Annotated in this window: 54 protein-coding genes and 2 riboswitches (2 of these 56 running past the window's edge); of the genes, 36 read left to right on the top strand and 18 right to left on the bottom strand. The window is 55.4% G+C overall.

The features are described 5' to 3' along the window. Positions 1–152 carry the 3' end of an MFS transporter gene (locus ACTHO6_RS05815; RefSeq protein WP_440240333.1) on the top strand. 1,072 nt of this gene lie to the left of the window's left edge, so 152 of the gene's 1,224 nt are visible here — the last part of the coding sequence; the start codon falls outside the window, past its left edge; its stop codon occupies positions 150–152. On the opposite strand, the gene ACTHO6_RS05810 is transcribed toward ACTHO6_RS05815, so the two are convergent. Next, positions 142–531, bottom strand: coding sequence for a cupredoxin domain-containing protein (locus tag ACTHO6_RS05810; protein ID WP_440240331.1), 390 nt, complete (start codon positions 529–531; stop codon positions 142–144). The genes ACTHO6_RS05815 and ACTHO6_RS05810 overlap by 11 nt on opposite strands. 315 nt (positions 532–846) lie before the next feature. Between ACTHO6_RS05810 and ACTHO6_RS05805 the strand changes: the two genes are divergently transcribed. Both ACTHO6_RS05805 and ACTHO6_RS05800 read left to right on the top strand, forming a co-directional pair. Beyond that, positions 847–1,902: an LLM class flavin-dependent oxidoreductase gene (locus ACTHO6_RS05805; RefSeq protein WP_440240329.1), complete on the top strand. Its 1,056-nt coding sequence runs from the start codon at positions 847–849 to the stop codon at positions 1,900–1,902. A 62-nt stretch (positions 1,903–1,964) separates the two neighbouring features. After that, positions 1,965–2,903: an ATP-grasp domain-containing protein gene (locus ACTHO6_RS05800; RefSeq protein ID WP_440240679.1), complete on the top strand. Its 939-nt coding sequence runs from the start codon at positions 1,965–1,967 to the stop codon at positions 2,901–2,903. A 36-nt stretch (positions 2,904–2,939) separates the two neighbouring features. Here the strand turns inward: ACTHO6_RS05800 and ACTHO6_RS05795 are convergent, their stop codons facing one another. The 8 genes from ACTHO6_RS05795 to ACTHO6_RS05760 all read right to left on the bottom strand — a co-directional run bounded on the left by ACTHO6_RS05795 (position 2,940) and on the right by ACTHO6_RS05760 (position 9,600). After that, complete coding sequence (locus ACTHO6_RS05795; RefSeq protein WP_440240327.1) at positions 2,940–3,473, bottom strand: GNAT family N-acetyltransferase; 534 nt, start codon at positions 3,471–3,473, stop codon at positions 2,940–2,942. A 179-nt stretch (positions 3,474–3,652) separates the two neighbouring features. Next, a complete protein-coding gene (locus tag ACTHO6_RS05790) occupies positions 3,653–3,985 on the bottom strand; it encodes a spore coat protein (RefSeq protein ID WP_440240325.1) in 333 nt (110 codons plus the stop codon). Between the two features lie 15 nt (positions 3,986–4,000). Next, positions 4,001–4,309 carry a ferritin-like domain-containing protein gene (locus tag ACTHO6_RS05785; RefSeq protein WP_440240323.1) on the bottom strand — a complete coding sequence of 103 codons (309 nt, stop codon included), beginning with the start codon at positions 4,307–4,309 and terminating at the stop codon, positions 4,001–4,003. Between the two features lie 110 nt (positions 4,310–4,419). Further along, positions 4,420–5,235 (bottom strand): hypothetical protein, encoded by an 816-nt coding sequence (locus ACTHO6_RS05780; RefSeq protein ID WP_440240321.1) that lies wholly within the window; start codon positions 5,233–5,235, stop codon positions 4,420–4,422. A 99-nt stretch (positions 5,236–5,334) separates the two neighbouring features. Beyond that, positions 5,335–6,177 (bottom strand): pyrroline-5-carboxylate reductase, encoded by an 843-nt coding sequence (proC, locus tag ACTHO6_RS05775; RefSeq protein ID WP_440240319.1) that lies wholly within the window; start codon positions 6,175–6,177, stop codon positions 5,335–5,337. Between the two features lie 20 nt (positions 6,178–6,197). Then, positions 6,198–7,466 carry a glutamate-5-semialdehyde dehydrogenase gene (locus ACTHO6_RS05770; RefSeq protein WP_440240317.1) on the bottom strand — a complete coding sequence of 423 codons (1,269 nt, stop codon included), beginning with the start codon at positions 7,464–7,466 and terminating at the stop codon, positions 6,198–6,200. 32 nt (positions 7,467–7,498) lie between these two features. After that, positions 7,499–8,611 carry a glutamate 5-kinase gene (proB, locus tag ACTHO6_RS05765; protein ID WP_440240315.1) on the bottom strand — a complete coding sequence of 371 codons (1,113 nt, stop codon included), beginning with the start codon at positions 8,609–8,611 and terminating at the stop codon, positions 7,499–7,501. Positions 8,612–8,985: 374 nt separating this feature from the next. Continuing rightward, positions 8,986–9,600: a hypothetical protein gene (locus ACTHO6_RS05760; protein WP_440240313.1), complete on the bottom strand. Its 615-nt coding sequence runs from the start codon at positions 9,598–9,600 to the stop codon at positions 8,986–8,988. A 199-nt stretch (positions 9,601–9,799) separates the two neighbouring features. Between ACTHO6_RS05760 and ACTHO6_RS05755 the strand changes: the two genes are divergently transcribed. The 10 genes from ACTHO6_RS05755 to ACTHO6_RS05710 all read left to right on the top strand — a co-directional run bounded on the left by ACTHO6_RS05755 (position 9,800) and on the right by ACTHO6_RS05710 (position 23,911). Further along, positions 9,800–10,216, top strand: coding sequence for a hypothetical protein (locus ACTHO6_RS05755; RefSeq protein WP_440240311.1), 417 nt, complete (start codon positions 9,800–9,802; stop codon positions 10,214–10,216). A gap of 209 nt (positions 10,217–10,425) precedes the next feature. Then, a complete protein-coding gene (locus ACTHO6_RS05750) occupies positions 10,426–11,151 on the top strand; it encodes an ABC transporter ATP-binding protein (RefSeq protein ID WP_440240309.1) in 726 nt (241 codons plus the stop codon). Then, complete coding sequence (locus ACTHO6_RS05745) at positions 11,144–12,811, top strand: putative ABC transporter permease subunit (RefSeq protein ID WP_440240307.1); 1,668 nt, start codon at positions 11,144–11,146, stop codon at positions 12,809–12,811. The genes ACTHO6_RS05750 and ACTHO6_RS05745 overlap by 8 nt, the downstream gene beginning before the upstream one ends. Positions 12,812–13,075: 264 nt before the next feature. Further along, entirely contained in the window at positions 13,076–14,191 is a 1,116-nt protein-coding gene (locus ACTHO6_RS05740) for an S-layer homology domain-containing protein (protein ID WP_440240305.1), read from the top strand. A 346-nt stretch (positions 14,192–14,537) separates the two neighbouring features. Further along, positions 14,538–16,946, top strand: coding sequence for a 3-hydroxyacyl-CoA dehydrogenase NAD-binding domain-containing protein (locus ACTHO6_RS05735; protein ID WP_440240303.1), 2,409 nt, complete (start codon positions 14,538–14,540; stop codon positions 16,944–16,946). 19 nt (positions 16,947–16,965) lie between these two features. Then, positions 16,966–18,144, top strand: a complete 1,179-nt coding sequence (locus ACTHO6_RS05730; protein ID WP_440240301.1) for an acetyl-CoA C-acetyltransferase — start codon at positions 16,966–16,968, stop codon at positions 18,142–18,144. 36 nt (positions 18,145–18,180) lie between these two features. Further along, positions 18,181–19,959 (top strand): acyl-CoA dehydrogenase family protein, encoded by a 1,779-nt coding sequence (locus ACTHO6_RS05725; protein ID WP_440240299.1) that lies wholly within the window; start codon positions 18,181–18,183, stop codon positions 19,957–19,959. Between the two features lie 210 nt (positions 19,960–20,169). Continuing rightward, positions 20,170–21,702: a spore germination protein gene (locus tag ACTHO6_RS05720; RefSeq protein ID WP_440240297.1), complete on the top strand. Its 1,533-nt coding sequence runs from the start codon at positions 20,170–20,172 to the stop codon at positions 21,700–21,702. Continuing rightward, positions 21,699–22,790: a GerAB/ArcD/ProY family transporter gene (locus ACTHO6_RS05715; RefSeq protein WP_440240295.1), complete on the top strand. Its 1,092-nt coding sequence runs from the start codon at positions 21,699–21,701 to the stop codon at positions 22,788–22,790. The genes ACTHO6_RS05720 and ACTHO6_RS05715 overlap by 4 nt, the downstream gene beginning before the upstream one ends. Further along, a complete protein-coding gene (locus ACTHO6_RS05710) occupies positions 22,688–23,911 on the top strand; it encodes a Ger(x)C family spore germination protein (protein WP_440240293.1) in 1,224 nt (407 codons plus the stop codon). The genes ACTHO6_RS05715 and ACTHO6_RS05710 overlap by 103 nt, the downstream gene beginning before the upstream one ends. Positions 23,912–23,980: 69 nt before the next feature. Here ACTHO6_RS05710 and ACTHO6_RS05705 read toward each other — a convergent pair whose 3' ends face one another. Genes ACTHO6_RS05705 through ACTHO6_RS05690 form a run of 4 tightly spaced genes read right to left on the bottom strand, consistent with a single transcriptional unit; the run spans position 23,981 to position 27,049 of the window. Next, on the bottom strand, positions 23,981–24,493 hold the full coding sequence (locus tag ACTHO6_RS05705) for a 1,2-dihydroxy-3-keto-5-methylthiopentene dioxygenase (protein ID WP_440240291.1): 513 nt from the start codon (positions 24,491–24,493) through the stop codon (positions 23,981–23,983). Between the two features lie 13 nt (positions 24,494–24,506). Continuing rightward, on the bottom strand, positions 24,507–25,166 hold the full coding sequence (locus ACTHO6_RS05700; RefSeq protein ID WP_440240289.1) for a methylthioribulose 1-phosphate dehydratase: 660 nt from the start codon (positions 25,164–25,166) through the stop codon (positions 24,507–24,509). Positions 25,167–25,169: 3 nt separating this feature from the next. Then, positions 25,170–25,838, bottom strand: a complete 669-nt coding sequence (locus ACTHO6_RS05695; protein ID WP_440240287.1) for a 2-hydroxy-3-keto-5-methylthiopentenyl-1-phosphate phosphatase — start codon at positions 25,836–25,838, stop codon at positions 25,170–25,172. After that, positions 25,835–27,049: a 2,3-diketo-5-methylthiopentyl-1-phosphate enolase gene (locus ACTHO6_RS05690; RefSeq protein ID WP_440240285.1), complete on the bottom strand. Its 1,215-nt coding sequence runs from the start codon at positions 27,047–27,049 to the stop codon at positions 25,835–25,837. Before ACTHO6_RS05690 ends, ACTHO6_RS05695 begins: the two co-directional genes overlap by 4 nt. A 126-nt stretch (positions 27,050–27,175) precedes the next feature. Next, a riboswitch (SAM riboswitch) is annotated at positions 27,176–27,324 on the bottom strand. A 280-nt stretch (positions 27,325–27,604) separates the two neighbouring features. Then, positions 27,605–27,750: riboswitch (SAM riboswitch) on the top strand. Positions 27,751–27,816: 66 nt separating this feature from the next. Here ACTHO6_RS05690 and ACTHO6_RS05685 point away from each other — a divergent pair. The 8 genes from ACTHO6_RS05685 (at position 27,817) to ACTHO6_RS05650 (ending at position 36,538) form a co-directional block, all read left to right on the top strand. After that, positions 27,817–27,939, top strand: coding sequence for a hypothetical protein (locus ACTHO6_RS05685; RefSeq protein ID WP_440240283.1), 123 nt, complete (start codon positions 27,817–27,819; stop codon positions 27,937–27,939). Then, entirely contained in the window at positions 27,921–29,150 is a 1,230-nt protein-coding gene (mtnK, locus tag ACTHO6_RS05680) for an S-methyl-5-thioribose kinase (protein ID WP_440240281.1), read from the top strand. Before ACTHO6_RS05685 ends, mtnK begins: the two co-directional genes overlap by 19 nt. Beyond that, complete coding sequence (gene mtnA, locus ACTHO6_RS05675) at positions 29,147–30,193, top strand: S-methyl-5-thioribose-1-phosphate isomerase (protein WP_440240279.1); 1,047 nt, start codon at positions 29,147–29,149, stop codon at positions 30,191–30,193. The genes mtnK and mtnA overlap by 4 nt, the downstream gene beginning before the upstream one ends. Positions 30,194–30,352: 159 nt before the next feature. Continuing rightward, positions 30,353–30,907: a GNAT family N-acetyltransferase gene (locus ACTHO6_RS05670; protein ID WP_440240277.1), complete on the top strand. Its 555-nt coding sequence runs from the start codon at positions 30,353–30,355 to the stop codon at positions 30,905–30,907. A 230-nt stretch (positions 30,908–31,137) separates the two neighbouring features. Next, the gene (locus ACTHO6_RS05665) at positions 31,138–32,880 is read left to right on the top strand and encodes an ABC transporter ATP-binding protein (protein ID WP_440240275.1); all 1,743 of its coding nucleotides are present in this window, start codon (positions 31,138–31,140) and stop codon (positions 32,878–32,880) included. Between the two features lie 27 nt (positions 32,881–32,907). Further along, entirely contained in the window at positions 32,908–34,998 is a 2,091-nt protein-coding gene (locus tag ACTHO6_RS05660; RefSeq protein WP_440240273.1) for an ABC transporter ATP-binding protein, read from the top strand. A 33-nt stretch (positions 34,999–35,031) separates the two neighbouring features. Next, positions 35,032–36,222, top strand: coding sequence for an MFS transporter (locus ACTHO6_RS05655; RefSeq protein WP_440240271.1), 1,191 nt, complete (start codon positions 35,032–35,034; stop codon positions 36,220–36,222). A 175-nt stretch (positions 36,223–36,397) separates the two neighbouring features. Next, positions 36,398–36,538, top strand: coding sequence for a hypothetical protein (locus ACTHO6_RS05650; protein WP_440240269.1), 141 nt, complete (start codon positions 36,398–36,400; stop codon positions 36,536–36,538). 156 nt (positions 36,539–36,694) lie between these two features. Here the strand turns inward: ACTHO6_RS05650 and ACTHO6_RS05645 are convergent, their stop codons facing one another. Continuing rightward, positions 36,695–37,168: an RDD family protein gene (locus ACTHO6_RS05645; protein WP_440240267.1), complete on the bottom strand. Its 474-nt coding sequence runs from the start codon at positions 37,166–37,168 to the stop codon at positions 36,695–36,697. Positions 37,169–37,184: 16 nt separating this feature from the next. Continuing rightward, complete coding sequence (gene sppA, locus ACTHO6_RS05640; protein ID WP_440240265.1) at positions 37,185–38,156, bottom strand: signal peptide peptidase SppA; 972 nt, start codon at positions 38,154–38,156, stop codon at positions 37,185–37,187. A 179-nt stretch (positions 38,157–38,335) separates the two neighbouring features. Here sppA and ACTHO6_RS05635 point away from each other — a divergent pair, with 179 nt between their 5' ends. Next, positions 38,336–39,064 (top strand): amino acid ABC transporter ATP-binding protein, encoded by a 729-nt coding sequence (locus tag ACTHO6_RS05635; protein ID WP_440240263.1) that lies wholly within the window; start codon positions 38,336–38,338, stop codon positions 39,062–39,064. A 56-nt stretch (positions 39,065–39,120) separates the two neighbouring features. On the opposite strand, the gene ACTHO6_RS05630 is transcribed toward ACTHO6_RS05635, so the two are convergent. Further along, positions 39,121–39,822 (bottom strand): polysaccharide deacetylase family protein, encoded by a 702-nt coding sequence (locus ACTHO6_RS05630; protein ID WP_440240261.1) that lies wholly within the window; start codon positions 39,820–39,822, stop codon positions 39,121–39,123. A gap of 142 nt (positions 39,823–39,964) precedes the next feature. On the opposite strand from ACTHO6_RS05630, the gene ACTHO6_RS05625 reads away from it, so the two are divergent. The 4 genes from ACTHO6_RS05625 to gcvH all read left to right on the top strand — a co-directional run bounded on the left by ACTHO6_RS05625 (position 39,965) and on the right by gcvH (position 43,191). Continuing rightward, entirely contained in the window at positions 39,965–40,777 is an 813-nt protein-coding gene (locus ACTHO6_RS05625) for a DUF2797 domain-containing protein (protein WP_440240259.1), read from the top strand. Positions 40,778–40,867: 90 nt separating this feature from the next. Next, positions 40,868–41,230, top strand: a complete 363-nt coding sequence (locus ACTHO6_RS05620; RefSeq protein ID WP_440240257.1) for an arsenate reductase family protein — start codon at positions 40,868–40,870, stop codon at positions 41,228–41,230. Positions 41,231–41,233: 3 nt separating this feature from the next. Beyond that, entirely contained in the window at positions 41,234–42,421 is a 1,188-nt protein-coding gene (locus ACTHO6_RS05615) for an aminotransferase class I/II-fold pyridoxal phosphate-dependent enzyme (protein WP_440240255.1), read from the top strand. 389 nt (positions 42,422–42,810) lie between these two features. Beyond that, positions 42,811–43,191, top strand: a complete 381-nt coding sequence (gene gcvH / locus ACTHO6_RS05610) for a glycine cleavage system protein GcvH (RefSeq protein WP_440240253.1) — start codon at positions 42,811–42,813, stop codon at positions 43,189–43,191. Between the two features lie 213 nt (positions 43,192–43,404). Here the strand turns inward: gcvH and ACTHO6_RS05605 are convergent, their stop codons facing one another. Beyond that, complete coding sequence (locus ACTHO6_RS05605) at positions 43,405–45,459, bottom strand: methyl-accepting chemotaxis protein (RefSeq protein ID WP_440240251.1); 2,055 nt, start codon at positions 45,457–45,459, stop codon at positions 43,405–43,407. 301 nt (positions 45,460–45,760) lie between these two features. Between ACTHO6_RS05605 and ACTHO6_RS05600 the strand changes: the two genes are divergently transcribed. The 10 genes from ACTHO6_RS05600 to sufB all read left to right on the top strand — a co-directional run bounded on the left by ACTHO6_RS05600 (position 45,761) and on the right by sufB (position 55,910). Beyond that, the gene (locus tag ACTHO6_RS05600) at positions 45,761–46,195 is read left to right on the top strand and encodes a hypothetical protein (protein ID WP_440240249.1); all 435 of its coding nucleotides are present in this window, start codon (positions 45,761–45,763) and stop codon (positions 46,193–46,195) included. Positions 46,196–46,223: 28 nt separating this feature from the next. Then, positions 46,224–46,616 carry a VOC family protein gene (locus ACTHO6_RS05595; protein ID WP_440240247.1) on the top strand — a complete coding sequence of 131 codons (393 nt, stop codon included), beginning with the start codon at positions 46,224–46,226 and terminating at the stop codon, positions 46,614–46,616. 186 nt (positions 46,617–46,802) lie between these two features. Next, a complete protein-coding gene (locus ACTHO6_RS05590; RefSeq protein WP_440240245.1) occupies positions 46,803–47,144 on the top strand; it encodes an SCP2 sterol-binding domain-containing protein in 342 nt (113 codons plus the stop codon). A gap of 76 nt (positions 47,145–47,220) precedes the next feature. Then, positions 47,221–48,381 carry a M20 peptidase aminoacylase family protein gene (locus ACTHO6_RS05585; RefSeq protein WP_440240243.1) on the top strand — a complete coding sequence of 387 codons (1,161 nt, stop codon included), beginning with the start codon at positions 47,221–47,223 and terminating at the stop codon, positions 48,379–48,381. A gap of 305 nt (positions 48,382–48,686) precedes the next feature. Continuing rightward, positions 48,687–50,267: a phosphoenolpyruvate carboxykinase (ATP) gene (gene pckA / locus ACTHO6_RS05580; protein ID WP_440240241.1), complete on the top strand. Its 1,581-nt coding sequence runs from the start codon at positions 48,687–48,689 to the stop codon at positions 50,265–50,267. Between the two features lie 446 nt (positions 50,268–50,713). Next, entirely contained in the window at positions 50,714–51,502 is a 789-nt protein-coding gene (gene sufC, locus ACTHO6_RS05575; protein ID WP_440240239.1) for a Fe-S cluster assembly ATPase SufC, read from the top strand. 21 nt (positions 51,503–51,523) lie between these two features. After that, on the top strand, positions 51,524–52,822 hold the full coding sequence (gene sufD, locus ACTHO6_RS05570; protein ID WP_440240237.1) for a Fe-S cluster assembly protein SufD: 1,299 nt from the start codon (positions 51,524–51,526) through the stop codon (positions 52,820–52,822). Further along, positions 52,822–54,048: a cysteine desulfurase gene (locus ACTHO6_RS05565; RefSeq protein WP_440240235.1), complete on the top strand. Its 1,227-nt coding sequence runs from the start codon at positions 52,822–52,824 to the stop codon at positions 54,046–54,048. The genes sufD and ACTHO6_RS05565 overlap by 1 nt, the downstream gene beginning before the upstream one ends. After that, a complete protein-coding gene (gene sufU, locus ACTHO6_RS05560; RefSeq protein ID WP_440240233.1) occupies positions 54,035–54,472 on the top strand; it encodes a Fe-S cluster assembly sulfur transfer protein SufU in 438 nt (145 codons plus the stop codon). Before ACTHO6_RS05565 ends, sufU begins: the two co-directional genes overlap by 14 nt. A 40-nt stretch (positions 54,473–54,512) precedes the next feature. Beyond that, complete coding sequence (gene sufB, locus ACTHO6_RS05555) at positions 54,513–55,910, top strand: Fe-S cluster assembly protein SufB (protein ID WP_440240231.1); 1,398 nt, start codon at positions 54,513–54,515, stop codon at positions 55,908–55,910. Positions 55,911–56,686: 776 nt separating this feature from the next. Here the strand turns inward: sufB and ACTHO6_RS05550 are convergent. Continuing rightward, positions 56,687–57,161, bottom strand: the 3' portion of a protein-coding gene (locus tag ACTHO6_RS05550) for a hypothetical protein (RefSeq protein ID WP_440240229.1). The gene runs 95 nt beyond the window's last position; the window shows 475 of its 570 coding nt (coding positions 96–570); the start codon falls outside the window, past its right edge; it ends in the stop codon at positions 56,687–56,689.

Raw genomic sequence — 57,161 nt, 5'->3', positions numbered from 1 at the left:
CCGCTGGCTGGATCAAAGATTCCTTTTCGACGCTGGGCATTTATTTGTTCTTTGGAATCATTACGGTGATCGGGATTATCCCGCTTGCTTTGATTGCGTACGGGCCGTGGAAGCAACCTGCTCCCGACGAAAAGAGCGACGCTATTCAATGACAAGCATGCCCTGATAGCCGCTCTCCGGGTAGCCGGGGGCGTCCGAGACAAAGAAAAAGCGCCCTTTTTTATCGGCAGAAAACTGCAGCATCGTAGACTGTGTGGGCTTCAGCTCTGTCGAGGACAGGTTCAGATCGCGAATGGCGAGGTTGTGCGGGCGTGTATCCGCATTGACAATCATCAACGAGACACGCTCGCCAGCCCTTGCTGTTAACTGGCTGGGCAAAAATCCGGCGCTGGAGATCGTGACGGTGTGCGTCCGCGTCGTAGCGGCGTACGAAGTATGCAAGCGCTGGTAATGATGCGTCCACAAAAGCGTTACGGTCACAGCCAGTGCGATGAGGGGATAGCGAAGCTGCCGGAACCATTGACGAGACATTTTCAGATCAGCTCCTTTTTCTGCAATAACAGTGATGAAGGTACTATTATCCTGTCCCCACACCCGCAACGATAAACACATGTTTCCGCATCGGTGGCCGATGGCATACCCGCACTCCTGTTGAGAGGATTCCTCCTGACGGGAGTTTTTTTATGCGACAGGCGGGCAACAAAGGCTCGGCCACAAAAGAAGGCAAGATGCGCGCAGCTGGCTCATTCGCCGTATTGAAATATTCATACTTTTATAGTAGGATTACTTTGCTTTGTAGTTTGCCGCATGATTTTTGCACGCGTACGCGTAAAGGAGAAGAGGGCGATGAGATACGGCTTTTGGTTACCGATTTTTGGCGGATGGCTTCGCAATGTGGACGATGAGCAAATGCCGCCTACCTTTGATTACGCCAAACAAGTCATCCAGTCAGCGGAAAAGTGGGGATACGATACGACGCTCATAGCCGAGCTGTACCTAAACGACATCAAAGGTCCGGAACGAGACTCGCTGGAGGCGTGGTCGACGGCAGCGGCATTGGCTGCCGTGACGGAAAAAATCGAGATCATGACGGCGGTGCGCCCCGGTTTTCACAATCCGGCGGTTACGGCCAAAATGGCCGCCAACATCGACCACATCAGCAAGGGACGGTTTACCTTGAATGTCGTCTCGGCCTGGTGGGAGGAAGAAGCCCGGCAATACGGCGGCATTTTTAGCGAACACGACGAGCGCTACGACAGAACCTTGGAATTTTTGGACGTGCTCAAAGGGCTGTGGACGCAGGAGACGTTCAGCTATGACGGAAAATTTTATCAGATTCGCGAGGCCAGGCTCGCGCCAAAGCCTGTACAAAGGCCGCATCCGATTTTGTACGCGGGCGGAGAAAGCGAGCGGGGCAAACAGGTGATCTCCACAGCATGCGATGCCTATGTCATGCACGGCGGCACGGTGGAGGAAATCGAGCGGAAGATCAAGGACATGAAGCAGCGTCGTCAGGCGGCGGGCCGCGCGCCGTTTGCTTCGTTTGGCATGGCAGCCTACGTCATTTGCAGCGCGACGGAGGAAGAGGCGCAAGAGGAACTGGCGCGCATCACCGACGTGAAGGAATCGAGCGCCTATGCGGGCTATCAGGATTTTATCCAAAAATCCCAGTTGGAAACACAGATTCAACGGCGGGATTATTCCGTCTCCAACCGCGGGTTGCGCCCGAATCTGGTCGGCACGCCGACGCAAATTGCCGCGACGATTCTCGCCTACGAAAAAGCGGGCGTCGATCTCTTGTTGCTGCAATTTTCCCCTCAACTGGAGGAAATGGAGCGGTTTGCCAAAGAGGTCATGCCTGTGGTAGAGAGGCTGCGAGAGGCGAGCCACAGTGTTTCGTAAGCGATTCGCTCCGATTGCAGCGATGAGCGGGCAAGTCTGACAGAAAAGAGGAGATTTTTATGATGAAAAAGATTTACGTGATTCATGAAAACAGCGAGTGGACCGTGCATTTGACCAAGCGTTTGCAAGAGCTGGGGTTGCCGTACGAGGAATGGCATCTGGACGAGGGCGCTGTCGATTTGACGGCCGAGCCGCCGCATGGCGTTTTTTACAACCGCATGAGCGCTTCCTCCCATACCCGTGGCCATCGCTATGCGCCGGAGCTGACGGCAGCGGTCCTGAACTGGCTGGAGAGCCACGGGCGCAAAGTGTTCAACGGTACGAATGCGCTCCGGCTGGAAGTAAGCAAGGTGGCGCAATACCTGGCGCTTGGCGAATACGGGATTCGCACGCCGAAAACGATTGCCACAGTCGGGCGCGAGCAGCTGATAAAAGCGGCGCAGTCGTTTGCGGGGCAGCCGTTCATCACCAAGCATAACCGTGCGGGAAAAGGCTTGGGCGTACAACTGTTTCATTCGCCGGAAGCTTTGGCGGCTTATGTGAACGGCCCGGATTTTGACGAGCCGGTAGACGGAGTGACGCTGGTGCAGGAGTACATCCAGGCTCCGGAGCCGTTCATTACCCGCTGCGAATTCGTGGGCGGTCGCTTCCTCTATGCCGTGAAGGTCGATACGTCCGAAGGCTTCGAGCTGTGCCCCGCCGATGCTTGCCAGATCGGCGACCAGTTCTGCCCGGTGGGAGAACAAGCGCCTGCCAAACCGAAGTTCCAGGTGATCGAAGGCTTTGCTGATCCGATTATCCAGCAGTACGAGCGCTTTTTGGCGGCGAACAAAATCCAGATCGCAGGGATCGAGTTCATCCGCAACCGCGACGGGGAGATTTTTACCTACGACATCAATACCAATACGAACTACAACGCAGACGCCGAAGCGGCTTCGGGAATATACGGCATGCTGGAAGTGGCCAAATTCCTTGGGCGCGAGCTGGCGTCGATGGACTAGCCGTATGTAGGCAGACGGACGGGATAACGCGCTTTTTCAGGCAGAAAAAGCGGGCGGGTAGTGCACAGTGCCCTGAACGCCATCCAGGCCGCCGGGGATAAGCTCCAGGGCCATAAACAGCTCATCCCGAACCTCAAACGGAGCGCGAATGCCCCACTGCGAGGCGGGACGAAAGCCGAACCTGGGATAGTAGTGCTCATGTCCGAGCAAGATGATCGTTTTGTAGCCCAGCGCGCGAGCGGCTTCTATGGAATGGGTGATGAGTGCTGATCCGATGCCCTTGCCCTGGTGGGAGGGGAGAACGGAGACGGGGGCGAGAGTGAGCGCTTCGTCAAAAGAGCTGCCATCCTGCACGATCTTGATTTTGCTCAGCATCAGATGCCCGACGATCTGGCCGTCCTCTTCGTAGACGAACGAGAGCGCAGGAATGAACGCATCTGATTCCCGCAAATGATGGACCAATAGATGCTCGCGCTGGTTGCTGTAAGGCTGGCCAGAAAACGCTGCATGCACGACCTGTTCGATTATGCGGTGGTCTTTTGGTTGTTCGGGGCGAATGGTCATGGACAAATCCTCCTTTTTGTTTTTGGCATGTGTTCATTCTATACCAAAAAGCAGTCATGCGCATTTTGCGATGGCATAAATGGTCCAGCAGGGCGTGAGTGGACCATGCAAGAAGCAGCCTCGGCCCGAACGAGCGTCGGACCCAGGCTGCTTTTGTCATGAGGGAGGATAGAACGACCCGATGATTACTGATACGGAAATTGACTGGAGTAGCCGGAGAACTGCTGGTACGCTTGTTGCAGCTTTTGCTGTTCCTCCGCTTCCAGCTTGTACCAGCCTTTTTGGAACATGAGGTTGTATGCCTCTCGCGCCGACTGGTGCGTCTCATTCAACAACTGCATCATGTCGGCGTGCAGTTGCTGGTGGCTCGCCTCGCGCACCGCGATGTTCAGGCTGTCGGTGACGTATTTGCAGGTCGCCAGACAATCGTTGAGAAAATCGCGGTCATTCATCTGCGGACCTTTGATTTGAGGCAGCTGTCCGGACTGCGGATTTGCGATCTGGTTTTGGTTTGGCATCCTGGTTCTCCTCCCTTACTGCATCTGTTGTTGCTGTTGTTGGGATTGTGTCTGCGGCAAGGTAGCCATGACGGCTGTGTTGTTGTTTTGCAGGTGGGACAGAAGCTTTTCGTAATGCTGCTGGTGCATCTGTCCCGTTTTCTCCAAGAATTGTTTCACGTCCGGGTCTGTGGCCTGCTGGGCAAAGAAATGCAACTTTTTAAAAGCGAGCAGCTCCCATGACAACGCATCTTTCAGGTAGCTCAGGTCCTTGGTGGTAATCACTTTGGGCGGCTCGGGAATCAGCGCTTGCGAAAATGGCGTGGAAGACAGGATAGATGGCATCTGATTGCTCCTTTCATGTGAGATACATGTATAGGATGGGGCAACAAGGTAGCAAGTAACCCTGCCTCTTTTCGGCAAAAAAAGAACCGATCCGCAACGGACCGGTTCGACTAATGGACAGAGGCAAGTTCCAGCGAAGCGACCTGGATGTCGATGCTGGCAGGTGCGATATTGAGACAAAAGCTGGCTTCCCTGTGCAGATCTTCCTGAATGTCCCGGACGAGTCTGGTCATATCCGCCAGATAGGGCAGCTTGAGGGCGAGCGTAATTTGCAGGCGCGGCAAATCGTCGAAGGAAAACGCGACTTTGACGACCTGGCTGACTTCTTCATAGCGGCTGCACGCAGCCTGCGTAATTTTGCGCAAAACCTGCGGATGGATCAGGATGCGGCCGCCGGAAAAAGGCGGGTGAACCACGGTCGATTCGCCGATGACTTCCTTTTTCGAGTTGAAAATGCGACTTGCAGACGCAATCAGCCGCTGCAAATAATCTTTTTCGACCTCGACCCGGGGGATCGGGATGACATGTCTGCCCATCGTCTCCCGCACGTAGCGGGCCGCTTCGATTTCCTGCGGCGGCTTGATGGACTCGATGGGAATGTATTCGATAGAAGAAGGCAGATGCAGCGCCTCGACAATCCGGGTAATCATGCGCTGCGAAGTGCCGAGGATCAGCAGGCGTCTCGGCCGAATCTGCTCCAGACTGCGCCGTACTTCCTCGGCGTGCTCCGCATAATGAAAAATCGCCCGCTTGACCGCCTGGATTTTTGTTTTCTCGTACTTGGCGGAGGTTCCAGCCACCTTGCGCCCCTGGTAAATCAGGATGCCGTCATCAATAATGGCGTCGATATTCATGCGGTGAGCAAGTTCTAGCGCGCTGGAGCTTTTTCCTGTACCACTGGTGCCGTACAAGGCGTAGATTTCCATGGGCTACCTCCCTGATCTGCTTCTTGGAAAAAAACAGGTTTTCTACCCACATGGTAACGTACAGGCCGTTTCAGAAGCAACCGCTGTACGAAAAAGCCGTTACCGATACTGTGCGCCCATTTCCCTGGCCCGTTCTGTCGCTCGCAGGATGGCCGCTGTTACCGCCTTCTGGAACTGATACGACTCCAGTACCTCCAGCCCGGCTTGCGTGGTTCCCCCTGGGCTGGTGACTTGCTTGCGGAGCAAAGCAGGCTCTGCACGTGTCTCCAGCAGCATATGGGCCGCTCCGATCACCGTCTGGAGGGTGAGCTGGCGGGCCATTTCCCGATCCAGCCCGGCTGCTGCGCCAGCTCCCATCATCGCTTCTACCAGGTAGTAGATGTAAGCCGGGCCGCTGCCGGACAAACCTGTAATGATGTCCAGCTCATCCTCCGTGACTTCATGCACGGTGCCAATCGCTTCGAACAGGCGAGTGGCGACGGCAAGCTGCTCGGGACGAACAAACGGATTGGCGCAGAGGCCAGTCGCAGACAGTCCGACGGCTGAAGAGGTGTTCGGCATCGTGCGAATGATCGGGCAATCTACTCCCAGCCACTCGTTGATCTGACTGGTGGAGACGCCTGCGACGACGGAAATAATCAATTGGTGCGGAGAGACGGCTCCGCGAAGCGCCTGCAGCGCTTCGCTCGCATCCTTGGGTTTGATCGCCAAAATCAGAATATCGGATGCCCGCGCCACCGCCTGTTTATCCGTCGAGACGTTGACCCCGTAGGCGGCAGTCAGTTGCTCCAGGCGCTCCGTGTTGGTGCGGTTGGTGACGAAGATGCGGTCTGCGGCGGTCAAGCCTTTTTTCAAAATCCCCGAAAGCATCGCTTCCACGATGGAGCCTGCGCCGAGAAAGCCGATTTGTCCGGTTGCCAAGCTGGCTATTTGGTTGCTCATCGCTGTTTCCTCCCTTTGGACTAGCGGATTTGTCCTGATCCACGTACGACGTATTTGTAGGAAGTGAGTGCCGGCAACCCCATCGGGCCACGGGCATGTAGCTTTTGCGTGCTGATGCCGATCTCGGCGCCGAAGCCGAACTCTCCGCCGTCGGTAAAGCGGGTAGAGGCGTTGTGATAGACAGCGGTTGCGTCGATTGCGGCCAAAAAATGACGGGCTGCCGCGTTGTCCTCCGTTACGATCGCTTCGGAGTGGCCTGAGCTGTGCGCGGTTATATGCTCAATCGCTTCCGCCAGGCTGTCGACTGTGCGGACAGCGAGGATGAGAGCGGAGTATTCCGTATCCCAGTCCGCCGCCTGGGCTTCGCGGAGGAGAGAAGCCAGCTCATGGTGCGCCTCTCGCGTTTTGGCGCAGACGCGCAACTCGACGCCGTGATCGAGCAGCTTTTGCAAAAGCGCCTGTTGGTGGTCGTGCGGCCAGTTGCGGTGGAGGAGCAGCGTTTCGGCAGCGTTGCAGACGGCAGGACGGCTCGTTTTCGCGTTGACGGCGATCGCTTCGGCCATGTCGTAGCGGGCCGCCTGATCGATATAGATGTGGCAGTTGCCTACTCCCGTTTCCAGCACCGGCACGCTGGAGAGCTGCAACACTCGCTGGATCAGCCCTGCGCCGCCGCGCGGGATGATGACGTCAACCAGGCCGTTTGCGGTACATAACAGATCGACGGAGGCATGGTCGGCAAAAGGCAGGTACTGTACGGCGTCTTCCGGAAGGCCGCTGGCTGCCAGCGCCTCGCGAATCGAATGGACCAGGGCGAGGTTGCTGTTGACAGCGCTGTGGCTGCCGCGCAGGACGATGGCGTTTCCCGTTTTCAGCGCAATCGCCGCCGCATCGACGGTGACATTGGGACGAGCTTCGTACACCATGCCGATCACGCCGAGCGGAACGCGAATTTGTTCGATGACGAGGCCATTCGGACGCGTCCAGGCGTCGATTTTTTGTCCGACAGGATCATCGAGCGCGGCCAGAGAAGCCAGGCTCTCCACCAAATCCGCGATACGCGCGGGCGTCAGTCGCAGACGGTCGAGGTAGGAGGCGGGCTGTTCTTCGGCTTCCGCCTTGGCGATATCCCGCTCGTTTGCCGCGAGAATCCGTTCGGCGTCTGTCAGCAGTTTTTCCCCGATGGCCGCTAGTGCCCTGTCTTTTTCTGTACGGGTCAAAAACGCCATGCTTCGCGAAGCCTGTTTGGCCAGTGAGAGCTGTGCAAGCACGTTTTCCTTCAAGCTTTCCATCGTCTCCCCAACTCCTTTTTCTCTCTTTGGTTTCAAACCGTTTTCGATCGTGTCGGCGTCCACTCATCGCGGTGGATCACGGTAGCGCTACGTTGCGTCAGGCCGGAGGATGACAGAGAGTTCAGCAGTTGGGTCGCATCGTATCTGCTGACGCCGCGGCCGATCAGAGTGCCTTCGCAATACACCTCGATGACCTCGCCTTCCCCGAACTTTCCCGAGACGTCGCGCACGCCCGCCAGAAGCAGACTGCGGCTCTTTTCCAAAATCGCTTCTGCCGCCCCGCTATCGACGGTAATCCTGCCGCGGACAGGGGAGTGGAGCGCGATCCATTGTTTGCGCGTGGAAACGCCGGCTGTTGCAGGAGCTTCGGGACGGTAGCCGACGTACGTGCCATCGCCGTTGCCCGCAAGCACGTTGACGAGGTCGGCCGATTGCGCCAATTTTCCGATAAAGCTCGGGATTCCCAGGTCTTGCGCCGTTTTCGCGGCGATCAGCTTGGAGCGCATGCCGCCTGTGCCGAGCTGTGACGCGCCTCCTGCCAACGCCTCGATTTCCTCTGTCACCTGCTCCAGCGCATCGATTCGCCGGGCGTCCGGATGATGACGAGGGTCTTTGTCGTACAGTCCGTTCGTATCAGTCAAAATGATGTACAAATCAGCGTGGACCAGTCCGGCCACCAGCGCGCCGAGCATGTCGTTGTCGCCAAAGGTCAGCTCCGCAACCGATACCGTGTCATTTTCGTTGATGATCGGCAAAATGTTTTTGTCCAAAAGCAGCGACAAGGTTTGAAAAGCGTGCTGATAGCGTTCGCGATCCGAGAAATCTCCCCGCGTCAGCAAAATTTGCGCTACGCTGAAGCGATGGGCGGCGAACATTTGCGTGTACGTTTGCATCAGCAGGCTTTGGCCGATGGCGGCGGCGGCCTGTTTGGCAGCGAGCGAGCGGGGACGCTGCTGGTAGCCAAGACTTTGATAGCCGCTGGCGACCGCGCCGGAGGAAACGAGCACAACCTGGTGCCCTGCCTCGCGCAGCTTGCTTGCGGCGTCGACGAGCAAGGACATTTTGGCCGGATCGACGCCACCGCTTGCTGCCGCAATCGAACTGCTGCCCACTTTGACAACCAAACGCATTTTTCCCTTCTTCATGCTCTGACCTCCTAGCCTCGCTTGTATCCGTGTGGAACAACGCAATAAAAAACGCCCAATCGTCTCTTTGATAAGGACGAAAGGGCGTTAGCCTCACGCGGTACCACCTTAATTGACGTCTGCCGACAGGGGATACCCGGTCAAGTCGCAAACATCCAGCTTTCTTTCTTTGCTAACAGGTGAAAGAAACCTGTCCAGGTCTTCCCTGGATGCTCAGGGGCGGGTTCAAACCGATTCATGGACGAAACCTCTCAGCCGGTGGATTTCGCTCTCTGGACCTGAAGGGCGGTTTTACTGTTCCCCGTCATTGCCGCTCGCTTATGTGCTTGTTAATTCACTATTATTCGCTGTGCCGATCAGAAATGTCAAGAGGATTATTGAAATTGTTCGCTGCCGTACGTTCCCGATCTTGCTTTGATCTCGAAGCGCTTCGTCTTCCGATCGCGAACGAGGCGATAGTGCAGCGTACGGTCGGAAGCGAATGACGGGTCGGTGGCATCCAGGACCGTCACATCCAGCTCCCCGTTGCTTTTGGCGACAGTCGTATTGCGGACGGAGATCAGCACCGGATAGTCGACCCGGGGAATCGCCAGAAACAGCTTTTCCTTGACGAGCTTGGTCGTCAGCTTGTCGTACATCGCCAGCGCGAGCGGCTTGCTCCAAAAGCGGCCAAAGTAATCCACGATTTTGTCCTTGCTGGAAAATCGCTCCGGCAGCTCGCGGAACATCAGCCCATCCTCGTAGACGGTTTTGCCTTTGGCGTTGTCGAGCGCGGCGAAGTAGACTTCCTCCAGCAGATGCTCCGCGCGGTTGAGGAACAGGACGACATCCATTTTGTTGTCGCCGAGCTTCTGGATCGCGGACAGCTTGACCGGCTTGTTCCGGGCTTTCGTCTTGCTTTTGCTCTCTTCCTTGGCGGGAAGGGTGCACCCTGTGACGAACAAGGCGAGAGACAGACATACGGTCCATGTTTTCCAGTTGGGTTTCATTGCGCACCTCACTTGAACTGCCGTTGTTACTCGTTAGCTTGCGTGGCAAAAGAAAAGAGTAACCAAGTGAAAAGATGCCAGTTGAAAAACAAAGGCGGCGCCCACGGAAAAAGGAAACAGGATAGGGGTTGTCTCACACCTGGATTATGTCTATCATGGAGAGAGTTGTGCAGATCGAACGATTGAGGTGGAACCTATCATGTTTGGATTTGGAAAAAAAGCAAAGAAGCCGGACGGCATTGACATGTTGATTATCAAGACCATTGAGGCGAAAAACCGCAACTTTTACCAGGTTGTTTTCCCGAGCGCAGTAGCGAACGATGTGAAGGCCATGCTGCAAAAGCTGGAAAAATCGAAAATCAACAAGCAGGAATTTTTGGGAGAGATCGGCGGCTTTCGCATCGTCACTCATCTGGAAGCGCTGACCAGCTACCATGTGCTTGACGATGCAGACATGGAAGCACATCCTGTACAAATCGCCGATTTCGCGAATATTCTGCTTCGTCGCCTGGAAGCGCTGGCGGAGAGCGGCAAGCTGGGCGAGTCCGAGGATGTGGCGTTCATCATGGGCGAGCTGACCATGCTGCGGGATGGCAGCTTTGTTTCGATGGAGTAAGGAGTAAATCGTGACGTGTAGGCAAGCCGGTTTCGCGCTGGCAGCACACGGAAGGGAGCCGTTGGGAAAACCGACGGCTCTTTTTTTGCACCCAGACTTCGCCAATGGTGGAGCGTAGTCAACTTTTCTTCGCAACTTTTTCCAGGGAACGGGCGTATAGCATGAGAGGAAGCAATTGGAAAACGTAAAACAGGAGAAGAGGGACTCGCGTGATTGAACTGGTGAATGTAACCAAAAGCTACAACGGAACCGCCAAAGCGGTCGATCAGCTGAATCTAACCGTGCCAAAAGGAGAAATCTTCGGGTTCCTCGGCCCCAATGGTGCAGGGAAGACGACCACGATCAAGATGATGACGGGAGTGATTCGCCCGGATGAGGGAGAGATCGTGATTAACGGGAAAAATATCGCCTCCCAGCCGCTGGAGGCCAAGCGGCAATTTGGGTATGTGCCCGACAGCCCGGATCAGTTTTTGCGGCTCAAGGGGCTGGAGTACGTCAGCTTCATGGCCGATCTGTACCAGGTGCCGAAAAGCGTGCGCGGAAAGCGGATTCTGGAGCTGGCCAACCGATTTGAAATGACGAGTGCGCTCGGCGATCCGATTCAAAGCTATTCGCACGGGATGCGGCAAAAAATCATGATGATGGGGGTGCTTGTACACCATCCCGAGGTGTGGATTCTCGACGAGCCGCTGACCGGACTGGACCCGAAGTCTTCGTTTACGCTGAAGGAAATGATACGGGAGCATGCCGACAGCGGGCGCACCGTATTTTTTTCGACCCACGTGCTGGAAGTGGCAGAGAAGCTGTGTGACCGTGTCGCGATTATCAACAAGGGGAAACTTTTGTTCTGCGGCACCTTCAAGGAGATGCAGCAGCATGTTCAGGCGGATGTTTCGCTGGAAAGCCTGTTCCTGGAGCTGACGAAGCATGAATAAAGTCCTGTTGCTAACCAAAGTGCTGCTCAAAAACGCCGGGTCAGTCTGGGGAAGGAAACAAGGAAGCGGCTGGAAGAGGCTGTTGCTTGTGTTGACGATCGGGATTGGACTGATTCCGCTCATGCTCGGGGGTGGTTTCTTTCTACTCGCCTTATACGACGGACTGGCGTTGCTCGGACAGGAAGCAGCGCTGCTTGGGCTAGGGTTTACCGTTTGCTCGCTGGCGGTATTCGTCTTCGGGATCTTGTACGTCCTCAGCGTGTTTTATTACGCGCAGGACGTCGAACAACTGCTGCCGTTGCCGCTACGATCTGCCCATATTCTGGGGGCCAAATTGATGGTCGCGCTATGCTATGAGTATCTTACGGCACTGTTCTTGCTGGGACCGTTTCTGGTAACATACGGAATGAAAAGCGGAGGAGGCTTTCTGTACTACCTGTTTGCCATCCTCATTTTTTTGCTTGTGCCTATCGTGCCGTTAGTGATGGCGGCGCTTTTGGTCATGCTGTTCATGCGCTTTACGAACGTGGGCAAAAGCAAGGAACGCTTCCGGCTCATCAGCGGTCTGTTGGCGATGGTAGCAGTCATCGGCTTCCAAATGTTCGTGCAGCGTCAAACGAGCGGGGAGGCAGGCAGTCTGGAGCAATTGCAACAGTTGATTGTTAGCCAGGAACATGCGCTGTTGAATCTGGTGACGCAGTTGTTTCCGGCGGGCAAGCTGGCCGCGCTCGCTTTGCAGGACAGCGGCACGTTGGAATCGCTCGGTTTTCTGGCAGCCTTTGTCCTGGTGACGGTGTGCAGTCTGCTCGTCTTTCTTGTGGTCGGAAACCGCTTCTACTTCGCTGGAGTGATGGGGATTAGCGAGGCTGTGGCCAAACGAAAAACGCTCGAAGGCGCAGCTTTTCAAAAGCTCGTGAAGCAGCGCTCGCCATTGATGTCCTTTTTCTGGAAGGAATGGAAAATGCTTTGGCGGACTCCGGTCTTTTTTCTGAACTGCACGCTCTCCGGCATTCTCGCTCCGATCGTGGTCTTGCTGCCTTTTCTCGCGCGTCAAGATAGCGGAGAGCAGCTTGCGTACTTGCAGGCAGCGCTACAGGGCGAGCAAGCGGGAGGAATCAGCCTGGCCATTGCCTTTGCCGCCTTTTTGGTTATGGGCGCGCTTAACAGCGCATCGGTAACGGCGATTTCCCGGGATGGACAAGGGTTTTTTTACAACAAGACATTGCCGATTTTACCGCAGCAGCTTTTGCTGGCAAAAGTGATGCCGGGCGTGATTCTCAGCACGATCAGCATGCTGTTGCTGCTGGTGGAAGCGACCTGGCTTTTGGGGCTGTCCGGGGAGTTCGTCTTTGGGGCGATTCTGTGCGGAATTCCGGGGATGCTCTTCATGAACCTGCTCGGAATCATGATCGATCTTCACATGCCCAAGCTGGGATGGAGCACGGAGCAGGAAGCGGTGAAGCACAATCTGAATCCGCTGTTTTCGGTTCTGCTCGGCATGGTGGCGGGAGGGCTGACGATCGCGGTGCTGATTCAGGTAAGACCGTCTCTGTTTGCAGCCGCACTGGGACTTTTCGCTCTTTTTTCCTTGGTGGACCTCGGGATTTTCCGCCTGCTTGTGACCAAAGGACGAGGATGGCTGGAGAAGATCGAAGAGTGAAGATCAGGGGTGGCTGCTGAATAAACCGTTCTCCCTGTGAGGAGTGCGGCTTTTTTCATGGGACAACCCCCATTGCGGAGCATGCTTGTGAAAAAGAGATTATAAAGAAGCGGGCGATCCATCCCGATACAGGAAAAGGGGGATCGTTCCTTGTCCGGTGCTATCGACGAGTCCGGTACCTTTCTGTCAACGCAGAGGGCAGGGAGAACTACATAGAAAAAGGGATAAAGATCTGGCAAAAGGAGAAAGGAGTATGCGTATCACATGATGAAGCGAATGGTTCTCTGCTTTCTCATGGCAATGCTGCTCGTGCAAAGTGCATGGACGGGCGGGGCACAGGCAGCAGGTGTTTTCGATGACACCGAAGGGCACTGGGCAGAGCAACAGATTGAAGAACTGGCGAGCCTGGGAATTGTGAAACGAAACGGCAAGCACGCCTTTTATCCGAACAAGCCGATTACGCGCGGCGAAGCGCTGGCATTGCTCAATCGCGTAGTGGAGACGGCGTACGGCTCGCTTGAGCTGCCGCAGCGCAAAAACAACGTGGACTACCGCTTTCTGCTCCGGGGGGAAGTAGAACAGCTGTTGGTCAATATGAAGGCGATCTGGCAGGTAGAAACGAACGCGCGTTCCAATTACGATCCGGGCGACCGGATGCTCTATTACTTGTACCTGGCCGAAAGCGGCCAACTGATGAAAAAACAGCAAAAAGAAAATCCGGACTGGTGGCTGTCCAGTACAGCCATGCAGCGGCCTTTGTCCAGAGAAGAGGCCAGCCTGCTTTTGTTCCATGTGCTGGCTCCGCAAAAATTCAGAACGGTCAATCTGAAGCCCGAAGATGCGGTTGCGTATTTCAACAGCTTTTACGAGTGGAAGCAGGATCGATTCTATCGCGATACATACTCTCCGTATCCGCTGGCCATTCGCGAGTTTCAGCTGTTTTTGACCGAAAAGACGTTCTCGCCGGAGAAGATCATGACGCGGGCGGAGTACGCCGTCGTGATGAAGCGTCTGCTCGATTATTACCGCAGCGACATCGCGTCCCAGTTCCGCGGAACGGGGGTTCACCAGCAAAAAATCGCGCAGCTGTATTTGCGCTCCGCTACGCTCGCGCTGGCGAAAAAGCAGCAGGCCCGCTTGGCGGCCGTATTCGCTCCTGAACCGTTACAAACGATGGCGACGCTTCCGCAAGTGCCGAAGTACAACGGTCCGGTGTCGATTACCAGCAAGCCTGACAGCAACGATCCGAAAATTCTTTGGCTGATCGGACATTATGCGGATCCGGTAAAAGGTGACTTCCAGATCGAGTACAAGCTGGAGCAGGATACGTCAAATGCTTACGGACGCAAAATCACAGCGGTCCTTTATTCCGAGAAATAACAAGCAACCGGGAGCATCTGTTGGGATGCTCCCTTCTGTTTGCGAAGAAACAGCGACAAGTGACGATTGCCAATGACAGAATTTTCGATTACAATAAAACTGAACGGTAACTCAGTGGAGGGTAGCCAAACATCTCAGGACGGGAAACATGGCCGATACGTGGGATGTATTTTTTAGCCCATTCACTGAATGAGCATTCATTCAACAAGAACATGAGCCTTGGCATACAGGAATATGGGGAAGCATAGTAGAACTTATGGAAGTGATTTACTACTCGGAAAATTTTGAAGTAAGGCGGCAAGCGCGATCAGGCCTCGACAGAGGTTCTCTAAAGGAGGATTTGAAGATGGAACGCAAAATTCGCAAAGCGGCGGTTCTCGGGTCTGGCGTCATGGGTGCCGGGATTGCCGCACATCTGGCCAACGTCGGCATCCCTACGTATTTGCTGGACATCGTTCCCCGCGAATTGACGGAGGACGAGAGGAAAAAAGGGCTGACCCTGGCTGATCCGGCAGTGAAAAATCGCATTGCGCAGGCGGGCAAGGACAGGCTGCTGAAGGAAAAGCCGGCCCCGCTCTACGATAAGAAGAACATCGAGCTGATCACGGTGGGCAACTTCGAAGACCATTTGCCGCTGCTCGCGGAAGTCGACTGGATCATCGAGGTCGTCGTGGAGAACCTGGAGGTGAAGAAGCAGGTCTTCGCGCAGGTAGAAGCACACCGCAAACCGGGGACGATCGTCTCTTCCAATACGTCCGGCGTTTCGATCAACGAGATGGCAGAAGGCCGCTCGGATGATTTCCGCAAGCATTTTCTCGGCACGCACTTTTTCAACCCGCCGCGCTATTTGAAGCTTTTGGAGCTGATTCCCGGACGCGATACCGACCCGGCCATCGTCGCCTTCATGAAGCACTTCGGAGAGCATGTGCTGGGAAAAGGCACGGTCGTCTGCAAGGATACGCCCAACTTCATCGCCAACCGGATCGGTACATACGGACTGCAAGTGTCGATCCACGAGATGGTGCGTCTTGGCCTCGGGGTAGATGAAGTCGATGCGCTGACAGGCCCGGTGATCGGCCGCCCGAAGAGCGCAACGTTCCGCACGCTCGATGTCGTCGGTCTGGACACTTACGTCCATGTGGCGGGAAACGTCCGCAACAAGAGCACGGACGAAGCGGAGCGCACGGTTTTCGAGGTTCCGGACTTCGTTTTGCAAATGGTCGAGAAGCGCTGGATCGGACAAAAGGCAGGGCAGGGCTTTTTCAAACAGGTGAAATCGGCGCAGGGCAAAGAAATTTTGGCGTTGGACATCAACACCTTGGAGTACCGCCCGAGCGTAAAGCCGAAGTTCCCGTCGCTCGACGCGGCCAAGACGGCGAAAACGCTGCCGGAAAAGCTGCGGGCGCTCGCCTACGGCAAGGACAAGGGCAGCGAGTTTGTCTGGAGCGTCTTCAAAAAAGTGCTGCTGTATTCCGCTGAAAAGGCTTACGAGATCGCCGACGACATCGTTGCAGTCGACCAGGCGATGAAGTGGGGATTCGGGTGGGAGCTGGGGCCATTCGAGACGTGGGATGCGATCGGCGTGGAAAAATCAGTGGCGCGGATGCGCGAGGAAAACGAGCGGATTCCGGCGCTGGTCGAGGAGCTGCTCGCGAGCGGCAAAACCTCCTTCTATCAAAAGGCGGAAGGGAAGCGCCAGGCGTTTGCGATCGGTGGCGTCTACAAGGGAATCGAGGAAAACAAGGAAAACATCAACCTCGCCGCGCTCAAGGAGCAAGGCAAGCTGATTAAGAAAAACGCGGGCGCTGCCCTGATCGATCTGGGCGATGGCGTCGCGTGTCTGGAGTTCACTTCTCCGCATAACGCGCTTGGCTTGGACGTTTTGCAGATGGCGAACCAGGCGGCCGAAGAGGTGGAGAAGAACTTCGTCGGACTGGTGATCGGCAACCAGGGCAAAAACTTCTGCGTCGGGATGAATCTCGCGATGGCGCTGATGGAAGCGCAGGATGAAAACTGGCTGGAGCTTGACATGCTCGTCAGCAGTTTCCACAAGGCGGCTCATGCCATCCGCTACATGCATCGTCCGGTCGTGGCGGCACCGTTCGGCATGACGCTCGGCGGCGGCGTCGAGGTCACGTACCTGGCTGACCGCGTACAGGTAGCAGCAGAAACGTACCTGGGACTCGTCGAGGTCGGCGTCGGACTGTTGCCGGGGGGCGGCGGCACGAAGGAAATGCTGTTCCGGGCGATGGAAAACGTGCCGGAGGGGGGCAGCGTGCCGGTCGATCCGTTCCCGTTTGTCGCCAGAGCGTTTGAAACGATCGCCATGGCGAAAGTCTCGACCAGCGGCCAGGAAGCGATCAACCTCGGCTACCTGCGGCCGACGGATCGAATCAGCGTCAACGCCGACCATCTGTTGTACGATGCGAAGCAACTGGTGCTTGCGATGGACAAAGAAGGCTACACGCCGCCGCGGCCGCGTAAAGTCCGCGTGATCGGGGAAACGGGCTACGCCAACCTGCGCCAAAACATTTATGCAATGAAAAAGAGCGGATATATTTCCGAGCACGACGAGCTGATTGCGTCGAAAATCGCCTATGTCCTGTCTGGCGGAAACGTGCCGGCGGGTACGGAAGTGACCGAGAGCTACATTTTGGAGTTGGAAAAGCAAGCGTTCCTCTCGCTGATCAAAACGCCGAAGACCCAGCAGCGGATGCAGCACATGCTGACCAAAAACAAGCCTTTGCGCAACTAGGGAAAAGGAGGGTAAAACGATGAGAGAAGCAGTAATTGTTGCAGGGGCCCGGACTGCGGTCGGCCGAGCGAAAAAAGGAAGCCTCAAGGACGTGCATCCCGTCGATATGGGGGCAGCGGTCGTAGCGGATTTGCTCCGCCGCGTCCCGCAGCTGAACCCGGCGGATATCGAGGATGTCATCATGGGGACGGCGGTACCGGAAGCGGAGCAGGGCATGAACATGGCGCGGCTGATCGGGCTGCGCGCCGGACTGCCGACAAATGTCGCGGGCATTACGATCAACCGTTTTTGTTCCTCCGGCTTGCAGACGATCGCCTATGCGGCGCAACAGATTATGGTCGGCAGCTCGGACGTGCTGGTGGCAGGCGGCGTGGAGAGCATGAGCCTGGTGCCCATGCTCGGCCACAAGGTCGCGCTCAATCCGACCCTGGTGGAGACAAAGCCGGAGGCGTACATGAGCATGGGGCATACGGCGGAGGAAGTGGCGCGGCGCTACCATGTCACCCGTGAAGACCAGGATGCGTTTGCGCTCCGCAGCCATCAGCGCGCGGTCGCGGCCATCAGCGCGGGCAAGTTCCAGGACGAAATCGTGCCGCTGACGGTGAAGCAGTACACGGTAGACGAAGCGGGAAAGGTGCATATCCGCGAGCGCATTTTTGACAAGGACGAAGGCGCGCGCCCGGATACGACGCTGGAGGCGCTCGCCAAGCTGAAGCCGGTCTTCCACGTGCAGGGCAGCGTAACGGCCGGGAACTCCTCGCAGACGAGCGACGGCGCGGCAGCGGTGATCGTCATGTCAGCCGACAAGGCGGCAGAGCTGGGCGTTTCGCCTATCGCCAGGTTCCGCTCCTTTACCGTTGGCGGGGTGGACCCGGACGTCATGGGAATCGGTCCGGTCGTGGCGATCCCGAAAGCGTTGAAGCTGGCGGGAATCAGCCTGGACGACGTCGATTTGTTCGAGCTGAACGAAGCGTTCGCGTCCCAGTCGATTGCGGTCATTCGCGAGCTTGGCCTGGACCCGGAAAAAGTAAACGTCAACGGCGGCGCTATCGCCTTGGGGCATCCACTCGGTTGCAGTGGCGCGAAGCTGACCGTCTCGCTCTTGAATGAAATGAAGCGCAGAGGCGGCAAGTACGGCGTCGTGACCATGTGTATCGGCGGAGGCATGGGAGCGGCAGGCGTTTTTGAAATGATCTAGCACGTACATCCATTTTCAGACAAGGAGAGGGATAGCATGGCAGATACGAAAGAATTGATCCGTGGTGGAAGCTTTTTGATTGACGCAGGTTCGGCAGACGACGTGTTCGTGCCGGAGGAGTACAGCGACGAGCAGAAAATGATCGCGAAAACGACAGAAGATTTTGTCGTCAACGAAGTCCGGCCGCATCTGGAGGAATTGGAAAAGCACAACTTCGACATTTCCGTGCGCCTGTTGAAAGAAGCCGGGAAGCTGGGCCTCTTGGCTGGCGATGTGCCGGAGAAGTACGACGGACTTGGCCTGGATAAAGTCAGCACGGCTTTGGTCACCGAAAAATTTTCGCTCGCGCGCGGCTTCGCGCTGAGCTACGGCGCACATGTGGGGATCGGTTCGCTGCCCATCGTATACTTTGGAAACGAAGAGCAGAAGCAGCGCTATCTGCCTGATCTGGCGTCTGGAAAACGGATCGCGGCCTATTGCCTGACAGAGCCGGGCTCCGGGTCCGATGCGCTGGGAGCCAAAACGACAGCGACTCTCTCTGCCGACGGCAAGCATTACATCCTCAACGGAGAGAAGCAATGGATCACGAACGCGGGCTTTGCCGACGTGTTTATCGTCTATGCGAAAATCGACGGGGAAAAATTCACCGCCTTTATCGTCGAGCGTACCTTCCCTGGCGTCTCGTTTGGACCGGAAGAGAAGAAAATGGGCATCAAATGCTCCTCGACCCGCACGGTCATTTTGCAGGATGTGCCCGTGCCTGTGGAAAACCTGTTGGGCGAGCCGGGCAAAGGCCACGTCATCGCCTTCAACATTCTGAACGTAGGCCGCTACAAGCTGGCAGTCGGCGCGGTCGGCTCCTCGAAAAAAGCGTTGGAGCTGGCGACAAACTATGCGAAGGAGCGGAAGCAGTTTAAAACGCCAATCGCCAACTTCACTCTGATTAAAAACAAATTGGCGAACATGGCGATCAAAACGTACGCTGCCGAAAGCTCCGTCTACCGGACGGTCGGCCTGTTTGACACCGCGCTCGGCCGTCTGGGCGAAAAAGCGGATGACGGCGCGGAAGTCGCGAAGGCGATTGCCGACTACGCCATCGAATGCTCGATCAACAAAGTGTTCGCGACGGAGGTCTTGGACTACTGCGTGGACGAAGGCGTACAAATCCACGGCGGATACGGCTTCATGTCCGAGTACGAGATTGAGAACCTGTACCGCGACTCGCGAATCAACCGGATTTTCGAAGGTACGAACGAGATTAACCGACTGCTCATCCCGGACACGTTGGTGAAAAAGGCGATGAAGGGCGAGCTGCCGCTTCTGCAAGCAGCGACGAGCCTGCAAGCCGAGCTGATGAGCTACTACCCCGAGGAGATCGAGGACGCGCCGCTTGCACTTGAGAAGCACCTGCTCAGCATGACGCGCAAAATCATCCTGATGGTGGCAGGCTCTGCGCTGATGAAGTACCAGCAAGCCATTTCCAAAGAGCAGGAGTTGCTGGCGTTCGCGGCTGACATGCTGATCGAGCTGTACGCAATGGACAGCATCGTGAAGCGCACGGAAAAAGCGATCGCGGCAAACGGGCTGGAAGCGGAGCAGCAAAAACTGGCGCTGACGGCGGTCTATGTGCATGAAGCGTTTGATCGCATCGAGGCGTGGGCGAAGGAAGCGCTCGCGGCCATGGAAGAAGGGGATGAGCTGCGCCTGCGCCTCTCGATCCTGAAAAAGCTGACACGCCGTACGCCGATCAATACGGTGGCGCTGAAACGGGCGATTGCCGATCACGTTATCGAAGCGGGCGGATACGCGGTGTAAGCCTCACACGCAGACGCCAAAAGGAGCGAAGAAATCATTCTTCGCTTTTTTTCTTTTGCCAGCCAGCACAGAGAAGGCCCACGGTAAACGGCTTAGGCTGTGTTTCTTTGCCTGAACGTCAGCGGCGGGTGAGCTGTGCGTGATGCATATTTTGGGAAGGGGCGACGAACGCTAACAGAACAACTTAGCAGAGGATGGGAACGGTTCGAGATGACGATGAGAGGATGGCTCACAAGGAAGCGGGTAGCGGCAAAAGACAGACTTCAGCCGTCCCATGCCCGGCCGTTACGCGACCGCCTAAGCGAAAATATCAGCGAACTGGAGAACATATTCACGCTAACCCCTGACCTGGTGATTCGCACGTTTGAGAGCAGACTGGTCGAAGGGACGGCAGCGATCGTTTATTTGACCGGACTCGTGGACAAAAACTCCATTAACAACAACGTGCTGCGGCCGATGCTGGAGCGAGACCAGGGAGAAGTGGGCATTCTCGATCTGTTGTCGGTGGGGAAAGTCTCGATCGCCCACGATTTTGGCACGATCGAAAAGGAGATTTTGGCCGGCAGCTGTATCCTGTTCGTAGAAGGACGTAACGAGGCGTTCGTTCTGGAGACGCACGGATGGCCGCAGCGAGCGATTGAGGACCCGCAGCTGGAAGCATCCTTGAAGGGCGCCCACCAGGGGTTTGTGGAGACAGGCATTCAAAATATCGCTCTCATTCGCCGTTACTTGCCCAACCGGGAGTTGAAGATCAAGGATTTTTGGGTCGGGGACAGGGGAGCGACGAGGGTGTCGGTCATGTTTTTGCACGATGTGGTTCATCCGGAGGTTTTGCAGGAACTGGAGGACCGGATCAAGCTCATCCGGATCGACTCGATTCTCAATACAGGCGAGCTGGGCGAGTTGATTGAAGACAACCCGTTTTCCCCTTTTCCGCAATTTATGATGACGGAGCGGCCCGATTCGGCGGCAGCGCACATTTTGCAGGGCAAGATCGCCGTCGTGGTAGACCGTTCTCCCAGCGTCTTGATCGGCCCCGCTACGTTTTCTGCCTTTTTCCAAAGCGTGGACGATTACAGTACCCGCTGGCTGGTAGCGACGTTTATTCGATTTTTACGCGGGCTGGCCTTTCTGATTGCGACCTTTCTTCCCGCCGTTTACATCGCCTTGATTTCGTACAACTACGAGGTGATTCCGCTCGACTTGATCTTATCGGTCGGCGAATCGCGGGAGAGAGTGCCGTTTCCTCCTTTGATCGAAGCGATGATTATGGAGCTGACTTTGGAAATGTTGCGGGAAGCGGGGGTCAGGCTGCCTGCGCCCATCGGGCAGACGGTAGGGATCGTAGGGGGGATCGTGATTGGACAGGCGGTCGTTCAGGCGGGGATTGTCAGCAACATCATGGTAATCGTGGTCGCGTTTACGGCCATCTCGTCGTTTATCATCCCGAATTACGATATGGCCTCTGCGGTTCGCCTGCTCCGCTTTCTGATGATGGTGCTGGCGGCGATGTTTGGCATTGTCGGGATTATTGTCGGGCTGATGGGAATGATCGGTCATCTGATCCAACTGGAATCGCTCGGCGTCCCGTACGGAAGCCCACTGGCGCCTGTTCGTTTCAGCGACTGGAAAGACTTCATGCTGCGACTGCCGCTGTGGAGCATGCGGGAGCGGCCGGCTGGCGCCAGAGTCATTCAGTCCAAACGGCAGGGAGATAACCGTCCCAGAGGAGATGGAAAATGAAAAAATATGCCTTCAATGAACTGACGATCTTCCAGTACATTTTCCTGATCCACGGAGCACAGGTTGGAATTGGCGTTTTGTCCATGCCGCGCGAGTTGGCCGAGGTGGCCGGGACGGACGGATGGCTCTCCATTTTGATTGGGTGGTTGGCGGCCGTCGCGGCCAGCCTGCTGATTATCAATATCATGAAGCGATACCCTGGCCAAACGATTGTCGATCTGCTTCCGCTTTTTTTGGGCAAGTGGCTGGGGAAGGCCGTCGTGGTCATCATCGCCGCCTACTGCGGTTTCGCGTCGTTGACGGTCATTGCCAGTACGGCGGCGATCATCAATACATGGATCCTCAGCCAGACACCAGCTTACATGGTGGTGATTTTATTGGCGCTTCCGACTTATATCGTGCTGCAAGGCGGCTTGCGGGTGCTTGGGCGATATTCCGAGCTGATCTTTTATTTGACGCTGTGGATGCCGCTCGTATTGACCACCATTTTACCGCACACGAACTGGTTGCATCTGCTCCCGATTTTCAAGGAAGGCTTGGGGCCGATCTTGACGGGAACCAAATCCACGATCCTGTCCTTCCTGGGGTTTGAACTGGCTTTTTTTCTCTACCCTTTTTTGCAGAGAAAGCAGTACGCATCGCTTGGCATTATTGTAGCGAATACCTTGTCCATGCTGATTTTTATGAATATCACCTTGTTCAGTTACGCGTTTTTCAGCCCCGATGAAATCTTGCAATACACGTGGCCCACGTTGAATTTATGGAAGGTCATTGAGTATCGGTTCTTGGAGCGAATGGATATTATTTTTCTCGCTTTCTATTTGTTCTACCTGTCTACAACGAGCTTTCCTTACCTGTATTTTACGGTCTTCTCGTCGAGCCAATTGTTTGGAGCGGCCGATCATCGGAAGCATCTAGGTATTGCTTTGCTGCTGGTCATCGCCATCCTCTGGCTGTATACGCCTACGTTCATGGATTTGCAAAAATGGACCGAGTGGTGGAGCTATGGCGGGTTGCTATTCGGATACGCGCTGCCCATTTTGGCTTCGGTGCCGATCTGGCTGCTGCGCAGGTCGGTAAAGGGGTGAGCGGCATCAACGTGTTTGGACGAATTCTGTTGCTTTTGGGTACGATTGCCCTGTTGACAGGGTGTATGGACCGGATTGACCTGGAGGATGCGACCATTACCTTGATGACAGGGGTGGACCTGGATGAAAAAAATGAGCTGCTGGTGTATTTATCCAGCCCGGTATTTAGCAAAGAAGCCAAGGATAAGGAAGAGGAGTACGGAGTCAAGGTAGAGTCGCTTCGGCAGGCAAGGGGACGGTTTGACGGAGTGGTGACCGCCCTTACGCTGTCAGGCAAAATCCAGGTGTTTGTCATCGGGAAAAAACTGCTGGAGCATCCGGATTGGTTTCGATTGTTGGATGTGATGTTTCGCGATGCGCGTTTTACGGTGAATGCGCGCGTGATTATTTGCGATGGGCCGATCAAGGATTTGTTTCATTTTAGTCCGACCGATAAGCCTCGTCTTCCGCTTCACCTGACCAGGCTGCTCGATAAGGCGAACCAAAGGAATTTGACAGTCAAGACGACGGTGCAGGAATTCCATCGGCAGATGTTTGAAAAAGGAGAAACGCCCGTGCTCGCGGAGATCAAGAAGGGCAAATCGCTGAAGGTTTTGGGAACGGCACTGTTAAAGCAGGACGGCAGGTATGCCACGCTCCTCGAAGCAAGAGATACGATGTTGCTCCAGATGATCCGTCATGGAAAACAAGGCGAGACGTCGCTGACGATTCCGCTTCTCGCTAACGCTGACAAGCATCCGATCATCAAGGAGCGGCTCACGTTTTTGGTGAACGGCATCAACCGCCGCGTGAAGACGAGTTACCGCAACAATCAGTTTCAGTTCGACGTGAAAATGAAGCTGCGCGTTTCCATTTCCGAAAGGCTGTTTCCGTTTCACATGGAAAAAGACTACAAGAAAATGGAGCAGCTGATAAGCGAGGAGTTGCGAAAAGAGTTCGCCCATCTGGTCAAAAAGTGCCAGGAGAGCGGGACGGACCCGTTTGGCTTTGGCGTGTACGCCCGGGCCTATGAGTACGAGGCGTGGAAAAAGGTGAAGGATGACTGGCCGAAAGCATTCGCCAACGCCGATGTCCGGATTGTGCCGGAAGTGTCGATTCTCGGCGATGGTGTCATCAAGTGAGCGGAAAAAAGGAAAAGCACCCTGGCGCCAACAGAATGGTGCAGGGTGCTTCCTTTGCTTAATTCATGATTAATAGATGGCTTCCCAGCCCGCAGGTGTGACGAACAGGCGGATCGCTTTGATTTTGCGGTCGTCCATCAGAGTGAAGTAGTGGCGGAAGTTCGGCGGTACGGAGATCAGGTCGCCTGGCTCTAGCTCGACGTCGAAGTAGCGCCCGTCTTTACCCTTGATCGCGAAAATGCCGTGACCGTCTACGCAGAAGCGGCACTCATCGTCGGTATGATGATGCTCGTTCTTGAATTTCACCAGCAGCTCATCGAGGTTAGGCGTGTTGTCGGAGAGGACGATGATGTCGGCAGTCAGGTAGCCGCGACGCTGGCTGATCGCGTCGATCTCCGGCTTGAAGGCGGCGAGAATCTCTTGTTTTTCTTCTTCGGTCGGGTTGTAGTTGTCACGGTGCTTGGGATCCAGACGGTCAACCCCCCATTTTTCGTAAATGATCTCTTGGCTGTCCAGGAAGGAAATGACTTCCTCCGGTGCGGAAATGTACTCGTTGGTGTCGTGAAAGCGAATTTGTGCCATTTTGCTTGCCTCCTTACAATTCGTTGGTTGTAGTGGACACGACTGCTTGGCGCAGTTGCAGCCAGCGGGCGTGGTACTCGAACAAAAATTCAAATGCTTCCAGGTGGCGCTTCGCTTCAAAGTCGTTGCCGCCCCAGGCGTAAATGCCGTGGTTGCGGATGAGCACGCCCGGGATATCCGGGGTGATGACTTTTTCAATCGCGGCGGCCAGGGTCGGAATATCGGCAAAGTTCTCAACAATCGGAACAGTGATACGCGCGTTTTCCTCCCAAATGCCCAAGCCTTTAATCAGTTCCTGCCCCTGGATGGAGAAGGCGCGCTGACCGAAGTACAGCTCGGAGATGAGATTGTTCCAGACGGTGTGAACGTGGAAGCAGGCACCTGCCTGCGGAAATTTTCGGTAGACGACGGCGTGGATCAACGTCTCGGCGGACGGCTTGAGCGAAGTCTCGTCAACAGGACGGGAATCCTGGTCGACCACCAGGTAGTCTTCCGGCGACAGCTTGGTCTTGTCTTTGCCGCTTGCCGTTACGGCAAATTGCAGCGGTTCGTCCTGGATTTTGATCGAGAGGTTGCCGCTGGTGCCGGGAAACCAGTCCCGGCGGGCAAATGTCAGCTTGACGTCATCCAGACGACGAAAAGCGTCCAGATGGTGTTCGCGTGTTGCGGTCATGGATTAGACCACCTCCTGTTTCAGTTCCGTAAGAATGCCGATCACGTCGTGGAAGGTCGCGAACGTGCTATGCGGCAGTGCAAGCTCCTTCGCTTTCTCGGCCAGGAAGGAGCGGGCGATGACGTAGTCGGCGATCTTTGCGCCAGCCAGGTCCGTGATCGAATCGCCAATCACGACGCGATAGTGAGTGGCAGGATCGTAGCGGCGAATGATGGTCGTCTTGCACATGCCGCAGCCGTTTGTGCAGTGCTCGTCGCAGGAATGCGGCCACGTAATGGTAATTCGCTCGCCGGAGAAATCGCTGCCGTTGCAGTAGATCGGGACATCGCTAAGGTCGAACGGAGCGAGGATCGGCTGGACGAAAAAGTCGATGCCGCCGCTCGTAATCAGAAGCTCGATGCCTTCCTCGCGGCAAAAGCGGACGAAGTCAGCGAAGCCGGGCCGAATCGTAGCCTCCTGGACGATGTAGTCCACAATCTCCTGGCGCAAGGAGGAGGGAAGCAGCTGAAACAGCTTGCCGACGCCTTCCTGCACGCTGATTTGTTGCGAAAGAATTTGGTTCGTGAGCGCTTCCCATTCAGGGGGAGCGAACTTTTTCACAATCGCGACGATGTTGTCTTTTTCCGTAATCGTTCCGTCGAAGTCGCAGAACAGCACGAGCTTTTTGCTCATCGTGCGCCACCCCACTTTTCCAGGGCGATGGCCAGCTCCGGCGATCCGGCAGCGGCTTCTTCCAGGCTGCGCCCGGCGGTGACGGCCGCGATCGCATCGACGAAAGCTTTCGCTCCCGCCGTCGCGCCGCCGGGGTGGCCGTGGATGCCGCCGCCCGCGTTGACGATTTGATCGAGGCCAAAGTCCTGATACAGCTGCGGCACCAGTCCGGGATGGATGCCCGCGGACGGAACCGGGAACGAACGGCGCACGCCCTCCAGCGGCGTTGTCAGGTTGCGGGCGAGTTGCAGCGCCTCTGTCTTGTCCATCGCGACGTTGCCGTACGGAGACGGGAACAGCACCAGGTCGGCTCCGGCGATGCGCATCAAGGTGCCGAGCAGAAGCGGAGCGGCGATGCCGTAATCAGGCGACGGGTAGTACGCGCCTGCAAGTGCCGGATGTGCCATGATCGGGACGTTGACATCCGGATCGGCAGCGAGACGGTGCAGCGCATCGAAGCCAAAGGCCAGCACGTTGAACAGCAGGCAGTCGGCGCCAGCCTCGACCGCGCGTTTTGCCTTTTCGTTCAGCTCGTTGACCGGCCCGGTCAGGTTGGCGGCGTAGAGGACAGGCTTGCCTGTCTCCGCTTCGGTCTCCAGGGCGATCTGCTTGAACGCCCGGATGCGCTCCAAAAACGGCGCGCGGTCGTCTGCAAAGAAGATTTCGTCATCTTTGACCAAATCGACGCCGCCCTGTGCCTGGGCCTTAAATTGCGTTTTCAAGTCGTCGAACGGCAGACCGAGACAAGATTTGAAAATGCTCATCAGGAGCGGACGGTTTTGGGCGTCCAGCCGTCCGCGCAGTCCGTCGATGCCGAACTTCGGTCCGGGAAAAGCCTGGAGGAACGAGTCGGGAAAGGTGACGTCGACCAGCTTGATTTTGCCGTCCATCGAGAGCTTGCCGAAGATGCCGGTCAAGAGCGAAGGAATGTCGCTGATGAAATTGCGGGTCGGGTAGCTGACGGTAATCAGCCCGCGGACCTCTCCGTTTTCCAGTGTTTCCAATGGCGTGGCGCTGACGGCTTCGCCCAGATACGGCGCCAGCTCGGCCTGCTTGGCGGCGGGCAAGTCCGTCCAGGAACCGACCGTCATGCCGACGGCGATGGCAGCCGCTTTTTTGTCCAGGTCTTTGGCTTGTGTCAAATACGTGACGAGGATGCGTGGCTCACTCATGCTAGGGTTTATCCTCCTTGGCAGCTTGATTAGCTGTCATGATCGTTTCAAAGCATGGGAAAACATGAAAAAAGCCTCCCCGCTTGAGCGGGGAGGCGGTTGTCGACTATGAAAACGTCTCGTCTCCTCTCATCTCTCGGGTCAGTAGCCGGAACCAACAAGCTCCGACTCTTATCCGTTGGAATTAGCACCGTTTCGCTATTTCGTCGAACGCAAAAATAGCGCCGGTTGCCGGGCATCATAGGGCCAGTCCCTCAGCCAGCTCGCGATAAGAGTTTTATGTGGTTCACACGTCATGTATCCGTGTGCGATACCCCCATGATATGCCTTCTTGTTCCGCTAGTCAATCTTTGTTTTTCCGAGAATGTGTATCTGTTCACAGGGAATAAGGATGGGGAAGTCAGATGGGGAAGTCGACAACGGAGTTCGCCCCGCCGCCTCTGGAACGCAGAACAGCTGGTAAAGCGAAAACTGTTTTTGCAAAAAAAGAGTGTTGACATCGCGGAACGGTTGGCTGTATGATTCAAACTAAATCAAAACCGCATACGTTTGGATACCTTATCCAGAGAAGGTGGAGGGACTGGCCCGATGATACCCGGCAACCGACACGACGCACTCTCAACGCGAAGAGCGATGGAGAAAAACAGCGACGTGCACGGTGCTAATTCCTGCAGAAACAAAAGTGGTCTGGAAGATAAGGGGGACATGACACGTTCTTTGCACGTGACGACAGCGACCTCTTTTCTTCGGAAAAGAGGTCTTTTTGCATGGCAGAGCAGGAAAGCCGACTGCCGTTTGATCGCCAGACTGGCGGATATGACCAGTCTGCTGGAGATAAAGAGAAACTACTTGATGAGGGGAGTCATCCATCATGCCATACCGCGCATTGACTGAACAGGAAGCAGTAGCGTACGTAAAAGGCTTGCCAGGTCTGTTTTCGGAAGAAGCGGAGCTGACCAGCCGCGAAATCGGGGACGGAAATCTGAATCTCGTGTTCGATATTCAGGAGCCGGCTACAGGGAAAAAGGTCATCGTGAAGCAGGCTTTGCCGTTTGCCCGCGTCGTTGGCGAATCGTGGCCGCTGACCATTGACCGCGCCCGGATCGAGAGTGAAGCGCTCCGCATCCAGCACAAATTCGTACCGGATTTGGTGCCGGAGGTGTATCACTTCGACCAGGAGCTGGCCCTGACCGTCATGGAAAATGTCGGTGACCATACGATCATGCGCAAAGGCTTGATAGAAGGAAATCGCTACCCGCTTTTTCCCAAGCAGATCGGCCGTTTTCTCGCCCACACCCTGTTCTACACATCGGATTTGGGGGCGCATCCCTACGACAAAAAAGCGCTAGTCGGAACATTCATAAATCCGGAATTATGCAAAATTACAGAAGATCTCGTCTTTACCGATCCGTACGAAAACGCACCGACCAATGACTTCAATCCGCTGATTCGCCGGGAAGTGGAAGCGATCTGGAACAACAAACCGCTCAAGCTGGAAATCGCCAAGCTGAAATACGATTTTCTCACGCGGGCCGAAGCGTTGCTGCACGGCGATTTGCACACGGGCAGCATCTTCATTACGGAGAGCAGCCTGAAGGTGATCGATCCGGAATTTGCCTACTACGGGCCTATCGGCTTCGACATCGGCGCGGTCATCGCCAACCTGCTGCTCAACTACGCGGGTCAGCACGGATTGCAGGAAGACCGAGGAGAACGCGACGCGTACCGCGAATATTTACTGGAGACGGTGGAAGATGTCTGGAACGAATTCGTTTCCCAGTTTGTTCAGCTCTGGCACAAGCAGGCAAAAGAGCGTAGCGCTCATGTCGAAGGGTTGTGGCAAAGCTACGTGAACCGACTGATTCAGGATACGGCAGGCTATGCCGGCTGCAAAATCTTGCGCCGCGTGATCGGATTGGCGGGAGTGGCCGATCTGAACAGCATCGCGGACGACGAAAAACGGGCAGAAGCAGAGCGCCTGGCGCTGGCGATCGGAGAGGCACTGATTCTCGGCCGCACCAACGTCGGAGAATCGACAGACATCACGGACATTGTCCGCCAGGTAACCGCACGCTACGATCAGGAGGCAACGACCGTATGACAACTCGTACACATACCCCCCCAACGCCAGTCAAGTGGGAAGACGATGTGCTCGTCTTGCTTGACCAGACGCGTTTGCCAGTAGAGACGATTTACTTGCGGCTTGCGACCGCAGAAGAAGTCTGGGGCGCCATTCGCCGCCTGGAAGTGCGCGGCGCGCCGGCCATCGGCATGGCGGCCGCATACGGGCTGTACCTGGGGATTCGCGGCAGCAAGGCACAGACGTACGAAGCGTTTTGGCAGGAGCTGAACCGCCAGGCGGACTATCTGGGCACATCCCGTCCTACCGCTGTGAACCTGTTCTGGGCGCTCGACCGGATCAAGGCGCGCGTGCAAAAAGACGCTGCGTTGCCAATCGCAGAGCTGAAAGCCGCTGTGCTCGACGAAGCGCTGGCGATTCAAAAGGAAGACGCCGAAGTGTGCCGGACGATCGGGGAGCATCTGCTCACGCTGCTGCAAGACGGCATGGGCGTTCTCACGCACTGTAATCCGGGAGCCCTGGCGACAGCCGCATACGGAACGGCTACGGCGCCATTCTATCTGGCCAAGGAACGCGGCTGGAACCTGAAAGTGTATGCAGACGAGACGCGTCCCGTTTTGCAAGGCGCTCGTCTCACGGCGTATGAATTGCAGCAGGCGGGCATCGACGTCACCCTGATTTGCGACAATATGGCAGCGATGGTCATGTCCCAAGGCAAGGTGCAGGCGGTCGTCGTCGGCACGGACCGCGTGGCGGCCAACGGCGATGTCGCCAACAAGATCGGTACCTACGGGGTGGCGGTGTTGGCAAAGGCGCACGGCATCCCCTTTTACGTGGCAGCTCCCCTGTCCTCTGTCGACTTGGCAACACCGACAGGCGCGGACATTCCGATCGAGGAGCGTCCGGCCGAGGAAATCACGCACGGCCTGGGCAAACAGGTAGCACCGGACGGCATCAACGTATACAATCCAGCGTTTGATGTGACGCCTGCCCGGTACATTACGGCGATTGTCACCGAGACAGGCATTTTCAAGCCGGAAGAGATCGCGAAAAGCAAGACATAATCAGTCCCATGAGCGTCTGCCAGTTCGCTGGCGGGCGCTTTTTGCGCAAGGAATGCACCTATTTCTTGCCAAAAATGGGTACCGGTCGCATAATCGAGCGTAAGCAGTCGTTTGCCAGCCTTTAGTTGCTGCATCTGCATAAGAAAGGAGGGGTTTTGCATGAGGAGGATACCGATTGATGAGGAGACGTTTCTCAAACAGCTGGAGCTGTCCGATGCCGCCGAAATGTTCTGGCTCACCGACATCAACAGACCCTACCTGAAGGAGTGGCTACCCTGGCTGAATTTTACGCGGTGCGTCGAGGATACAAGCCATTTTATCCAGCGCACGATCCAGCAGTATGGCGACAACCAGGGCATTCACTACGGAATCTGGCACAACGGGCGACTGGCCGGAACGCTGGGTGTGCACAATATCGACTGGATCAACAGGAAAACGGCAATCGGCTATTGGCTCGGCGCCCAGTTTCAAGGCAAGGGACTGATGACCAGGGCGGTGGCGGCATACATGGATTACCTGATCTTCGGTTCGTGGGGGCTGGAAAAGGTCACGATTCAGGCGGCGACGGGAAATGACAGGAGCAGAGCGATCCCGGAGCGGCTGGGCTTTCAATTGGAAGGCATCCTGCGCCGCAACGAGTTTCTGTACGACCATTTTGTCGACCATGCCGTGTACAGCATGTTGAAGGAAGAATGGCTGGCAAGGCGTAGCTGAAAAAGTTGGATTGACAAAGAAAATTCAGTAAATTACGATGAAGGAAGCAAAAAAGGGCTGCGGGATTCGCATGCCCTTTTTTATACAGCGAAGAATCGGATTCGGATCGTGTATACGGGCAATTCAGGCTGCGCCAGGCCATGGGCGCAGCCACGTTTGCTAGGCGGATGGAATCGTGCAGCTTCCCGGAAGAAGCGTTGGCCCGCCATCAGGGGAAGAGGGGGATCGATATGCAGACACTCAAGGAGCTATCGTGGTTTTTTCGTGCGTACGCAAAACGGTACGCCATCGGCATTTTCTGTTTGTTTCTCATCGACGTCCTGATGCTTTGGCCGCCCCGTCTGATCGGAGAGACGGTCGATGCGATGCGCAACAGCTCCTTGACGGCCCAAGACTTGACCAGGACGGTGGCGATCCTGCTCGCGCTCGGTGTCGGGCTGTACGCGATGCGTTTTGCCTGGAGGTATTTGCTCTTTGGCGGAGCGTTGATCTTGGAGCGAACCTTGCGCGAGCGCCTGTTTGCGCATTTGACCCGAATGACGCCGTCGTTTTACCATCGCAAGCGCAGCGGCGATCTGATGGCTGTCGCCACCAACGACATCCCGGCGATCGAGCAAACGGCGAGTACAGGCGTGCTCACCTTGGTCGATTCGCTGTTCATGACGCTTTTGACGCTCGGCGTGATGGTGACGGCCATCGATTGGAAGCTGACGTTGGCGGCGCTGATCCCGATGCCTTTTTTGGCCTGGTCGACCGCCTACTACGGCAGACTGCTGCACGAGCGCTTTTATCTCGCCCAGGAAGCGTTTGGCGAGATGAACGACCACGTGCAGCAATCGGTTTCCGGCGTGCGCGTGCTGCGTGCGTTTGTGCAGGAAAAAGAAGACCTGGAAGCTTATCGGCGGGTCAGTGAAAAAACTTTGGAGCGCAACGTGAGCGTATCGCGGATCGACGCGCTGTTCGAGCCGACAATTGCGATCATTATCGGCTTCAGCTTCCTGATCGGGCTTGGCTATGGAACCTACCTGGTCTTTACCAGCGCGATTTCGTTGGGCGATCTGATCGCTTTCAACCTGTATCTCGGGCTTCTGATCTGGCCCATGTTCGCTTTTGGCTGGCTGGTCAACGTGATGCAGCGCGGCGGAGCCTCCTACAAGCGTCTAGCGGAGCTTTTCGAGGAACAGCCGGATGTAAGGGAGACGATTCATCCGGTGACAGCGGAGACGCCGAACACGGTAGAAGCGCGTCAGTTTACGTTTACGTATCCGGGCAGCGAAAAGCCCGCGCTCACGGACATCACCTTTTCGCTGGGGGAAGGCGAGACGCTCGGCATTGTCGGACGGACGGGGAGCGGAAAATCGACGCTGTGCCGCGCACTGCTGCGTTCCTATGAAATGAAGGAAAAGTCGCTGTTTGTTGGCGGAGTACCGATTGAGGAGCTGTCCTTTGCCGCGCTGCGGAAAAAAATCGCCTACGTGCCGCAGGAGCATTTGCTGTTTTCGCGCACGATTGCGGAGAATGTGGCGTTTGGCAGGCCGCAGGCGACCGAGGCGGACGTGCTCTACGCGCTCAAGCTGGCGGAAATGGACGACGATCTGAGTCAGTTTCGCGACGGGCTGCAAACGATGGTGGGCGAAAAGGGCGTGACCCTCTCCGGGGGGCAAAAGCAGCGAATCTCGATTGCCCGGGCTTTGTTGCTCGACGCGGGCATTCTCATTCTCGACGATTCGTTGTCGGCGGTTGACGCCCGGACGGAAGAGGCGATTTTGCGCCATTTGCGCGAAGTGCGTGCCGATAAAACGACGATTATTACCGCGCATCGCCTGTCTGCCGTCCAGCATGCTGCCCTGATTCTCGTGCTGGACGAAGGCCGGATTGTGGAGCGGGGCACCCATGAGGAGCTGATGCAGCAAAACGGCTGGTACGCAGAACAGTATCGCAGGCAGCAAATGGAGCGGGATGTTGCCGGTTAGGCCGTGAAGAAGGAGGGAGCGCATTTCGTGGGAACAGAACATGTCTGGAAGCGGCTGACAGGATTTGCCCGGCCGTTTCAGAAGCAAATCGGGGGAGCGCTGCTCCTGCTTCTGCTCGGGACGAGTGCGGAGCTGGCGGGACCGTTTCTGGCGAAGGTGATGATCGACAATCACATTCTCGCCATCCAGAAGCCCTGGTATCAGTTTGACCAAAAGCCGCAGGTGCCCGACGAAGAGCTGGTGGTTGCCATAAACGGCAAGCATTACATGCGTGAGGATGCGCTGGCCGAAGCGGGCTTGACACCCGGCAGCATCCAGGCGAGCGAAGCGACCGTAGTTGCGGAAGGCACGACGTATTACTTGATCGAGGGAAAAGTCGAGCAAACGGGCGAGAAGCAGTTCACGCCCATCGAGCCGGAAAATGACCGTGAGCGCTTTGCGGTGACGACTGTCGATGCGGCGGAAACGAGTCCGGCCCCCACAGGAATCCGGTTGACGGGCGAAGAGGTGTTGGCGATGTACCAAAACGACATCCAGCCGATCATCTGGCTGGCGGTCGGATACGGAGCGCTGATCTTGCTGTCGGCGGGCTTCAACTACATGCAGATTTTGTGGCTGCAAACGATTGCCCAGCGCATCATTCAGCAGATGCGGATGAAGCTGTTCGGGCATTTGCAGAAGCTCCCGATCTCCTTTTTTGACAAGACCCCGGTCGGTTCGCTCGTCTCCCGCGTCAGCAACGACACCGAGGCCATTCGCGAGCTGTACGTGAGCGTGCTGGCCACCTTTGTGCAAAACGGTGTGTATTTGCTCGGCATTCTGGTCGCGCTGTTCGTACTCCAGCCGGAGTTGGCGCTGTTCTGCTGTCTCACTGTGCCGCTGCTCGCGCTGTTGGTCTACGTGTACCAAACGTACAGCTCCCGCTACTATGCGGTCATTCGGGCGAAGCTCGGCGACATGAACGCGATGATTAACGAAATGATCCAGAACATGGTGATTGTCCAGGCGTTTCGCCGCGAAGAAGGCGTGCAAAAAGAGTTTGCGCAGGTGAACGACGGCTACTTCCAGGCGAAGCTGAAGGAAATCAACCTGGAGTCGCTCTTGCTACGGCCCGCTGTCGATCTGGTCTGGAAAATTTCCCTGACGCTGATTGTCTGGTACTACGGCTCCGCGTCGTTTCACAGTGCGATTTCGTTCGGGGCGCTGTTTGCCTTCGTCGATTACATGGGCCGCTTTTTTGAACCGATCAATATGATGATGAACCGCCTGTCGCAAATGCAGCAGGCGACGATCTCGGCGACGCGCGTCTTTGCTATTTTGGACACGGCGACCGAATCGCCAAAAGCAGGGATACAGATGGAGCGACCGCGCGGGGAAGTGGTGTTCGACCAGGTGTCGTTTGCCTACAACGAGGAGGAGTACGTGCTGAAAAACGTCTCGTTCACCGCGCAGCCGGGCCAGACGATCGCGCTTGTCGGCCATACCGGATCGGGGAAAAGCTCGCTGATGAACCTCCTGCTCGGTTTTTATCCGGTGACAAAAGGGCGCATCCTGATCGACGGCAAGGACATGCGGGAGATTGACACGCAGTCGCTGCGCAGTCATATCGGGCTGGTGCTTCAGGACCCGTTTTTGTTTACGGGCAGCATCGGCTTCAACATTCGCATGTACAACGACGCGATTTCCGCTGAACAAGTCGTGCAGGCCGCCAAAGCCGTACGAGCCGACGAATTTATCAGGCGCCTGCCGCAAGGGTACGACGAGCCGGTTGTCGAGCGCGGCATGACCTTGTCGGCAGGCCAGCGCCAGCTGATTTCGTTTGCCCGTGCGCTCGTTGCCGATCCGGCGATCCTGATTCTCGATGAGGCGACGGCAAGCATCGACAGCGAAACCGAGCTGGCGATCCAGGAAGCGCTGCACGTCCTGGCGCGCGGACGGACGACGTTTATCATTGCCCACCGCTTGTCGACCATCCAGCACGCCGACCAGATTCTTGTCTTGTCCCGCGGGGAAATCGCAGAGCGGGGAACGCATCACGAACTGATGGCGCAGGGCGGACTGTATCAAAAAATGTACCAGCTGCAACAAGGAAGTCTTTCTGTAGCAGGGAACGGATAAAGAGGACGTAGGAGAGAAAGGAGCTTCAACACCATGTCTTCGTCGAGATACACCTTCTGGGTGTTGATCCTGGTGGTAGCCATATCGGGCTTGAGCCAAGGCTTGAGCATTCCGCTCTTGGCTGTGCTGTTGGAAAAGCAGGGCGTGTCATCGGTGATGAACGGGCTGAATGCGGCCGCTCTGTATGTAGGAATGGTGCTGGTCTCGCCTTTGCTGGAAATACCGCTCAGGCGGATCGGCTACCGTTCCACCATTTTGTGGGGGATGCTGCTGCTTACGATTGCGACTGCACTCATTCCGCTGTTCAGCCACCTGGCTGTCTGGTTTGTGCTGCGCATGCTGATGGGGATTGGCGATTCCAGCCTGCACTACGCGAGCCAGATGTGGGTGACGAAAATTGCCGCGCCACAAACGCGGGGACGCGATCTGTCCCTGTACGGTCTGTCGTATGGCGTGGGCTTCAGTATCGGGCCGCTCGGCTTGAATCTTTTGCCGCTCGGGCTGTGGGTGCCTTTTGGCGTCCTGCTTTGTTTGTACGCCGTTGCCTTCGTGCTGTTGTCGCGAATCCGAAACGACTATCCTGAAAAGATCAGGCAAGCGGAGACGAAGCAGAACAAATACGCCGCCGTGCTGCGCATTGGCTGGCTGTCTCTCATCCCTTCCTTTTTATACGGGTTCATGGAGACGTCGCTGAACGGCAGCTTCCCGGTGTATGCGCTGCGGACGGGGGTGTCGCTGGAGTGGGTGTCCTTGATCCTTCCGTCGTTTGTCGTGGGCAGCATTTTTTTGCAAATGCCGCTGGGAACGTTGAGCGACCGGATCGGGCGCAGGCAAGTGATGCTTGTTTGTGCCATCGTCGGGGGCATTGCCTTTTTCCTGTTCCCGCTGGCCGGGGAGAACGTCTGGCTGATGATGCTGCTGCTCGCGCTCGCCGGGGCGGCTGTCGGGTCGTTTTATTCGCTCGGCCTGGCCTATTCCGCCGATATTTTGCCTGCTGCCATGGTGCCGACCGCGGGCATTCTGGCGGGAATCAACTTCGGGGTCGCGAGCATTCTCGCCCCGAACGTCAATGGCGCGCTGATGGAGCTGTGGGAGCCGTGGACGATGTTTTGGCTGATGGGAGCGCTTCTGGTCGTTTTTGCCGCTGCCTGTCTGTTTGCCAAAAACAGCGAGTCACAGGCACAGGCCGAACGCTACTCGCTTCCTTTGCAAAAGCAAGGCTGACAGCGGCCCCGACAAAACAGCCATCCTCTGTCTTGGGAGGATGGCGTTTTTGTGCGGCAAAGACTTCCGTCAACCTTTTTGGCGAAACCGCGTTTTCTGGGGAAAAAGCATAAACGGGCGCAGGGGAGGGAAGCGTATTACTATAGAAGAATGGTTTTGGGAAGGGGTTGACCCGATGCTGACTCCGTGCATATTCAAGCGGGGAATCGTCTGGATTTTGTTTTTCGTCCTCAGTCTGGTCGTCATCCCGTTTTTTTCCGAAGAAGACCAGGCGCCGCCGCCCGCTCCTGTTACGAATACAGCTGCGCAGCAGTAAGCTTCACTCCGGCAGCGGAGAGAACGAGCCGCCTTTTGGGCACGAAAAGACACGCCACGGCAATCATGCCGGCGTGTCTTTTTCTGTAGGCTTTTTCGCGACCAAATGCTGCGAGCAGAACGGACGGCCGGCTTGGATGACGGCACCGCCGCCCCGCTACCTTTTGCGATCGTAGACGACGTACGTTTTCGCGATCTTGTCATGCCAGCCTTGCTTTTGCGGATTCCACGCCACCCACAAATAGCCCAGGCCCATCACAAGCGCGGAGAGGAACTTGCCGATCAGCTCGCGCAGGATGACCTGGCCGCCAGACAATCCCCCTCGCGATGCTTTGGCAGAGATGACCCTGATTCCCGTAACCAGCTTGCCCAAGGTCTGCCCCGTCCACCAGGTCAGAAGGATCATGTAGAGCAGTCCAAACAGCGCTTCCAAGAGGTCAATCAACGAAAAAACGTCGCCGGATACGCCCATTGCCCGCCGCAGCGGATTGAATACGAGCAGACTGACGCCGATCAAAAACAGGGAGTCGAGCAGGGAGGCCGCCACGCGTATCCAAAAGCCCGCAAAGCGGTGTTCGCGAGGCGGCTCCTGCCCGTTGTCCGGCTCTTGCCTTGTCACAAGCTCGCTCATTCGTAGCCCTCCTTTTTCAAAACGACGAAATGAATTGGTACAGGAGCCGCGGCGTGCTTTGACGCTGCACGAGGTGCGCAAGCCCGAGCGGGTCCGGATTGGACCAGTGCTGCTTCAGGCTGAACAACAGCTTGCTGATGGACAACGGGTCATTGTAGCGCACGACCAGGGCCTCCCGTTCGCCGGAGAGGGAGAGGGCGTGCCGGGTCGCATCCTCCAGATCGCCGAATGCATCAATCAATCCGAGCCGTTTGGCTTGCTCCCCGGAGTAGATGCGGCCGTCGGCGATTTCCAGGACCCGCTGGCGGGAGAGATGGCGGCCATTGACGATCACGTCGACGAATTTTTGATAGCTCTCGTTGACCAGCGACTGAAAGATTTGCCGTTCAGGGTCTGTCAACGGACGCGCCGGACTGCCGATATCCTTGTAGCGTCCGCTTTTGATCGCGTACTGTTTGACGCCCAGCTTGGCTGCCGCCTCGTTGTAAGTAAACAACTGAAAAATGACGCCGAGACTTCCGGTCAACGTATGGGGGTTGGCAAAAATCGAATCGCCCGCCGTGGCCAGATAGTACCCTCCCGACGCGGCGGTCGAGCCCATACTGACGACGATCGGAATATCGCGCAGCTGCTTGAGCCGCATCAGCCGGGTATGCAGCTCATCTGTCGCGACAACCTCGCCGCCGGGGCTATCGATGCGCAGGACGACTGCCTTGACTGTGTCGTCCTCCTCGACCCGCCGCAGCTGTTCGGCGAGCAATTCCGCCATCGAGGGCATTCCGGAAGCGCTTGGCTCCCCGGAAATGACGCCGTTGACGAACAATTGCACGATTTTGCTGCTGCCAGAGCCGTACACGACGCTTTCCTCCCAGGAAAATCCGGGATGGTCGGTCAGCTCGCTGTAGCTTCCCGTCAGTCCTTCTACGGCAAGTCCCGCAAAAAAGACAACGAGCACGATCAGAAGAGCCACCCATCTTTTGCGTTGCATGAAAACCACCTCCCTCTTAGCATGAGCCGCCAGGGGAAGAGTTACGCTGGGACAGGCATGGCAAAATCGGGATGGCAGAAAACGGATTCCAGACTATTCATGCAATTTTCGGACGATTGCGGTACAATAGAGGCATGTGACTGACAGCGAAAGCATTTACCGTAACTAGGGGGATGACCATGATTATTCAAGTGACCGATTTGACGAAAAGCTACGGAGAGCTTCAGGTATTGAAAGGAATTACGACCCAGGTGGCGGAAAAGGAAGTCGTGTGTGTCATCGGGCCGTCGGGCTCGGGCAAAAGCACCTTTTTGCGCTGTCTGAACCAACTGGAGCAAATGACCGGAGGGAGGATCGTCATCAACGGACATGATTTGTCAGACCCCAAGACAGATATCAACAAGGTCAGGGAAGAAGTCGGGATGGTGTTTCAGCGCTTCAACCTGTTTCCTCATAAAACCGTTCTGGAAAACGTCATGCTGGCGCCGATCAAAGTCAAGAAGCTTGCGCACGAGGAAGCGCGCAAGCAGGGACTGGCGCTGTTGAGAAAGGTCGGGCTGGAGGACAAGGCGGACGTCTATCCGGAGCGATTGTCCGGCGGCCAGATGCAGCGGGTGGCGATTGCCCGTGCGCTTGCCATGAATCCCAAGGTGATGCTGTTCGACGAGCCGACCTCCGCCCTCGATCCGGAGCTGGTGGGAGAGGTATTGGCCGTAATCAAGAACCTGGCCAAGGAAGGGATGACGATGGTGGTCGTGACGCACGAGATGGGATTTGCTCGGGAAGTCGGCGACCGCATCATCTTTATGGACCAGGGCGTGATTATGGCGGAGGGAACCCCCGAGGAGCTGTTTGACAATACCAGCCACGAGCGGCTGCGTTCTTTCCTGGGAAAAGTTCTGGCCTAAAAGGCGAAAAGGCAAGGCACCAGCTGCTTCGCGAAAGAGCGTGGCCCTGGTGCCTTTTACTTGGCTTCATCGAGCAGCTGGGATACGGTGACAAAGCGGTAGCCTTGCGAGCGCAGGTCACTGATTAGCTCCTGCAAGGCGGCGACGGTTTGCTTCTGGTTCAGGCCGCCATCGTGAAACAAAATAATGTCGCCGGACGACACGTTGCTTTTTACGCTTTTGGCGATGACAGACGCCGTTCTCGCCAGCGACCAGTCCCTGGGATCGACCGACCAGTGAATGACGTCGTACCCGCTTGCCTGAACGGCATTCATGACGTCGTGGGTCATGACGCCTCCGGCAGGACGGTAGTATTGGGCGAGAATCCCCGTCGTTCGCAGGATGGAGCGCTCTGCCTGCTTGATGTCCTCGTACACCTCGTGCTCGGTCAGCTTGTTCAAGTCAAAATGGTGGTAGCCGTGATTGCCGATCTCGTGTCCGGCCTTGTAAATCCATTGCAGCACCTTGGGATGCTTGTCCACCTGGGAGCCGAGCACGAAAAAGGTGGCGGGCACCCGGTTTTTGTGCAGCACCTCCAAAATCTTCGGGGTGTAGGTGGCATCCGGACCATCGTCAAAGGTCAGGGCGACGACCTTTTTGTTCGTATCGATCCGGTGAATCGGTTCGTAGGAGGGAAGCAAGTCCCGGGCCATAACAGGAGAGATCCCGTAGCCGAGCAGGCAGGCAAATAGACAAGCATACAGCATGACGCGGCTCATGACGGATGGCCTCCTTTTTCTTGAGATAGTTTAGGTTGGTCCTCTACTTGGGAAAACATGCTGCCAAAAGAAAACAGCGCCCCGGTGCGGACAGGCGATATGGTAAAATGAAAGAACTGTACAGGGGAGAGGAGAGAATGAAGTGGAACTCCGCGGTATTTTGCATGGTCTGACCCACGATTATCACGGGAGAGAAAAGCCCGTCGACTACTATTTGAACATCGGCGAAGACCGTCTGCCTTTGAACGAATGGCTGGGCAGCGAACTGACCATTTCCTATCTGGGACAAAAAAACTGTATTGCCTGCGGGCGCAAAACGAACAAAACGTTCAACAGCGGGTACTGCTACCCCTGTTTTACCAAACTGCCGGAAAATGACTTGTGCATCGTCAAGCCGCACGAATGTCATTTTGACCAAGGGACGTGCCGGGACGCGAGCTTCGGCGAGCAGTACTGCATGATTCCGCATTACGTCTATCTGGCGGTTTCCAGCGATATCAAGGTCGGCCTGACGCGCAAGCACAACCAGCTCAAACGCTGGGTCGATCAGGGAGCGATTCGTGCGATTCCGATTGCGGAAGTGCCGACGCGCCGAATGGCCGGGGAGCTGGAGTATCACCTCAGCCAGTTTTTGCCGGACAAGACCAACTGGCGCAAAATGCTCAAGGGCGACGTCAAGGAAATCGACCTGATTGCCATGCGCGACGAGGTGTACAGCCATTTTCCCGAACCGTTCAAACCTTTTCAATACAGGGAAGACGAATGGGTGGAGATTACCTATCCCATTTTGGAGTCGCTGGACAAGATCAACTCGAAAACGCTGGACAAGGAAGAGCAGCTTGGCGGTCGGCTGATCGGCGTCAAGGCGCAGTACCTGATTTTCGAAAACGGCGTTTTCCAGGTGAGAAAGCATGCCGGTTACCAGGTGGAGATCAGGGCGAGCCACTCTGCATAAGGGCAGGCAAAATTCCCGCCATCCAGCCGCTGGCGGGGATCGTGGCGGAAGCGGTAGCAGACTACATAATGAAAAGCGAGGGAATCGATCATGACGATGAAAGCGTATTTGTACAGCAAATGCGATACATGCCGCAAAGCGAAAAAATGGCTGACAGACCACAAGGTGAGCTTCGAGGAAGTGCCGATTGTCGATGCGCCGCCTTCGAAGGAAGAGCTTCGCCGGATCTGGCAAACGAGCGGGCTTGACCTGCGCAAGTTTTTCAATGTCAGCGGCGTGCAATACCGCGAGCTTGGACTAAAGGACAAGCTGCCGACCATGACAGAAGAGGAAATGCTCGACTTGCTCGCTTCCAACGGAAAGCTCATCAAGCGGCCTCTGTTGGCGAGCGATGATACGGTCACGCTGGGCTTCAAGGAAGCCGAGCTGGAAAAAGCATGGGGAGGCAAGTAGCGGATGCGCCAACCGTCCAGGAGACTGCAAAATCTGTCTGCCGCGATTTTTTCCGAAATGGCTGCGCGAAAGAAAGAAGTCGCCCAAAAACGACCCGTGTACGACTTGAGTATCGGCAGCCCGGATCAACCGCCTGAAGGCCGGCTGCTTGCGACCCTGCTCGATGCTGTCCAACAGCCGGGCGCTTTTGGCTATGCCTTGAGCGAGGGCACCGCCGCCTTTCGCCAGGAAGTGGCCCGCTGGTACCGCTACCGCTTTGGCGTGGAGCTTGCGCCAGACGGCGAGGTCCATTCCTTGATGGGCTCGCAGGATGGACTCGCGCACTTTGCTTGGGCCTGGACCGATCCGGGGGACATGGTGCTCGTGCCTGACCCCGGCTACCCGATTTACGAGGGAAGCGTGCATCTGGCGGGGGCGATTCCGTACCGGATGCCGCTGCGCGCGGAAAACGGCTATTTGCCGAAGCTCGCAGATATCCCGGAGGAGATTGCGGCCCGGTCGAAGTTCATGATTCTGAACTATCCGAATAATCCTGTATCGGCTGTCGCGACCGTCGACTTTTTCGAGGAGGTCGTTGCTTTCGCCAAGCGTCACGGCATTATCGTCGTGCATGACCTCGCCTACTCCGAGATGGCCTTTGACGGTTACCGTCCGCCCAGCTTTCTGCAAGCGGCGGGAGCCAAAGACGTGGGGATCGAATTCAACTCCTTTTCCAAAAGCTTCAACATGGCAGGCTGCCGCATGGCCTATGTCGTCGGTAACAGCGAGATCATCAAGCCGCTTGCCGTCGTCAAGTCCCATATCGACTACGGCGTCTTTTTGCCTGTCCAAGAGATGGCAGTCGAGGCGTTGCGCATGGATCGCGAAGCAGGCGGGAGCAACAGCGTCGCCTCCGTATACCAGGAGCGCCGGGACGTCTTGCTAGAAGCGCTGGCCGAGGCGGGCTGGGTGATGGAACCGCCAAAAGCGACGATGTTCGTCTGGGCGCCCGTGCCAACAGGCTGGACCTCCCGCGCATTTGCCCTTGCGCTCTTGGAGGAAGCAGGCGTAGTCGTCATTCCCGGTAGCGTCTTTGGCGACGAAGGAGAAGGGTATGTCCGGATCGCGCTCGTGCAGAGTCCGGAGGTGCTGCGCCAGGCCGCTCGCTCGATTGCGGCGTCAGGTCTTCTGACGAAACAAGCAGGTGTATAGCTGTCCGGCAATGTCTGCATCAACTTTTGGCTGCCATTGACTTCGTTTGAAGGCGGGATGTTACCATGCTTGGATATCTCATTACGTTTCTAGGGAATTTTATTTTCGCGTGCTTTCTTTATGATGGAGCTGATTTTACGAAGCCTCTCCTTCATTCCGGCATGATCGTGCTTTTGATTTTTGCAGTGGACTTCCTCACAAAGAATAAACGCAAAAACACCCCTTCGTGAAACGAAAGTCACAGGTATTCATCTGTCGTGTTTGGAAAAAGATACAGATATTGGCCCAAAACGTTTGTTCAGAATTTTGAGGATCGAAGAGGAATCCAGGAATGTTCGTCTAATTATGTATGTGTAATGGATTGTACCCGATAGGAGGATATGGAAACGATGGAATTCCCGAAAAATCTACGTTACAGTGAAGAGCATGAGTGGGTGCGAGTGGAAGGGAACAAAGCCTACATTGGAATCACCGCTTTTGCTCAATCAGAGCTGGGTGACATCGTGTTTGTCGAGTTGCCAGAAGTAGGCACGACCATTCAACAGGATGAGCCATTTGGCAGTGTAGAATCCGTAAAAACCGTCTCCGAGTTGTACGCTCCTGTATCCGGAAAAGTAGTGGAAGTAAACGGCGAACTGGAAGAGGCGCCGGAGCTGGTGAACTCTTCGCCGTATGAGCAGGCCTGGATGATCGCTGTCGAGCTGTCCGACGCAGCGGAGCTGGATAAGCTGCTGGATGCCGACAAGTACGAGGCCATGGTAAAAGAATAGGTTGCCGACACAAAAAGCCGGGGCAGGTTGCTCCGGTTTTTTAGCTTTGGGGATCTCCCCCGGGTCACATGGGGAAGACCCCTTTCTCCCTCTATGGGTCCAATCCGTCTGATCGGTCATTCCGTTCGCAAACAGAACCAAAAGAAAAAGGCTTCGCCGAGCCACGAAAGCTTGGCGAAGCCTTTTTCATGGATGCCGCCCGACTGCAAACCACTAGCTCAGCTTGAACGTTCGCACGGTATCGTTCAGCTCTTCTGCCATCTTCGCGAGCATCGTCGCTGCCGCGGAGATTTCTTCCATCGACGCGTTTTGCTCCTCGGCCGCCGCAGCGACGGTTTGCGAGTGGGCTGCGGACTGCACGGCGATTTGGGAGATATGGTCGATTGCCGCGACAATGGATTGCATCTCCCGGCTGATTTTGTTCATTTCCGCTGACACTTCGTCTGTGCGCGTCAGCAAGTGAGCGGTGGAGCCAGAAATTTGTTCGAACGCGGTCCCGGTCGCACGGACCAGCGTCATGCCTTCTCCGAGGATGACAGAGCCGTGGCTCATGGCAGCGATGGCCGATTCGGTATCGCGCTGAATGTCGGTGACGAGGCTGCTTACTTGCTCAGCGGCCGAGCTGGACTGTTCCGCCAGCTTGCGCACCTCGTCGGCGACAACGGCAAAGCCTCGTCCTTGCTCGCCGGCTCTGGCCGCCTCGATCGCGGCGTTGAGGGCGAGCAGATTGGTCTGGCTGGCGATGGAGGTAATCAGCGCGATCATTTGGCCGATCTCCTGGGAGCGCTGCCCCAGTGCGTTGACCACCGCTGCGGTTTGTTCCATTTGTCCGTGAATCACCGTCATGTGTTCCACAGTCTTCGCGGCCATTTCGTTGCCTTCCGCAGCCTGGCGATTGGTATCGCGGGTAGAGGAGCCGACTTCCTCGATTCCTGTTTCCACGATGGAAATATGCCGGGCGATTTCGTGGATGACATCGCTGCCCTGGTTGGTCGCGTCCACTTGCTGCTCGGTTCCGTAGGCGATCTCCTGCACAGACTGGGCAATCTGCTCCGTTGCTTTGCTCGTTTGCTCGGCGCTGGCCATCAGCTGTTCGGAGGTGGCGGCGACTTGCTGCGCGCTGTAGCTGACCTGGCTGAGCGTTTCGCGCAGGGTGGCGGTCATCGCATTGAAGCGACTCGCCATGACCCCCATCTCATCGGCCGTCCTGACTTCCATGGAAGCGGTGAAATCGCCGGAGGAGAGGGCTTGCGAGAGCTGATTGGCCTTGTTGATTTGTCCGGTCAAATAGTTGCTGTAGAAATAAATAACGGCAACCAGAATCAATAGCCCGAACAGGCTGACAGCAAGAAGCTGATAAAACAAGGCGTTCAGCGGCTTGGCGAATTCATTTTCCGGCATGACGAGCGCAATCGTCCAATGGGTGGCGGGGATTTTTTTGAAATAGACGCGATTGATCCCTTGGTCATCAGAAAACGTTTTCATGCCCGCGCTTTCGGCCAGAAGAGCGGGGCCGATTTCTGCGAGAGACGCGTTGCTGTCGGTTTGCACCGATTGCACCATCAGCTTGTCCGATTGCGGATGGGACAGGTACTTGCCGTTTTGATCCAGCAAGAAGGCCCAGCCCGTCTCGCCAACTTTTGTCCCCGAGACCATCTCTTGAATGTCTGTGAGCGAAATGTCGTCTGTCGCTACCCCCAGCAGTTTGTTGTCAGGGGAGTAAAACGGAGCGACGACTGTCGTCATGGAAACTTTGGCAATCTCGTCATAGTAAGGAGGCGTAAAGTCCGTCGGTTTTTTTGTCGACAGGCCGATCTTGTACCATTCTTGCGCAGGGTAATTGTAGGCTGGCGTACTGTATTCATACGTGATGTTCACCTTGCCGTCTTTTTTCGCGCCGTAGGTAGAAACGAACGGTTTGTTCGGATCAAAAGCGTACGGCTCCATGAAAATGCCCATGCCGACGGACGTTTCGTTGATGAGAACGGTTTTGGCTAGCAGGGAATCCAACTGCTCCAGCGAATAAGTAAGGGGGCTCATTTCGATTACCCGGGCCATGCTCAGGGTGACTTTGCTGTGGGCTTCCAGTTCACTCTCCACCTTGCTGCCGAGTACATCCAACTGGTAGGTCATTTTGTCGGTCAGTTCCTTGTTCAATTGCGTGTGGGAAAACAGGTAGGCCATGCTCATCAGAAGCACCAAAGTAAGGACAAGCACAGGAAGGGTAATCGCAAGTGTCCGGGCGCGAAGGCTTTGAAAACGAAACATACAACCGCTCTCCTTTTCTTATGACTAGCTGTCTATTCCCTATATCGGCATGATCCAAACTTTCTTGCATCCTTGTGGGGGAGCAGGCATGTGCCACAAAAATTTCCGACTAATCAGAAAATAGTGGTCAAACGCAAGCAAATCGCGTACAATAGTATGACCATTTGTTTTACCATAAATCGATTGGTATCTTTTTGCGGTAGAGCAGCAGAGGGATTACGGGTTACAATGCGGTTACAGACAGAGAGTTTCGACCAGACGCGTCTACACTCGCCGTTTGGCGAAGAAGGAGGGAGACGATATGAGTTATTGTTGCGGTGCAGGAATGGTAGGCTCTATAGGCTCAGTCCGTCATTATAAAACGCTCGTACACAATGTCCCTATCATGTTTTGTCCTGTTTGTGACCGAATTGAGGTTCATCCCGCTATTGAGGGGGAGTATGAAATTCTAGTAGAATATGCGCAGGGGGATCAGGCGCCCGAAGTCGATTTCGCTGATTTTGTGAATGTTGACAATACATCCGAGTTGTTTGAGAATTGTACCATGACGGATGAGGCAGCCAGCTTCGCCGATGTTTTGAAGCAGCAAATTGATATCTCCTTGGATTTGCTCGGCATCGCCAAGGAGTTGCAGGATGAAGAGTGGCGTGAAGCACTCATGATTCGTTTAAAACGGTTAAGCGAGCGACTCAAGCAGTACCATAAACGCAAGCAGGTGTCGCAAAAAAGCGCATGACCTTTAGTTGACGTGGGAGGCAGTGTGAATGTTTCATTTGAAAGGCGTTCACCACATCGCATTGAATTGCAGCGATGTCGTGAAGGTAGCTCGGTTTTTTAAGGACATTTTGGAAGTCCCCATCCCGGAAGAGAATATGGTGGAAGGAGCGCCTGTCTACTTTCAAATCGGCACATACACACGGATCGGTCTCCATCCGCATGGCGGGGAGGAAGGCAAAGGCGGCGTCGGGCAAGTCGATCACGTCGCCTTCTCGGTGACAAGCCGCGCTGAACTGGACTATTTGGTCGACAAGCTGGAGGCGGAAAACATTTGTTATCGCGGTCCGATCACGCAGCCTACGAGCTACAATCTGTATTTTGAGACACCGGATGGCCACCATCTGGAGGTCAGACTGGATAAAGACGAATTCGATGAATAACGGATCCATCCAAAGAGCATCTGCGGACGACGCGGGTGCTCTTTTCTTTTGACTCCTCGCGTAAAAAGTCTGTCGAGAAAAAGTCGCCTGCCCTGACAAGTCCCGACAGCGGTTCTCATCCCTCGCCAAAGGATTCGACTGCGCAAGCCGCGAACCCAAAGGGGAAAGAGAGAGGGGGACGGGTTTATGATCGGGATTGGCAGATTGCTGGATGAGATCGGCGAACGCTTGCAGAAGAAAACGCACTTGCGCTACGTGACGGCGGGTTGGGAAAAAAGGATCGGGATTGTCGTCGACGATACGCAGTCCCGGTGGCAAATCACGATTTCCAAAGGCAGCATCTCGGCAGGCGTCTGGGAGGAGGAGCAGTCCGCGGATCTGATTGTCAGGGGAGGCGAGCGACAGATGGAGATGCTGTTTGGCGGGGATGAGCTGGTCTATGCGCTGGCCAAGCAGCAGGTGAACATAGCAGGGACCCTGCGCGACCAGTTGAAGCTGGATGCGATTTTGCGCTTGACGTGCAAATAGAAGCCGTGGCTCCCGCCTTTCGGAAACAGGCGCTCTTGTGTGCTACAATGGGGAAGAAACGATGGGAGGCGCGTATATGTTTGATAGCGTGGCATGGAAAGAGATCGTTGCTGCCCGTATGCAGGCGATTGACGAAACATTCCGTCACTTGCATGCGAATCCGGAGACGAGCTGGCAGGAAGTCGAGACGACGAGATACCTGGCGAAGAGAATGCGTGCGCTGGGACTAAAGGTCACGACTTTTTCCGATTGTACGGGGCTTGTGGCAGAGTGGGGAGAAGGGAAGCCAGTCGTGGGGCTGCGCACCGATATCGACGCGCTGTGGCAGGAGGTGGACGGAGAGTGGCGCGCCAATCACTCCTGCGGGCATGATGCCCATATGACCATGATCGTCGAAACCGTAGAGGCATTGATCGGTTCCGGATACGAGCCGCCGGGAACACTGAAAGTGTTGTTCCAGCCTGCCGAAGAAAAAGGAACGGGTGCCCTGAAGCTGGTGGAAAAAGGCGTCGTGGACGATATCGACTATTTGTACGGCGTCCATCTGCGCCCGATTCAGGAAATGGCGAACGGAACGGCGGGGCCCGCCATTTACAACGGCGCCGCGATGTTTTTGTACGGCGAAATTACAGGCGTATCGGCACACGGAGCAAGACCGCACCTCGGGATCAATGCGATTGAAGTAGCAGGTGCGATCATTTCCGGGATGGGACAGATTCATGTCGATCCGATGGTGCCGGCTACGGTAAAAATGACGATGTTGCAAGCCGGAGGGGACAGCTACAACATCATTCCCGACAAGGCGAGATTCGCCCTGGATTTGCGGGCGCAAACGAATCAGGCGATGGATGAGCTGATCGGCCGCGTCCGCCGGGTGATCGAAGGGATCGCGCTATCCTACCAGGCGACCATTGCGCTTACGCCCGGATCGCGAATGGTGGCGGCCGAAGTGGATGAGGAAGCGAAGGGACTGATGGAGCAGGCGATTGTCGACGTGCTTGGGAGGGACAAGCTGAGGGCAGCCCCTGTCAGTCCGGGAGCGGAAGACTTTCACTTTTACACGGTGGAGCGACCGCATATCAAAGCGACCATGCTCGCTCTGGGCTGCGATTTGCAGCCGGGACTGCACCATCCGCAGATGAAGTTCGAGCGATCGGCGCTCCAAAGCGGCGTCGAGATTCTCGGTCGCGTCGTTATGCGTACCTTTGCCCAATCCGCCGAAAAAGCCGCCCGGTAAGCCAATGCGCTAAAAAGACCCGCTCAGGCAGCGGGTTTTTCTGCAAGCAAAGCACAGGCGTTGGTTCCAAGCGACCCAATTTTCGAAATACGCACTCATTTACGAAAGGGTGGACATGAGGCGGAAGAACTGAAATACTGTAGGATGGGGAAAGCTAGTCGGGAGGCCATTCACATATTCTCCACAAGAGATTCTAAAATTATGTGGCTTATTTCATCAAATGTGATATACTAATTACAAATCGAACGACAATGAGAAAAGTCACGATCATTGGATATACATTTTGGGAAGGAGATCGTTCACACATGGAAACCAATACGGTTCACAAGCTTGCTGACATTCTGGGAGCTGCACAGGTATACCGCAACCTGTCTGTAGCGGGACTCGTTGAAATGGCAGTCAAGCGTGGCGAAGGGATTTTGACCGATAAGGGGGCGCTCAATGCGCTGACAGGCAAGTTCACGGGCCGTTCGCCAAAGGACAAATTTGTGGTGGACGAAGCTTCTGTACACGATAAGATCAACTGGGGTCCGGTTAACCAGCCGATGTCTCCGGAGAAGTTCCAGGCACTCCAGCAGGATGTGCTGCACTATCTGCAAGGCAAAAGCGAGCTGTTTGTGTTTGATGGTTTTGCTGGCGCGGACACAACCTATCGTCTGCCGATCCGAGTCGTAACCGAATACGCATGGCACAGCCTGTTTGCCCGTCAGCTGTTTATTCGTCCTTCTGCGGAAGAACTGGCGGCACACGAGGCTGAGTTTACCGTGCTGTACGCACCTGGCTTCAAGGCAAACCCGGCTGTTCACGGAACCAACTCCGAGACCTTCATCGTTCTGAGCTTCGAACAAAAGACCGTCTTGATCGGTGGCACCGAGTATGCGGGCGAGATGAAAAAGTCGATTTTCAGCGTCATGAACATGCTGCTGCCTGAGCGCAACGTTCTGCCGATGCACTGCTCGGCCAACGTGGGCAAAGACGGGGATGTCGCGCTGTTCTTTGGTTTGTCCGGTACAGGCAAAACCACGCTGTCCGCTGATCCGAACCGTTTTTTGATCGGGGACGACGAGCACGGGTGGTCTGACCATGGCGTATTCAACATCGAGGGCGGATGCTACGCAAAATGCGTCAAGCTGTCCCAAGAGGGCGAGCCGCAAATTTGGAACGCGATTCAGTTCGGTACCGTACTGGAAAACGTAGATGTCGATCCGGATACCCGTGTCGCCGACTACGACAGCACGAAGTACACGGAAAATACCCGTGCTGCTTATCCGGTAGATGCCATCTCCGGCGCGGTGATTCCGGGCGTGGGCGGACAGCCGAACGTCATCATTTTCCTGACAGCCGATTCGTTCGGCGTGCTGCCGCCTATCTCCAAGCTGAACAAGGAACAAGCCATGTACCACTTCCTGTCCGGCTACACCAGCAAAATGGCGGGGACTGAGCGCGGCGTGACCACCCCGCAAACCGAGTTTTCCACATGCTTCGGCTCTCCATTCCTGCCGTTGCATCCGGTCGTGTATGCGGAAATGCTGGGCAAAAAGATTGATGAGCGCGATGTTCAGGTATACCTCGTGAACACAGGCTGGACGGGTGGTCCTGTGGGTGTTGGACAGCGCATGAAGCTCTCCTACACCCGTGCGATGGTAACCGCGGCGCTGAACGGCGATCTGGAAAAAGTAGCGTACGTAGAAGACGCAACATTTGGCGTACAAGTGCCGACCACTTGCCCGAACGTACCGGCAGAAGTGCTTCAGCCGCGCAACACATGGGCAAACAAGGAAGAGTACGACAAGCAAGCTGCCGAGCTGGCTACGCGCTTCATCGAGAACTTCCAGAAGAAGTTCCCGGACGCAACCGACATTGCCAAAGCAGGTCCAAAAGCGTAAGCAGCGGCTAACGATAGGCAGAAGAAAACGGCTGGACCATAGCGTCTGGCCGTTTTGTTTTATCCGGAAGGGAGAAACCGGGCAGGAAGCGGTTGCCACAGCTTTTCCATTTGACTCGCGGAAAACGGTCAGGTAAGCTTCCATAGGTAGGCTGTGTAGGAGAGCGGCGGCACGTGTGTTTTTTCGGCGACGGGAATGCGAAAACGGGCGAAACGTTGCTGGAAAATGCCCAGGCATGTATTGGGAAATGTTGCACGGGATAAAATGCTTACGTAGCCGATGGATTGGGAAAGGTTTTTGGAAGCAAAAACGGACTTTCTAAATATAATGATATAAAAAATACAGATATGTTTCATTCCTTGATTTATAATTATTCTTATTATAAGATAGTTATTGAGAATGGATTGAGAATTACCAACTCACTTTTGTGTATGGAGGGAACTCAGATGACAGCAGTACCGCATTTGCAAATAAAAAACCTTCGCGCCAAGATCGAGGACAAAGAGATCCTCAAAGGTCTGAATCTGGAAATCAAGGGCGGCGAAGTGCACGCGATCATGGGACCGAATGGTACCGGTAAATCGACATTGGCGTCTACGCTGATGGGTCACCCGAAATACGAGGTAACCGATGGCGAAGTGCTGATCAACGGCGACGATCTGTTGGAAATGGAAGTAGACGAGCGCGCACGCGCAGGTCTGTTCCTGGCGATGCAGTACCCATCTGAAATTAGCGGCGTAACCAACTCCGACTTCCTGCGTTCCGCGATCAACGCGCGCCGTGGCGAAGGCAACGAAATCTCCCTGATGAAATTCATCCGCGAGATGGACAAAAAGATGAAGACGCTGGAAATGGACGATTCTTTTGCGCACCGTTATCTGAACGAAGGCTTCTCCGGCGGGGAGAAAAAGCGCAACGAGATTTTGCAGATGATGCTCCTGGAGCCAAGCATCTGTATCCTGGATGAGATCGACTCCGGTCTCGATATCGACGCGCTGAAAATCGTAGCCAACGGTGTGAACGAAATGCGTTCCGCTGAACGCGGCTTCCTGATTATCACGCACTACCAGCGTTTGCTGAACTATGTGAAGCCTGACTTCGTACACGTCATGATGCAGGGTCGTATTGTGAAGTCCGGTGGTCCTGAACTGGCTGAACGCCTGGAGGCAGAAGGCTACGACTGGATCAAGGAAGAGCTCGGCATCGAGGACGAGACCATTAACGCCAACGTGTAGGAAGAAGGAGGCAGCAGTGAAATGAGTGTGGATGTACAGCTCCGCTTCGGTTCCGAAGCGATCACCGAGTACTCCAAAGCTAATCAGGAGCCTGCCTGGTTCCTGGAAAAGCGCCTCGCTGGACTGAAGGCGGCGGGAGAGCTTCCGCTTCCCGCTTTGGAGAAAACGAAGATTGATAAATGGAATACAACCGGGTTCGACCCGTTTCAACCCGCAGCCAAGATCGCGTCTGCCCATGAGCTGAGCGAACTGGTAAAAGGGCAAATCGACGTGGACAGCGTGAAAAACCTGGTGGTGCAAAAGAATGCTTCCGCCGTTTTTCATGCCGTGACCGATGAGTTGAAGGCACAAGGCGTCATTTTTACTCCGCTGGCTGACGCGCTGCAAAACCACGGCGAGCTTGTCCAAAAGTACATGTATCAAGTAGTGGCGCCAGACGAGCACAAGCTGAGTGCGCTGCATGCCGCAGTGGTGAACGGCGGCGTTTTCCTCTACATTCCGAAAAACGTCGAAGTGGAAGTACCGCTTCAAGTCGTATATGAAGTCGCTGGCGACCATGCTCTCCTTTGCCCGCATGTGCTGATCGTGGCAGAAGCGAACAGCAAAGTGACCTACGTGGATACATACGTATCTGGCGAAGGCAAAAACATGGTAGCCAACAGCATTGTGGAAGTATTCGTAGGAGCAGGCGCATCGGTGCAGGTTGCTTCTGTGCGCTCCTTGTCCGCAGATGTTCACGACTACAGCTTCCGCCGTGCGACGGTTGACCGCGATGGCAAAATGGAATGGATTTTGGGCGAAATGAACGACGGCAACACCGTTGCCAACAACACCACCATTCTCAAGGGAACAGGCTCGAACGCTTCGACCAAGTCCATTTCAATAGGGACAGGTTCCCAGCGTCAAAACCTGACTTCCCAGGTTCAGCATATCGGCACTCACTCCGAGTCGGATATGGTGAGCAAGGCCGTTATGACAGGGGAAGCCGTCAGCATTTTGAACGGGATCACCAAAATCGAAAAAGGCGCTGAAAAAGCAAACGGTGTGCAGGCGGAAAACATCCTGATGCTGAGTGAGAAAGCTCGCGGCGACGCCAACCCGATCCTCTTGATCGACGAGGATGACGTTAAAGCGGGGCATGCTGCTTCGGTCGGACGCTTCAGCGAAGAGTCCATCTACTACCTGATGTCGCGTGGAATCTCCCGTCAGGACGCAGAACGTCTGATTATTCTCGGCTTCCTCGATCCGGTTGTATCCGAAATTCCGGTGGAAGAAGTGAGAAACAAACTCCGTCAGGCGCTTGAAAGGAAGTTAGGCTAATGAACGCCAAGGAGCTTCGGAAATATTTTCCCATCCTTCACCAGGAGGTAAACGGCCACCCGCTCGTTTATCTGGACAATGGAGCAACCTCTCAAAAGCCGATTCCGGTCATGGAGGCGATGGATAAATACTACAGGGAGTTCAACTCCAACGTGCACCGCGGCGTGCACACCTTGGGCAACCGAGCGACTGACGGCTACGAGGGCGCGCGCGAGAAGGTCCGCGCCTTCATCAACGCCCGTGAAGCAGCGGAAATCGTGTTCACGCGCGGCACGACTTCCGCAATCAACACGATTGCCTACGGCTACGCTCGATTGGTCCTGAAGCCTGGCGATGAGATTGTCACCACGCTGGTAGAGCACCATGCCAATTTCATTCCGTGGCAGCAGGCGGCCAAGGCAACCGGAGCGACCTTCAAGTTCATTCCGCTGGCAGAGGACGGTACCATCACGCTGGATGCGGTGAAAGAAACCGTGACGGACAATACCAAGATCGTGGCGATTCACCATATTTCCAACGTACTTGGGGATACTACTCCGATCAAGGAAATTGCCCAGATCGCGCATCAGCACGGCGCTCTCCTGTTTGTGGACGGGGCCCAGGGCGCTCCGCACAAAAAAATCGACGTCCAGGATTTGGATTGCGATTTTTACGCGTTTTCTGCCCACAAAATGGCCGGACCGACAGGCATCGGCGTCCTGTACGGCAAGCGCGAGGTGCTGGAGCAGGTCGAGCCGATGGAATTTGGCGGCGAGATGATCGACTACGTGGATAAGTACGATTCGACGTGGAAGGAGCTGCCGTGGAAATTCGAAGGCGGCACGCCGATCATCGCAGGCGCGATCGGACTCGGGGCAGCGATTGACTTTTTGGAGGAAATCGGTCTGGAAAACATCGAGCGCCATGAAAAGCAGCTGGTGAAATACGCCTTGGAGCAAATGCGCGAGATCGACGGTCTGACGATTTACGGCCCGCAACAGGACCGCAGCAGTTTAATTACATTCAATCTGGATACGGTACATCCGCATGATCTGGCGACTGTGCTGGACAGCTACGGAATCGCCATTCGGGCGGGTCATCACTGCGCGCAGCCGCTGATGCGCTGGCTGAACGTGACGGCTACCGCTCGGGCAAGCTTCTACCTGTACAACACAGAAGAAGAAGTAGATGTGCTGATAGCGGGATTGAAGAAGACGAAGGAGTATTTCGGCAATGTCTTCTCTTGATGATTTATACCGCCGCGTCATTATGGATCACTACCAGAAGCCGCGCAATCGCGGCAAGCTGGAAGAATCCGACGGACTCATTGTGAATCTGAATAACCCGACTTGTGGCGACAGCATCTCGCTCTCCTTGAAAGTGGAGGAGGGCAAGGTGGTGGACGCGAAGTTTCTCGGTGAAGGCTGTTCGATCAGCATGTCATCCGCTTCGATGATGACGGATGCGGTCAAGGGCTTGTCAGTGGACAAAGCACTTGAGCTGGCGCACAAGTTTTCCGATATGATGCAGGGCAAAGCGATCGACGATTCCATGGATCTGGGTGACATCGAAGCTTTGTCTGGCGTAGCCAAGTTCCCGGCGCGCATCAAGTGCGCGACGCTGGCCTGGAAGGCGCTGGAGCAAGGCATCAAGCAGGCGGAGCAGAAATAACAGCCAGGTATGGACATGAACGAAGAAGGAGTGAGCAACAATGGCGAAAAAAGCCCCTGAGATACAGGATTACCAGTACGGCTTTCACGACAAGGACGTCTCTGTCTTCCGGACGAAAAAGGGTCTGACTCGCGAAATCGTCGAGGAAATTTCCAAGATCAAGGATGAGCCGGCATGGATGCTGGAATTCCGCTTGAAAGCCCTGGACATTTTCAACAGCATGCCAATGCCGAAATGGGGCGGCGACCTGGACCACCTCGATTTCGACAGCATCACGTACTACGTAAAGCCTTCGGAAAAGCAAGGCCGCAGTTGGGACGAGGTGCCGGAAGAAATCAAGGCAACCTTTGACAAGCTGGGAATTCCGGAAGCGGAGCAGAAGTTCCTCGCCGGTGTATCCGCCCAATACGAATCTGAGGTCGTGTACCACAACATGCAGGAAGACCTGGAAAAACTGGGCGTCTTGTTCTGCGATATGGATTCGGCCGTGAAGCTGTACCCGGACATCGTAAAAGAATACTTTGCAACGGTCATCCCGCCAACCGATAACAAGTTTGCGGCGCTGAACTCGGCTGTATGGTCCGGTGGTTCCTTCATTTACGTGCCAAAAGGCGTAAAAGTGGAAACGCCGCTGCAAGCCTACTTCCGGATCAACTCGGAGAACATGGGGCAGTTCGAGCGCACGCTGATTATCGCGGACGAGGATTCGTTCGTGCACTATGTAGAGGGCTGTACAGCACCGATTTACAGCACGGACTCCCTGCACTCCGCGGTGGTAGAAATCATCGTGAAAGAGCGCGCACGCTGCCGCTACACCACGATCCAAAACTGGTCCAACAACGTATACAACCTGGTAACCAAACGCGCGGTGGCTTACGCAGATGCGAACATGGAATGGATCGACGGCAACATCGGCTCCAAGCTGACCATGAAATACCCTGCGGTCATCATGAAAGGCCCTCGCGCCAAAGGAACCGTTTTGTCTATTGCGGTAGCAGGCAAAGGCCAGCACCAGGACGCAGGCGCGAAAATGATTCACCTGGCGCCGGATTGCACCTCCACGATTATTTCCAAATCGATCTCCCGCGACGGCGGAAAAGTAACCTATCGCGGTCTGGCTCAATTTGGACGCAAATCGGAAGGCTCCAAGTCGAACATCAAGTGCGACACGCTGATTCTGGATAAACTGTCCACGTCCGACACGATCCCGTACAACGAGATCATGAACGACAACATCACGCTGGAGCACGAAGCGACTGTTTCCAAAGTGTCCGAGGATCAGCTCTTCTACCTGATGAGCCGCGGTCTGTCCGAAGCCGAAGCGACAGAAATGATCGTCATGGGCTTCATCGAGCCATTCACGAAGGAATTGCCGATGGAGTATGCGGTGGAGATGAACAGATTGATTAAGTTCGAGATGGAAGGCAGCATCGGTTAACCCTTGCGCCTCAAGGGTTTCTGGGCTTACAAAATGGGCTTGCCCATAATTTGCCCATATATATTTAGTTTTGGACGTATCGCTCATATAACGCGAGCGCATCGTCTTCAATCTTCTTGGTAACATGCAGATACGTGTCCGCAGTGACTTTCACGCTTGCGTGCCTTAGTCGCTCGGACACGTATTTTATATTGGGCGCCAGCTTCGAGGAGATGTACTGCGCGGGTATGCCTGAGAGCGTGAGGGGATAGAACGGGGAGATCGGCTCGCTTACAAATATATGAGCAAGAATTAGTACCTCCTAACTTCGGCCTAAACAGGCAAATGCGGCGGTCTACAGATGTCATGAAAGGGAGGGCGTGTGTTGTGGCTGTGAAAACCACGGATCTTATAACTTTGCTTGAGCTACTTCCGGAACAGGGCAAACAGTCGGCCTATGATTATCTGCTTTTTTATCAACCGGCTGCGGACGGCAGATATTGCCCGAGCCATGCGAAGTGCAAAAGCGTCTCTTCAAGTTGAGGGGTTGGATGTATCGGATCAAGAAGCAGTGCTTGTACAAGGAACGAGACGATCTAGATAACTGGCTGTTTTATCTTGAACAGCTTTCCCTTCACCAGACTGGCCAAATTGCCAAACGCTTGGGAATTTCTCACACTATAAAAAGCAAAGAAAAACCGAGCTAGAGCGAGAGCGTGATTTTTACTCCGAATGGCCGGTTTGTCCATGACTGGTGGACAAATGACTGTAATTGATGGCGGCTCCCCAAAAATGGTTTATTTAAAATGATGATGTATTTTTAGATGCTCCAAAAATGTTGGCAACCAACAAAGATTTCCAATATTATGATTCACATTGAACGCCCATTTCTTCAAGAACATATCTAAACCAGACTTCCACTTTGAATAATTCTCTTTGATCGTGCTAATAAAAATTTCGTTACCTCCTATAACAGCAAAATCATCGTGTGCAACCAGAATGCCCCAGGAGCCATTAGGAGAATAAATAGCATTCTCAAAAAGTATTGGGGGGGTTGTCCTACTATACTCATCATAGGTAACATCTATTTTTAATTTCCAATGGTTCTCGTCAAAAAAAGTATGGATTGACCTCCCTTCAACTTCAGAAATATAGAAATATTCGTCTCCGACGAATCGTGCAGCACATGTAACAGCGCGCAGTAATTCCTCGTCTAAATAAGGGCTTGGAATCGTGCAAACTAATAATCTGTGTGGGATTTCATCACTAAAT

This window comes from Brevibacillus sp. SAFN-007a, assembly GCF_051967035.1.
Classification (GTDB): domain Bacteria; phylum Bacillota; class Bacilli; order Brevibacillales; family Brevibacillaceae; genus Brevibacillus.
Note: the sequence above shows the minus strand (reverse complement) of the source record. Positions and strands in the feature narration are given on the sequence as shown.

Coding starts and splice junctions, on each gene's coding strand:
- ACTHO6_RS05810 (WP_440240331.1), bottom strand. CDS start 531: ATGTCTCGTCAATGGTTCCGGCAGCTTCGCTATCCCCTCATCGCACTG.
- ACTHO6_RS05585 (WP_440240243.1), top strand. CDS start 47,221: ATGTTTGATAGCGTGGCATGGAAAGAGATCGTTGCTGCCCGTATGCAG.
- ACTHO6_RS05620 (WP_440240257.1), top strand. CDS start 40,868: ATGACGATGAAAGCGTATTTGTACAGCAAATGCGATACATGCCGCAAA.
- ACTHO6_RS05645 (WP_440240267.1), bottom strand. CDS start 37,168: ATGAGCGAGCTTGTGACAAGGCAAGAGCCGGACAACGGGCAGGAGCCG.
- ACTHO6_RS05670 (WP_440240277.1), top strand. CDS start 30,353: ATGAGGAGGATACCGATTGATGAGGAGACGTTTCTCAAACAGCTGGAG.
- ACTHO6_RS05565 (WP_440240235.1), top strand. CDS start 52,822: ATGAACGCCAAGGAGCTTCGGAAATATTTTCCCATCCTTCACCAGGAG.
- ACTHO6_RS05685 (WP_440240283.1), top strand. CDS start 27,817: ATGGCAGAGCAGGAAAGCCGACTGCCGTTTGATCGCCAGACTGGCGGA.
- ACTHO6_RS05735 (WP_440240303.1), top strand. CDS start 14,538: ATGGAACGCAAAATTCGCAAAGCGGCGGTTCTCGGGTCTGGCGTCATG.
- ACTHO6_RS05635 (WP_440240263.1), top strand. CDS start 38,336: ATGATTATTCAAGTGACCGATTTGACGAAAAGCTACGGAGAGCTTCAG.
- ACTHO6_RS05720 (WP_440240297.1), top strand. CDS start 20,170: ATGACGATGAGAGGATGGCTCACAAGGAAGCGGGTAGCGGCAAAAGAC.
- ACTHO6_RS05790 (WP_440240325.1), bottom strand. CDS start 3,985: ATGCCAAACCAAAACCAGATCGCAAATCCGCAGTCCGGACAGCTGCCT.
- ACTHO6_RS05715 (WP_440240295.1), top strand. CDS start 21,699: ATGAAAAAATATGCCTTCAATGAACTGACGATCTTCCAGTACATTTTC.
- sufU (WP_440240233.1), top strand. CDS start 54,035: ATGTCTTCTCTTGATGATTTATACCGCCGCGTCATTATGGATCACTAC.
- ACTHO6_RS05760 (WP_440240313.1), bottom strand. CDS start 9,600: ATGAAACCCAACTGGAAAACATGGACCGTATGTCTGTCTCTCGCCTTG.
- sufD (WP_440240237.1), top strand. CDS start 51,524: ATGAGTGTGGATGTACAGCTCCGCTTCGGTTCCGAAGCGATCACCGAG.
- ACTHO6_RS05600 (WP_440240249.1), top strand. CDS start 45,761: ATGAGTTATTGTTGCGGTGCAGGAATGGTAGGCTCTATAGGCTCAGTC.
- sppA (WP_440240265.1), bottom strand. CDS start 38,156: ATGCAACGCAAAAGATGGGTGGCTCTTCTGATCGTGCTCGTTGTCTTT.
- ACTHO6_RS05770 (WP_440240317.1), bottom strand. CDS start 7,466: ATGGAAAGCTTGAAGGAAAACGTGCTTGCACAGCTCTCACTGGCCAAA.
- ACTHO6_RS05595 (WP_440240247.1), top strand. CDS start 46,224: ATGTTTCATTTGAAAGGCGTTCACCACATCGCATTGAATTGCAGCGAT.
- ACTHO6_RS05800 (WP_440240679.1), top strand. CDS start 1,965: ATGAAAAAGATTTACGTGATTCATGAAAACAGCGAGTGGACCGTGCAT.
- ACTHO6_RS05725 (WP_440240299.1), top strand. CDS start 18,181: ATGGCAGATACGAAAGAATTGATCCGTGGTGGAAGCTTTTTGATTGAC.
- ACTHO6_RS05755 (WP_440240311.1), top strand. CDS start 9,800: ATGTTTGGATTTGGAAAAAAAGCAAAGAAGCCGGACGGCATTGACATG.
- ACTHO6_RS05650 (WP_440240269.1), top strand. CDS start 36,398: ATGCTGACTCCGTGCATATTCAAGCGGGGAATCGTCTGGATTTTGTTT.
- ACTHO6_RS05590 (WP_440240245.1), top strand. CDS start 46,803: ATGATCGGGATTGGCAGATTGCTGGATGAGATCGGCGAACGCTTGCAG.
- ACTHO6_RS05805 (WP_440240329.1), top strand. CDS start 847: ATGAGATACGGCTTTTGGTTACCGATTTTTGGCGGATGGCTTCGCAAT.
- pckA (WP_440240241.1), top strand. CDS start 48,687: ATGGAAACCAATACGGTTCACAAGCTTGCTGACATTCTGGGAGCTGCA.
- ACTHO6_RS05740 (WP_440240305.1), top strand. CDS start 13,076: ATGATGAAGCGAATGGTTCTCTGCTTTCTCATGGCAATGCTGCTCGTG.
- mtnK (WP_440240281.1), top strand. CDS start 27,921: ATGCCATACCGCGCATTGACTGAACAGGAAGCAGTAGCGTACGTAAAA.
- ACTHO6_RS05695 (WP_440240287.1), bottom strand. CDS start 25,838: ATGAGCAAAAAGCTCGTGCTGTTCTGCGACTTCGACGGAACGATTACG.
- proB (WP_440240315.1), bottom strand. CDS start 8,611: ATGAAGAAGGGAAAAATGCGTTTGGTTGTCAAAGTGGGCAGCAGTTCG.
- ACTHO6_RS05655 (WP_440240271.1), top strand. CDS start 35,032: ATGTCTTCGTCGAGATACACCTTCTGGGTGTTGATCCTGGTGGTAGCC.
- sufC (WP_440240239.1), top strand. CDS start 50,714: ATGACAGCAGTACCGCATTTGCAAATAAAAAACCTTCGCGCCAAGATC.
- ACTHO6_RS05745 (WP_440240307.1), top strand. CDS start 11,144: ATGAATAAAGTCCTGTTGCTAACCAAAGTGCTGCTCAAAAACGCCGGG.
- gcvH (WP_440240253.1), top strand. CDS start 42,811: ATGGAATTCCCGAAAAATCTACGTTACAGTGAAGAGCATGAGTGGGTG.
- ACTHO6_RS05615 (WP_440240255.1), top strand. CDS start 41,234: ATGCGCCAACCGTCCAGGAGACTGCAAAATCTGTCTGCCGCGATTTTT.
- ACTHO6_RS05705 (WP_440240291.1), bottom strand. CDS start 24,493: ATGGCACAAATTCGCTTTCACGACACCAACGAGTACATTTCCGCACCG.
- ACTHO6_RS05710 (WP_440240293.1), top strand. CDS start 22,688: ATGGACCGAGTGGTGGAGCTATGGCGGGTTGCTATTCGGATACGCGCT.
- ACTHO6_RS05690 (WP_440240285.1), bottom strand. CDS start 27,049: ATGAGTGAGCCACGCATCCTCGTCACGTATTTGACACAAGCCAAAGAC.
- mtnA (WP_440240279.1), top strand. CDS start 29,147: ATGACAACTCGTACACATACCCCCCCAACGCCAGTCAAGTGGGAAGAC.
- sufB (WP_440240231.1), top strand. CDS start 54,513: ATGGCGAAAAAAGCCCCTGAGATACAGGATTACCAGTACGGCTTTCAC.
- ACTHO6_RS05700 (WP_440240289.1), bottom strand. CDS start 25,166: ATGACCGCAACACGCGAACACCATCTGGACGCTTTTCGTCGTCTGGAT.
- ACTHO6_RS05780 (WP_440240321.1), bottom strand. CDS start 5,235: ATGGAAATCTACGCCTTGTACGGCACCAGTGGTACAGGAAAAAGCTCC.
- ACTHO6_RS05630 (WP_440240261.1), bottom strand. CDS start 39,822: ATGAGCCGCGTCATGCTGTATGCTTGTCTATTTGCCTGCCTGCTCGGC.
- ACTHO6_RS05605 (WP_440240251.1), bottom strand. CDS start 45,459: ATGTTTCGTTTTCAAAGCCTTCGCGCCCGGACACTTGCGATTACCCTT.
- ACTHO6_RS05730 (WP_440240301.1), top strand. CDS start 16,966: ATGAGAGAAGCAGTAATTGTTGCAGGGGCCCGGACTGCGGTCGGCCGA.
- proC (WP_440240319.1), bottom strand. CDS start 6,177: ATGAGCAACCAAATAGCCAGCTTGGCAACCGGACAAATCGGCTTTCTC.
- ACTHO6_RS05665 (WP_440240275.1), top strand. CDS start 31,138: ATGCAGACACTCAAGGAGCTATCGTGGTTTTTTCGTGCGTACGCAAAA.
- ACTHO6_RS05785 (WP_440240323.1), bottom strand. CDS start 4,309: ATGCCATCTATCCTGTCTTCCACGCCATTTTCGCAAGCGCTGATTCCC.